Raw genomic sequence first — 57,343 nt, forward strand, 5'->3', positions numbered from 1 at the left:
TCAATCACTTGCAACCTTCTTTTCAAGATTGCCCCGAAGCATTTCGTCCCGGGTGAGCCGCCCATTCTACATCCCTTTGTTGGTCCGTCAACACCCAAAATCGAAGAGGTTGGCGACGTTTTAAGGGGACCTTCGAGAAGGACTGTCTCGTCGAAGGGGGTGGAATCATAGCGCCGGCAGGCGGCCCTGTGAAGGGGCGAAAACGCATTCTGCGCGAAAAATTCGCGGACAGGAGGGTGTGTGTGACCTTGATGGGCGCCACACGGGCGCCCAGTCACTCAGCAAGGCAATCCAGAAGAGGTCAGACCGCCTGGACCGGCGCGCATCCCGGCGTCTTGGCGGTATCGGCCTGGGGTTGCCCGGCCTCATGCATAGGGACGAACCCTACGCGATACGGGATCAGCGCCTCGGGATGCAGTTTTTCGAGTGCATCCCAGTCGTCTTCAAAGGGAATGAATTGCTGCATGGCCGTTCCTCGGGGATAGGGATTCGCGCGAGGAACATTCAAGCAAAGAGAAAAGCCGGGGCGCTGGCGAAATCGGGCGATTTGCAGGCAGCGCGGGGCGAATCAGTCGACTTCGATCATTTCGAAGTCACTTTTGGTCGCGCCGCAGTCCGGGCACGTCCAGGCATCGGGCACGTCTTCCCAGCGTGTGCCAGGCTCGATGCCCTCTTCCGGCAACCCCTGGGCCTCGTCATAGATAAAGCCGCAAACCACGCACATCCATTTGCGCAGGGTGGTGTCGGTGGACGTTTGGTTCATAGATACATCGCCAGATCAGTCAGAGTGAATAGCGTATTCTCGCAACTCCTCTGCCGATGGGAAAGCGGCCGCGCGGGTCTTTGAGCCATGCGCGCGCTTCGAGGCAAATTCGAGTGACTGGCGATAACACGACATCGCCCCGACAATGGTGCTTCTCCCCCGATCGCACGCCCCACGGCCGATCCTGATCGTTGCCATACCTTATCGAGTTGTCATCCATGACCAATCACGATCTTTTCCAGCGCGCACTGACGCTCATGCCCGGCGGCGTAAATTCTCCGGTGCGGGCATTCAAGTCCGTTGGCGGCGAGCCCTTCTTCACCGCGCGCGCGGAGGGGGCCTATCTCTGGGACGTGGAAGGCAAGCGTTACATCGACTACGTCGGATCCTGGGGGCCGATGATCGTGGGACATAACCATCCGGCAGTGCGTGAAGCCGTTGAACGCGCCGTACGCGACGGCCTCTCCTTCGGCACCCCCTGCGCCGCTGAAGTCACCATGGCCCAGATGATCACACGCCTGGTGCCCTCAGTTGAAATGGTGCGCATGGTCAACTCCGGCACGGAAGCCACTATGTCCGCCATTCGACTTGCCCGTGGCGCTACGGGGCGCAGCAAGATCGTGAAATTCGAGGGCTGCTATCACGGCCATGGTGACAGTTTTCTGGTGAAGGCCGGTTCGGGCGCGTTGACGTTTGGCGTTCCGACATCACCTGGCGTGCCCAAGGCAAACGCCGACCTCACACTGACACTGCCTTATAACGATCTCCACGCTGCTCAAGCCCTGTTCGCCGAACACGGCGACGATATCGCGGGCCTGATCATCGAACCCGTCGCCGGCAACATGAACTGTATTCCGCCACAGGAAGGCTACCTACAAGGCTTGCGCGACCTCTGCACGCGCCATGGCACGCTGTTGATTTTCGATGAGGTGATGACCGGTTTTCGGGTTGCACTTGGCGGCGCGCAGGCGTTCTATGGCGTAACGCCCGATCTCACCACCTTCGGCAAGATCATCGGCGGCGGCATGCCGGTGGGTTCCTACGGCGGACGCCGAGAGCTGATGGAACAGATTGCACCGGCCGGCCCGATCTACCAAGCTGGCACCCTGAGCGGAAATCCGGTCGCCATGGCTGCCGGACTGGCCATGCTGGAGCTGGTGCAGGCGCCGGGCTTTCATGACGCATTGGCCGCACGCACACGCCTGCTGACAGATGGGTTGCAAGCAGTGGCCGACGGTGAAGGTGTTCCTTTCAGCACTAACCGGGTGGGTGGCATGTTCGGGCTTTTCTTCACGCACGAGAAAGTGAGCAGCTACGCCCACGCAACCGCTGCGGATACGGCGATGTTCAATCGCTTTTTCCACGGCATGCTCGAGCGCGGCGTGTTTCTTGCGCCTAGCGCGTTCGAAGCAGGGTTTCTTTCCTCCGCGCACAGCGACGAGGACATTGCGGCAACGTTGGACGCCGCGCGCGCCGCCCTGCGCGAGGCACGCATGGTGTAACGGCATGCACGCCCGCACATCCTCCGCGGATGCATTCGGCCCCGCAACGAAAGCGGGCTGGCGGGCGCGTTGGTTCCATATCATCTTCGAACACGACGACGCGGCAGGGCGCCGCTTCGATGTGCTGGTGATTGTCGCCATCCTGGGCAGCATTGCCGTGGCCGTGTTCGATACGGTCGCACAGGTACACGCACGCTACAGTGCCTTGTTCTATGCGCTGGAGTGGACATTCACGTTGGTCTTCACGCTTGAATACGCGATGCGCATTCTGGTGGTCGATCGGCCATGGCGCTACGTGTGCAGCTTTTTCGGCATCGTTGACCTGCTTGCCGTTTTGCCTACGTGGATCAGCCTGGTGGCCGTAGGCAGTCAGTATCTGCTGGTCGTGCGCGCCCTACGTATTTTGCGGATCTTCCGCATTCTCAAGCTCACGCGCTATGTCGGCGAAGCCGATCTATTGTGGATCACACTGGTTCGCGCGCGGCGCAAGGTGCTGATTTTTTTCAGCACCATTCTCACGCTGGTACTTATCTTTGGTGCCCTGATGTATCTCATTGAAGGGCCTCAGGACGGGTTCACGTCGATCCCTACATCGATGTATTGGGCGATCGTCACGATGACCACGGTCGGCTTCGGCGACATCACACCCAAGACAACGCTGGGCAAGCTGATCACATCGCTGATCATCCTGATTGGCTACAGCATCATTGCCGTACCCACCGGTATCTTTACTGCAGAACTGGCCGCCGGCATGCGTGCGCGCCGCAACTATCTGCCGTGCGCGCAGTGCGGACAGGCAGATCATGAAGGGGACGCGAGTTATTGCCGTATCTGCGGCACACCACTGCATAAAGCCGGGGAAGCGCAACGGCAAGCGTAGAGGTTGTGAGTCATCGCGCTTACCGTTGTGCGCCTGATATTACCAACGTCCCGTGTTGGGCATCGACACCCATGGTTCGCACGGCGGGAGATGTCCGTCTTGCAGCAATTCGATGGAAACGAGATCCGGCGAACGCACAAAGGCCATGTGGCCGTCGCGCGGCGGTCGGTTGATGGTGTACCCCATCGACTGCAAATGTTCACACGTGGCGTAAATGTCTTGCACGCGGAACGCGAGATGGCCGAAGTTGCGGGCCGAACCGTAATCCTCTTGCGAGCCCCAGTTATGCGTGAGCTCAACCTCCGCTTCCGGGCTATCCGGCGCGGCAAGATAAACCAGCGTGTATTTGCCTTCGGGCACATCCATGCGGCGCACCTGTTTCAAACCAAGCCCTTCGCAGTAAAAGCGAAGCGAAGCATCGAGATCGCGCACGCGGACCATGCTGTGCAAGTATTTCATCGTCCTACTTCCTGATGCGTTACGAATCGGCGCGCATTATCGCGCCACGAATGTGCGCAGCGCGACACGCAAGCGCGACAAACCGTCGGACAGCTCCTCATCGGTAATATTCAACGGTGGCACGAAGCGCAATACATCCGGCCCTGCCTGCAACACCAGCAGGCCATGCGCGGCCGCTACATTGAGTATTTCACCCGCCTTCCCGCAATACGGTTCGGCCAGTACCGCACCCAGCATCAGTCCACGCCCGCGCACCTGGGCAAACACACCCAGTTCCGAGCCAATCGAGGTGAGCGCCTCCTGCAGCGCCATGGATTGCCGCTGCACATTGGCCAACAATTCCGGTGACGACAGCTTACGCAGCGCAACGCGCGCCACGGCTGCGGCCATGGGATTTCCACCGAAGGTCGTGCCGTGCGCACCAAACTGCATGATTTGCGCAACCTTGGGCCCAGCCAGCATCGCGCCGATCGGAAAACCGCAACCCAGTGCCTTGGCCAGAGTCACGATATCCGGCGTCACCGCATCGTGCGTGTGCGCGAACAGCGTGCCGGTGCGACCCATGCCGCATTGGATTTCATCAAGCACCAGCAAGGCCCCATGTGCATCGCATAGCTCACGCACGCGCTTGAGAAAGCCCGGCGCCGCTGGCAACACGCCGCCTTCGCCCTGCACGGGCTCCAGCATCACCGCGACGATATCGCCCGTCGCGAAGGCGTTCTCAACCGCTGCGATGTCATTGAATTCCAGATAGCGAAAGCCGCCTGGAAGTGGCTCGTAACCTTCCTGGTATTTCGGCTGCGCGGTCGCCGTTACCGTCGCCAGCGTACGACCGTGGAAAGAGCCGCGGAAGGTAATCATCACGCGCCGCTCCGGCGGCCGACCCTGCGCCGCGGCCCACTTGCGCACCAGCTTGATCGCCGCCTCGTTTGCTTCGGCGCCCGAATTGCACAGGAATACCCGCTCGGCAAAGCCAGAGGCTTCCACCAGTTCTTGCGCCAGATGCAACGGCGGCTCGGTATAGAACACATTGCTGCTGTGCCAGAGCTTGTGCGCCTGGGCGATCAACGCGGCGAGCAGGTCCGGATCCTGATGACCAAGCGCGTTCACCGCAATGCCTGCGCCGAAATCGATGTAATCACGCTGCTCGGTATCCCACACGCGCGCGCCCTTGCCTCGATCGAGCACCAGCTCGCGCGGCTTGTAGACGGGTAACCAGTAACGCTTGCCGAGATCGACGAGAGATGACACCGAAAAATCCTCCAATACATGCAATAGCTTCTGGCACGGCCCAAAGCCATGTCATCGGCGGCGACGCGAAAAAGCAGGGGAAGACGCATCCTAGCCAGCAAGAGCCACCATGCCAACATACGCTAGCGTTGTTTATTGCATCGCGTGGTGTATCAGATCCGTTACACCTGCTGAAAAGCGCGTCAGGACGCCGCTCGGCGGGAGATGCGCACCTCGCCCGCTGTAACAGTCTGTGACAGGCGAACCGCCCGCCCCCTTCCTGAAATCACGCTTAGACCCTCATTTTCCTGCGTTTTTAGCCATGGCACGGTACTTGCCCTCTATTTAAATGCGCCGTCATGACGACGGCAATGAGGGCGGTAACCCGGCGACATGCCGCCGGGCACCATGTGGAAGCCCCCGGCCCGTCCCCTGCGGGCCGGGGGTCTTCCCTTTGCAAGCAGCCGAGCACGGGCGATCTGCGAACGTCGTGCGTCCATCGCTGAGCATGGGCATAACGCCGGATGCGCCGTATTTCACCCCGGCGTTGAAACTGCCATACGTGTTCTGAGCGCGGCGGTACCCGATCACTCCTCGCCCCGGGCGAAAGCCGGGGCGATGGATGAGCGACAAGGCTCAGTTCAATGCAAATCTTCCAGCACCAACTGGTGCTTCTTGCACAAACGATAGATAGTGACGCGCGACACCTTCAAGCGCCGCGCACACTCGCTGATGTTGAAGCGCGATTCGCGCAGGCACGCCATGACAGCATCGCGCTCGGCCGAGGTGCGCATCAAGCCAAGGCTGGAATGACCTGCGCGCGGCGCAATCACATCTTCCAGATCCAGATCCGCCACGCTGATCTGCGCGCCTTCCGCTACCACGGCCGCACGCTGGACGCGATTGAGCAGCTCGCGCACATTGCCCGGCCACGCAAAATCCTTCAGTGCCTTACGTGCCAGCGCGCTGAACGTTCGTGCATGGCTATCGTGCTGCTTGCGGAAGCTGTCCAGGAAAATTTGTGCAAGCTGCAACACGTCATCGGCGCGCTCGCGCAGACCGGGCATGCGTAAACGAAGAACGTTCAGGCGATAATACAAATCTTCGCGGAAACGACCCTGCGCGACGGCTTTTTCCAGATCCACATGCGTGGCGGCCAGCACCCGCACATCGAGCTTGATCGACTGCGTGGAACCCACGCGCTCCAGCGTGCCCTCCTGCAGCAATCGCAGCAGGCTGATCTGCGCGTCCGGCGGCAGGTCGCCCACTTCATCCAGAAAAACGGTTCCGCCGGCGGCCGCTTCGAAATGACCCACGCGACGCGCATTGGCACCGGTGAATGAACCGCGCTCATGACCGAACAATTCAGACTGCACCAGATTGGCCGGCAACGCACCGCAGTTGATGGCCGCAAAAGGATGATTTCGACGCGGCGAGAGTGTATGCAGCGCACGGGCTGCAACTTCCTTGCCGGTACCGGTTTCGCCAGTGATCAACACCGGCAGATCGACCGGTGCGTATTTGCGCAAACTCGCCACCACCGCCATCATCGCCGGGCTGTTGCCGGTAATGCCCGGCACATCGGCATGCACTATCGGTGGCGGCGCATTGCCGGCAAGCGTGCCGAGTGTTTCAATGAGCCGCTGCAAATCGATCGGCGCGGTGAAGAAGTCGATGCTCGCGCGCAGCACACGCTCCACTTCCGGTGCCTGCACGGGCGTGTCGGACGACAGCAAGGCGAGCCAGGGAATACGCGGATGATCAGCCATCAGCCTGGCGATGCTGAGCAAGGTCTCCATGTCGGCCTTGCGCACGTCCGCCATCGCAACGACGGTGTCGCCTCGCCGGATGCCAACGCCGCCTCCTGATGCACTCGCATCGGCAACGCGCGTATGCCAGCCTGCCTGCGCCAGACGAGTTCTTTCGATACTCGTGGGCTCCCCGAACCACACTACGCAACGGATCGACGTGTCGGTCATCATCGCTATGCCCTCCCTCCAGGACGGCTGACGCGCGATCCCTGCCACATCCCCTAGCAGGCCCTTTACCCCTGCGCGCGTTCAGCATGCACCCTAAAAATGTGGTGCAGTTCACGAAATATACACCCGATTCCCCATGGGTGGTCACTTTTTAAGCAAACAACTAGCGGCTCTCCAGTTCAGTAATGCGGCACGGCTGGTGCGTACATTCTAGCCATCGAACGACGGCGACCTGATGACAGTTCCCCCCCGCGACGTTACTAAACGCATCAGTTTAGAAAAAGGTCGGGCAGCAGCGGGGCGCCAAGCTTATAGGCGTAGGTGTCGAAATCGCGTATGCCCGCTTCGCGCAGGACGTCCTCGTCGATGGCGAAGCGACCGGTGCAATCGCGCGCCGGTTGAATCAGCAGCGCGTGCGCTGCATCGGCGACGATCTCCGGCCGTCGGCAGTGCTCCGGCTTCACGCCATCGATCATCGCGATAGCTGCCGTGGCAATAACCGTACGTGGCCACAGTGCGTTCACCGCGATACCGAGCGGCGCCAGCTCCGCGCTCATGCCCAACACGCACAAACTCATGCCATATTTGGCGATGGTGTAGGCGGTGTGTGGCGCGAACCATTTCGGATCGAGATTCGGCGGCGGCGAAAGCATCAACACGTGCGGATTGCTGGCCTTTTTCAAATACGGCAGACACGCTTGCGTCACCATGAAGGTGCCGCGCGTATTCACCTGATGCATCAGGTCGAAGCGCTTCATCGGCGTGTCCTCCGTGCCGGCCAACCAAATGGCGCTTGCATTGTTGACCACGATGTCGATGCCGCCGAAACGTTCCACCGCTTGCGCCACCGCGGCGTGCACCTGGTCTTCTTCGCGTATGTCGACCTTCAGGGCGAGTGCTTTGCCGCCCGCCGCTTCCACCTCGGCCGCCGCCGTGTGAATGGTGCCGGGCAACTTTGGATTAGGCACGCCGCTCTTGGCAGCGATGACGATGTTGGCGCCATCACGCGCAGCGCGCAGAGCGATGGCCAGGCCAATACCGCGCGAGGCACCCGTGATGAACAGCGTTTTTCCAGCCAGATTGGGCATAGCGTCCTCACGCTTTTTGGAAGCGCGGCAGGATATCGCGCAAGACGGTCAGGCGCTGCAATGGATCGGTCATTTCAAGCAATTGCTGTTGCTCATCGCGCGCCAGGGGCAGCAATTCAGCCAGACGGAAGCCCACCCAGCCGGCGTCGTCGAAGGACGATTTCGGCGCGTGGCGCCATTGCGGGCCCATCGTTTCAATCAAACGTTCAAGAATGGTCTGCAGCAGCGCGAATTCCACCGGCACTTCCTGCGGCGTTTCCTCGGGCCACTGTTGTACATCGCCGCGCAACAAGCCATCCGAACGCGCACGCGTGCGCAAGACACGAAAGCGGTCGCCACCTTCGGCAACGATGCCGAGCAAACCATCCTCGCGATGCGTGAAATCGACAATGTGCGCCAAGGTGCCGATCGCCGCGGGCCGCGCCGGCACACCCACTTCGGAACCTTCCAGAATGAGGCAGACCCCGAATGCCGAGCCGGTGCGCGTGCATTCGCGCACCAGATCGAGGTAACGCGGCTCGAAGATGCGAAGTTGAAGCTGCCCGCCCGGGTAAAGCACGGTACCGAGCGGAAACAGAGGCACTTCGGCGAAGGGAGGTTGAGCAGCCATCAAGGCATTTTAAAGCCTGTCAGGCGCGATCGTGTGACAGGGGTCTGGCAGCGTGAGAGTTCACATCACCGCTATTTAAGCCGGTTGGCTGAGCGCGGTGGCGAACCGGCGCGGCGCATTTTCGAAGCCGCCGTTGGACATGAATATCACATGGTCGCCGGAGCGCACCTGCGATTTCAGCGCAGCCAGCAAGGCATCGACAGAAGGTGCGGTACTGGCGCGACCATGCAGGGCATCGATCACACGTGAGGCATCCCACGGCAGTTCGGGACGATGCAGGAATACGACGGCGTCCGCATCGGCCAACGACGGTGCAAGCGCCTCGGCGTGGGCACCCAAGCGCATGGAATTGGAGCGCGGCTCCAGCGCGACGAGAATGCGCGCCTTGCCTACCTTTGCGCGCAAGCCGGCCAGCGTGGTGGCGATGGCGGTGGGATGATGAGCGAAGTCGTCGTAGATACGCACACCGTCGACTTCACCCACGACTTCCATGCGGCGCTTGACGCTGCGGAACGTACTGAATGCCGCGAGCAATCCACGCGGGTCCGCACCGGCTGCGGCAGCCGCTGCGAGCGCGGCCAGCGCATTCATGACGCTGTGATCGCCCAGCAGCGACCAATGCACGTCGCCAATGGTATTGCCCTTGTAGCTCACCGAGAACTGCGAGCCATCCGCAGCGATCAGCGCACCCTGCCAATCGCCCTTGCCGATGCCGAATGTTTCCACCGGTGTCCAGCACCCCATCGCCAGCACGTCAGCAAGATACGCATCGTGCGCGTTGACGATCAGTTTGCCGTTGCCGGGCACGGTGCGTACAAGGTGATGGAATTGACGCTGGATCGCAGCGACGTCGGGGAAGATATCGGCGTGGTCGTATTCGAGATTGTTGAGAATCGCGACGCGTGGACGGTAGTGCACGAATTTGGAGCGCTTGTCGAAAAAGGCGCTGTCGTATTCATCCGCCTCGATGACAAAGTGCTTGCCCTGTCCCAATCGCGCGGAGATACCGAAGTTGCCCGGCACGCCGCCGATCAAAAAGCCAGGCTCGAGCCCCACGCTGTCGAGCAGATGCGCCAGCAGGCTGCTGGTCGTGGTTTTGCCGTGCGTACCGGCCACCGCCAGCACCTCGCGCTCCGCCAACAGTCGCTCGCCCAGCCACTGCGGGCCGGAGACGTAGCGCAACCGTTCGTAGAGCATGTATTCGACGGCCGGATTGCCGCGCGTCATGGCATTGCCGACGACGACCAGATCCGGCGCGGGCTTGAGGTATTGAGCCTTGTAGCCTTCCATCAGCTCGATGCCGAGCGCCTGGAGCTGTGTGCTCATGGGCGGATAAACGTTGGCGTCGGAGCCTTCCACCGTTTCGCCGAGTTCGCGCGCCAAAGCGGCGACGCCGCCCATGAAGGTGCCGCAGATACCAAGGATGTGCAGACGCATGCGAGTGTCGTTTCAGGCTTTACAGGAGGAGCACGGATGTTCCAAAGCTATCACGGCGCTGTGGCTTACCTTGCCGTCATTCCCGCTTTCGCGAGCATGACGTGCAGGAAAAAGCGAACATCCTGGCGAACGTGCAGCCTGTCACCGCGGGCAGACACAACCGGCTCAACCGTTCGCGGTGGCGGTTTCGTTCCCCAGCGCACGCTTGACGCGCGCGGTGACGTCATCGAGTTCGCCGACGCCATCGACCACCTGCAGCTTGCCGCGGCGCGCATAGAAATCGGCCACCGGCGCGGTCTGCTCGGCATAGACCTTCAGGCGATCGCGCACTACGACTGGATCGTCGTCCTTGCGGTGTTCGGCGGCGAAGCGGATTTCGCAGCGCTTGATGATCACTTCGCTGGGCACGTCCAGCTTGACTACGGCATCCAGCGGCTGCCCGATCTTGGTGAGCAGATGATCCAGCGCATCGGCCTGCGCGAGGTTGCGCGGGTAGCCGTCGAGGATGAAGCCCGAGCGCGTGTCGGCTTCCGCCAGACGCTCTTCCAGCATGCCCAGCAGAATGTCGTCAGAAACAAGTTGGCCGGCATCCATCACCGCCTTGGCTTTTACGCCCAGCGGCGTGCCTGCCTTCACCGCCGCGCGCAGCATGTCGCCGGTCGAGATGTGCGGCACGCCCAGTTCGGCCTTCAGCCGGGCCGCCTGCGTACCCTTGCCCGAGCCGGGCGCACCAAGGAGGACAAGTCGCATAAAACTCCACAAGGTCTTAGGTTCTGCCGCACACTGCGACAGATACCCTAGGATTCCTTAGACGAATGCCGGTCAAGGTAGCGTCTGCGGGGGGTGGCGTCAAACCGCGCATTCTCCGATTTCACGCCAAGTGGCTGATATATATATGTGATCTGTGACGGAAGTCCCCCATCACACACTTTTCGGAGAGTGCCCATGAAGTCCAAAGCCCATTCCGCCATTGGCCGCCTTCTGTACGCCCAATCCGGCGGCGTCACCGCCGTGATCAATGCCACCGCCGCGGGGGTGATCCAGACGGCGCGTGCGCATCGCGTTCCGGTCTATGCCGCGCACAACGGCATCCTGGGCGCCCTGCGCGAGGAGTTGATCGACACCAGCAAGGAAACCGCGGCGGCCATCGCGGCGCTCAGACATACGCCGGGCGGTGCGTTCGGGTCCTGCCGGTACAAGCTCAAATCGCTGGAGGCCAACCGTGCCGAATATGAGCGCCTGATCGATGTATTCCGTGCGCACGACATCCGCTGGTTCCTCTACAACGGCGGCAACGATTCAGCGGACACCGCGCTCAAAATCTCGCAACTGGGCAAGGCGATGGATTACGACATCCGCTGCATCGGCGTGCCCAAGACGGTGGATAACGACCTGGCGGTCACCGATTGCTGTCCCGGTTTCGGTTCGGTAGCGAAGTACACGGCGGTGTCCACGCTGGAGGCGAGCCTGGATGTGGCCTCCATGGCGGACACCTCCACCAAGGTGTTCATCCTGGAAGTGATGGGCCGCCACGCCGGCTGGATCGCCGCCGCGTCAGGCCTGGCGGGCGAAGGCGCGGACGCGCCGCCGCACATCATCCTGTTCCCCGAGCGCGTGTTCGATGAAGCGGCGTTTCTGGCCAAGGTGAAAGCCACCGTGGAGCGCGTGGGCTGGTGCACGGTGGTCGCGTCCGAAGGCATCAAGAATGCCGAAGGCCAGTTTCTCGCCGAAGCCGGCACGCGCGACGCGTTCGGGCACGCGCAACTCGGCGGCGTGGCGCCGGTGCTGGCCGCGCTGGTCAAAGAGAAGCTCGGCTACAAATACCACTGGGCGTTGCCGGATTATCTGCAACGTTCGGCGCGCCACATGGCATCAAAAACCGATGCCGAGCAGGCCTACGCCGTCGGCAAGGCGGCGGTGGATTACGCACTCGCAGGCATGAACGCGGTGATGCCGGTGATCGTGCGCACCTCCGATGCGCCCTATCGCTGGAAGCTGGAGCCCGCCTCGCTGGAAAAGATCGCCAATCACGAGAAGAAGATGCCGGCGAGCTTCCTCACGCGCGACGGCTTCGGCATCACGCCCGCCGCACGCCGTTATCTGTCGCCGCTGATCCGCGGCGAAATGCCGCCCCCCTATGGGCGCGAGGGTTTGCCCAAGTACGTGCAGTTGAAAAATGCGAAGGTGGCGAAAAAGTTACCTGACTTCGCGCACTGACTTTTCTGCTTGCCATGCACAACTCCCTCCCCTGCATTGCAGGGGCCTGGGGTGGGGTTGCGCGAGCTTGCGGTTGTATACACCTTCAACGCTAGATTGCTTCACCCCACCCCAGCCCTCCCCTCCCTACTACACGTAGGGGAGGGCGCAGAGTCATGGCAATTCGCGCCATGGCGAACCGCAAAACGTATCCGACTGCTGCGGCATCGCACAACGTTTCATCACACAAGCTCTGCCTATACTCGACCAAGCCGCTCCATTTCGGGCGGTCGACACAACTTGAGGGGAGGCACCGATGCTGCAGCAGTATGGCTTGTGGATCGCGTTGGCTTGCGCGGTCGTGGCGATTTTGTACGGGGCGGTTTCCGTACGCTGGATTCTGGCGAAATCGCCGGGCAACCAGCGCATGCAGGAGATTGCCTCGGCTATCCAGGAAGGCGCACGCGCCTACCTCAACCGCCAGTACCGCACGATCGCGCTCGTGGGCGTGGTGCTGCTGGTGATCATCGGGTTCGCCCTGGGCTGGGGCACGGCCATTGGCTTCGCCATCGGCGCGATATTGTCCGGCGCCACCGGCTATATCGGCATGAACGTCTCGGTGCGTGCCAACGTGCGTACGGCCGAAGCGGCACGCCACGGGCTGGCTTCCGCGCTCAATGTGGCGTTCCGGGGTGGTGCGATCACCGGCATGCTGGTGGTGGGCCTGGCCCTGCTCGGTGTGGCCGGTTACTACGCGGCGCTGACGCACATGGGCTACGACACCGCTCACGCACTGCATGCGATGATCGGCCTGGCCTTCGGTTCCTCATTGATCTCGATCTTCGCGCGCCTTGGCGGCGGCATTTTCACCAAGGGTGCCGACGTGGGCGCCGACCTGGTCGGCAAAGTGGAAGCCGGCATTCCCGAAGATGATCCGCGCAATCCTGCGGTGATCGCCGACAACGTGGGCGACAACGTGGGCGACTGCGCCGGCATGGCCGCGGACCTGTTCGAAACCTACGCGGTGACGCTGATCGCCAGCATGCTGCTCGGCGGCGTGGTCGGCGAGCAGGCGGGCGTGAATGCGGTGCTGTACCCACTGATGCTGGGCGGTGCATCGATCATCGCTTCGGTCATCGGCACCTTCTTCGTGCGCGCACGTGGCGGGAAGATCATGAATGCGCTGTACATGGGCGTGTTTATTTCCGCGATTCTGGCGGCCATCGCGTTCTGGCCGATCACCAAGAGCTTGATGGCCGATGCGACACTGGGCGTCACGGGCCTATACGGCAGTGCGCTGATAGGGCTGGTGCTGACGGGCGTGATCGTGGTGATCACCGAGTACTACACCGCGACCGAATACGGCCCCGTGCGCCATGTGGCGAAATCCTCCACCACCGGCCACGCCACCAACATCATCGCCGGCCTGGGCGTATCGATGAAATCGACGGCACTGCCAGTGCTCGCCGTATGCGCGGCGATCTGGGGCGCGTACGCATTGGCCGGCCTGTACGGTATCGCGGTTGCAGCCACGGCGATGTTGTCGATGACCGGCATGGTGGTCGCACTCGATGCTTACGGCCCGATCACCGACAACGCTGGCGGCATCGCCGAAATGGCCGAGCTGCCGCCGGAGGTGCGCGGTGTGACCGATCCGCTCGACGCCGTCGGCAACACCACCAAGGCCGTCACCAAGGGTTATGCGATCGGCTCGGCCGGCCTTGCCGCGCTGGTGCTGTTCGCCGACTACACGCATCGCTTGTCGCTGGAACATGCCGGCACGGTGTTCGCATTCGATCTTTCCGATCACCGCGTGATCGTCGGCCTCTTGATCGGCGGCATGATTCCGTATCTGTTCGGCGCGATGGCGATGGAAGCGGTGGGCCGTGCCGCGGGTGCCGTAGTGGAAGAAGTGCGTCGCCAGTTCCGCGAGATCGCCGGCATCATGGAAGGCACGACCAAGCCCGATTACTCGCGCGCGGTGGACCTGCTGACCAAATCGGCGATCAACGAAATGCTGATCCCTTCGCTGCTGCCGGTGTTGGTGCCGATCCTCGTCGGCTTCGTGCTTGGCCCGGTCGCGCTGGGTGGCATGCTGATCGGCACCATCGTCACCGGCTTGTTCGTCGCCATCTCGATGACTACCGGCGGTGGCGCATGGGATAACGCGAAGAAATACATCGAGGACGGCAACTTCGGCGGCAAGGGCTCGGATGCGCACAAAGCAGCCGTTACCGGCGATACCGTCGGCGATCCTTACAAGGACACCGCCGGCCCCGCCGTCAATCCGCTGATCAAGATCATCAACATCGTTGCGTTGTTGCTGATTCCGCTGCTGTAAGCACAAAGGCCTCGAACCCGGTGGCGTCACGCCGGGTTCGAGCTTGCCGCGCAAGCGTCTGACTAGAACCGGCCGGGCACAGCCAGAAATGTCGAACTGACACCTGTAGTCGCGTTCATCGATTGCCCGGTGATCTGGCCCGCATCATTGATGTCATTGGCATACACCAGTTGATCGGTGTAACCGCGTGCAATCTGCGTATTGAGATCGACGATGTTGCCGTTGCGCCAGAGCACGGCGCGGCATCCGCTGGCACCGCACGACTCGCCGACAATGACGTCTTCATCGTTGATGCCCAGCGCTTCGCTGATCGTGTCGCCAGGTAGCGTACCCAGATCACGCATGCCGCCGGCAGCGGTCCAGATAAATGCGTGCGCGTTGAAATTCCCTGCGCTTCCGCCACCTGGCACATTGGCGAAACCGACCACGACGCCACGCTCGTTGATCGCCATCGGCGTATTCCACGCACCCACACCGAGATTGCCCAGATCGATCACCTGATGGTGCTGCCACAGCACCGCATGGATGGCTGTATAGCGTCCAACCGCCTGGTCGCACAAACCTGAAATACCGACGATCTGCCCGCGATCATTGATGGCCGTTGCAGCACCGGAGGTGTCGCCGCTGATCAATGGCAACGCCTGGATGTCATCATCACCTGGCCCCCACACGACCGGCTTGAACTGCAGCACTTGCGTGGATGTCGGGTCGCAGGTGGGATCGTGCACCGTATTTTCCGCCCAGCCGACGATGCGTCCGAGATCGTTCGCACCTGTTGCAAAACCATTGTTGCCGCCGAGCGTGGGCAACGCATGCATATGCCCCCATCGCCATACGAATCCCAAGCAGGTATGGCCTGTCATGGTCGGAAAAAATGCCGAACAACTCCAGTTTTCGCCAAGCGGATCGACCTGCGCGGTTTCGGCGATACCCACCAGCACGCCATAATTGTTTTTCACCGGCCACGTAATACCGCTGTTGGCACCACCGAGCGTGCCCAGATCGAACGCCGAACCGTTCAACCAGAACGCCGCATGCATGCTTTGATTGCCCAGCAAGTTGGAAAAGCCGCTCACCAAGCCGGCATTATTGATACTGATGCCCGCGCTGGACGTACCGCCCAGCGACCCGAGGTTGCGGACCTGATAGCGGCCCTGCGCCGCCGCAGGCACCGATGCAATCAGCGTGCCTGACACGCACACAGCCGCCACCATCACGCTCGTTATACGACGCATGGGATGTCTCCTTGGTTCATGTTGTAACGCTTCAATCCGCGCCAAGCGTGGACGCTTCGGCTAGCTGCAAAAAGCGCCACTTTTACGACACCAGGTAGTCCAGTCCGCGCTATAGTTGGGATGCTCTGATCAATTCTGCACGGGCGGCATGATGTCCAGAAGGCTTGCAGGGTGTGTTGCGCGACGCTGGGCAGACTGGCCGTCTGGTCAAGTCGCGCGGCGCAGCCTGCGAGCCTTCTGGACATCACCCCGTCGCTTTAAATCCAGTTCATTGGGGCCGGCTCCATCTGTCCGCATCCCTTCGGTCCATCGTCTCGACAGACGGCCAGTCTGCCGTCGCCGATGGCCCCGTGATCTGCGAACGGATGGAGCCGGTGACGCCGGTGCAGAATTGATCAGAGCATCCCCGCCATGCGTCGCTGGGCATTGACCATTGCGCTCGATCCCAAACACGAACTGCCGATTTTTCTGCAGCTCGCCAACGCGATTGCCGACGATATACGTTGCGGGCGTCTGAAGGCCGGAGAGTCACTACCCGGCACGCGGGAACTGGCCGAGCAGCTTCGCGTAAATCGCAACACCGTCGTGGCAGGATACGAAGAACTCGTCGCGGAAGGATGGGTGCATACGCGCATCGGTGGCGGCACGTTCGTTGCGCCCTTACTGCCGCCGATGACGCGTACCGAGCGGCCTGTGCAAGACAAGCCCGCTTATTCGCTCGACGAAGCCGTTCACGCTGCGCCCGCAGTGCAAGTGCCGCCACCGGGCACATTGATGATTGCGCACAGCTTGCCGGATACGCGGCTGTTTCCCGCCGAAGCGCTTGCGCGCGCATTCCGCCGCGCCATCGTGCAACGGGGGCGTTCGCTGGTTGGCTACGCAGATCCGTGCGGTCACCCGCGCCTTCGCGAAGAGCTGGCAAGGATGCTACGCAGCACGCGTGCGTTGCCCGCCACGGCGGATGCGTTGATGGTGACGCGCAGCCTCGAACAGGGTATCGATCTTGTCGCACGCATGCTGCTCAAGCCCGGCGACGTCGTGGCCGTGGAAGCATTCGGTTATCCGCCCGCATGGAGCGTGCTGCGTCTGGCCGGCGCACAACTGCAAGCATTGCCGGTGGATCACCAAGGCATGCAGGTGGACGCGCTGGAAGATCTGCTGAAACACCAACACATCCGCGCCGTTTTTCTCACACCGCATCATCAGTTCCCGACCACGAGCGTGATGTCGCAGGCGCGTCGTGCGCGGCTTGCGGCGTTGGCGCAGTCGCACCACTTCGCCATCATCGAAGACGATTACGATCACGAGTTCCACTACGCTGGCAAACCCATTCTGCCGATTGCCGCGGGGCCGGGCGGCGCGAACGTGATCTATATCGGCTCGCTGTCCAATCTGCTCGCGCCCGGTATCAGCACCGGTTTCGTCCATGCACCGCCGTCTGTATTCCAACGTCTTGCCGGTTTGCGCGCGGCCAGCGATCCACGCAGCGACGTTGCCATGGAGTGCGCCCTCGGCGAATTGTTCGAAGATGGTGAATTGCTGAGGCATGTGCGCCGCATGCGACGCACCTATGCGGCACGTCGGGATGCACTGGCGCACACCTTGCGACAACAGCTTGGCAGCGCGTTGCACTTCCATGTACCCGATGGCGGCATGGGACTGTGGGCGCGGGTGGACGAGTCCATTGCCATCGATCGCTGGAGCCAGGAAGGCGCCCGCGAGGGCGTCCAGTTTTTCAGTGCGAAACGCTACGATTTCCACCAACGCGAGCAAGGCCATGTGCGGCTCGGTTTCAGTTTCCTCGACGAAACCGAACTCCAGGAAGCCGTACGCCGCATGGCCCGTGCGCTCGCGCGGATCAGCGCGTACCGCTTACCCAAAGCATCCCAGGCCAAGCCTGCAGCGACGCAACCTGGCATGAGCCACTGATTTTCCCCGCTGGCTTGAAATCATCGGTACGGCTGGCGATTTCACGACATATATCTGTCATCCATAGCCGCTTGCCGCGCAGCAGCCATTTGCGCGTCATGAGCCGGCGTTCCTTTCTCGGCAATCGGGCGGTACCCGGCCGTGTTCGACGAACTGGAACGGGTCAATTTGTTTACGAGACGTTTCATTGTCCATGGGGTGGTGGACTTCGAGCTTTTTTTGCCGCCAACCAAGGAATCTTTATCCGAGCCTCCTGGAAGTCCAATGTCCAGCAGCTTCACCCCATCCTTGCCATCATAGATGCCTAGCTTGGGCGTCTGCTTGAGCACTCCGGCCGAGTCGCGCGTATAGAGCGGTTGAGGTGTGCTCGTGTTCGATGGCTGTTTGACGAAATAGATATTGCCCTCCCAGGTCACCGCCCTGGCTTCCACCGATGGCGTGGGCAGCCGTCCCAAGAGCCCATGTGGTTTGCTACTGGCCTGAGCGTCGGCAAATCCTGCGCTGGAGGTCATCAATGGCTTGGCCTCATGCCCGATGCCATCGGGCCGGCTGCCCGATTCTTTACCCGTTGGAATGACGTGCTCTATGTGGGGTGCGGCATTTACATGGATATGAAAGGGCATAAAAAGCTCCTGTGTAAAGATGGGATATGAGCCTCCAGGACAGCATGGCGCGCCCCACTCGGGGTGGTGCGTTATCTCGGTGACGAGTCACCCCATCCTTTAGCCACTGGCTTTCATCACTGGCGTTTCATGGCGGTGAAAGTGCATGCTGGATGTTCCGCGCAAGATCGACTTTGCGCCTACCTTGGAGCGGAATGATGAGTTTGAAATCATCGGTGCGGCTGGCGTTCGCGCTCGCCGTCATAATGGGTGGCATGACCCAAGCTCACGATACCCCCACCCCAAAGGCGACAACGAGCGCCGACGATCCCTATCTCTGGCTGGAAGACATCCACGGCGCGCGCGCCATGCAATGGGTCGACACCCAGAACGCGGCCACTGAAAAGCAGTTTGCCGACAGCACACAGTTCCAGCACACGCGCGACCAGATTCTTCAAGTACTCGACTCCGACGCACGCATTCCTTACGTGGAACGCCGTGGCGACTACCTCTACAACTTTTGGCAGGACAAGGCGCATCCGCGCGGGCTCTGGCGCCGCACCACGCTGGAGGAATACCGCAAGAGCGAACCGAAGTGGGAGGTATTGCTCGACATCGATGCGCTCAACAAAGCCGAAGGCAAGCACTGGGTGTTCAAGGGCAGCGATTGCCTGAAGCCGGACTACAACCGCTGCCTGTTGAGCCTTTCACCCGGTGGCGGCGATGCGGTGGAAGTACGTGAGTTCGACATTCCGAGCAAGTCGTTTGTCAAAGACGGTTTCGCACTACCGATCGCCAAGAGTCAGGTCGGCTGGATCGATAACGATCATATCTACGTCGGCACCGATTTCGGCCCCGGCTCCATGACCACGTCCAGCTATCCACGCATCGCCAAACTATGGAAGCGTGGTACGCCGCTGAGCGCTGCCACCACCGTTTACGAAGGCAAGATGAGTGATCTTGCGGTCGTTGCCTCCCACGACCGCACGCCGGGATTCGAACGCGACTTCGTCAGCGTGGCGCACGATTTCTTCCACAGCGACATGTATCAGCTCAAGGACGGCAAGCTGATCCATCTGGATGTCCCCGAGGATGCGGCCAATGTGGACGCGCATCGCCAATGGCTAGTGGTGCAACTGCGCAACGCCTGGACGGTGGGCGGCACGACGTATCCATCGGGCGCACTCATCGCCATCAAGTACGACGACTTCATGGCCGGCAAGCGTCATTTCACCACGCTGTTCGCGCCGGATGCGCACACGGCGTTGTCGAACTACGCATGGACGCGCCATCACCTCATCCTCGACATCATGGACGACGTGAAGAGCCGGCTGGATGTCCTCACGCCGAAAGACGACGGCACCTGGGCACGCCAAGACATGCCCGGCGCTCCCACCTTCAGCACGGTGTCGGTGGTGGATACCGATCCGGACAACAGTGACGAATATTGGCTGAGCGTGACCGGATTCCTCACTCCTTCATCGCTGGAACGCGGCGTACTGGGCGAAGGGCAGGCGCAGACGATCAAGCAGAGCCCCGCGTTCTTCGATGCATCGAAGTTCGAAGTGAGCCAGCACTTTGCGACCTCCAAGGACGGTACACAGGTGCCGTACTTCGAAATCGCGCCGAAGCATCTGAAGCTCGACGGCACCCATCGCACCTTGCTCTATGGCTATGGCGGCTTTGAAGTTTCGCTGCAGCCGTTCTACAGCGGCAGCATCGGACGCGCATGGCTGGCGCGTGGCGGTGTGTATGTCATTGCCAATATCCGTGGCGGCGGCGAGTACGGCCCACGTTGGCATCAGGCGGCCCTGCAAGCCAATCGCCCGCGCGCCTACGAGGATTTTGCCGCGGTGGCGAGCGACCTCATCAAACGCGGTGTCACGTCCCCCAGTCATCTTGGCGCGGAAGGCGGCAGCAACGGCGGCTTGCTGATGGGCAACATGCTTACCGTCTATCCGCAGCTTTTCGGCGCCATTGCCTGCGAGGTGCCGTTGCTGGATATGAAGCGGTATATCCATCTCTCCGCTGGCGCGTCGTGGATCGCCGAATATGGCAACCCGGATGATCCCAAGCAGTGGGCATTCATCAAGACCTTCTCGCCCTATCAGAACGTGAAGGCCGGTACGACCTATCCGCCGGTGTTGTTCTACACCACCACCAGCGACGATCGCGTGGGCCCCGTGCAGGCGCGCAAGATGGCTGCGAAGATGCAAGGCATGGGCTACAAAAACGTGTGGTTCTACGAGAACACCGAAGGCGGTCATGGCGCCGGTGCGGACAACAAGCAGTCCGCACATATGCATGCGCTCGCATTTGAGTTCTTGTGGGATCAGTTGAAGTAACACCGCAGTTAGCAGCTTGACTCCCTCCCCTGCTTGGCAGGGGAGGGTTGGGGTGGGTCGCACGCGCTTGCAGTACCACGTCAATTCATCGCGAGCTTGCTTCACCCCCAACTACACGCAGGGCTGGGGGCTGTCGGAGACGTAAACCATGCCGCGCGCACAACGGCTAAAATCGCCTGCATGAAATCGCACCTCCCCATACGCCCTGAACTTCGCGAGTGGATCCTCTCCACCACGCGCGCCGGCCATAGCGTCGAAGCCGTGCTCAAGCTTATGCAGGAAACGGGCTACGATCCGCGCCAAAGCCGCAGCATCGTCGCCACGGTGCTGAACATGCCGATCTCCGCACTCGATCCCAACACGCTGCCAACGAAAACGCCGGGTCGCCGCACGCGACATCCCGAGCCGCCGCAGATGGAGATCGACGGACACACCGTCCATATCGGCCTGAGCATGGAATCGCCCGCATTGCGCGTGCTCAACGATTTTCTGTCGGCGGATGAGTGCATCGCGCTGATCGAGCAGGCAACACCACGCCTGCAACGCGCCAAGACCGTCGACAGCTCAGGCAAGCAGCAGATCGACGCGCGCCGCACCAGCGAGGGCATGTTTTTCACGACCGGTGAAACGCCGCTGATCAAGCGCATCGAACAGCGCATCGCATCGATGCTGAGCATTCCCGTCGACCACGGCGAAGGCTTGCAGGTACTGCATTACCTGCCCGGTCAACAATATGAGCCGCATTACGACTGGTTCAATCCGGAGCAACCGGGTTTTGCGGCGATCACCGCCCAAGGGGGCCAGCGCATCGCCAGCCTGGTGATGTATCTCAATACCCCCGATGCCGGCGGCGGCACTGCTTTTCCGGAAGTCGGCGTCACCGTCACCGCACGCCGCGGCGCGGCCGTCTATTTTGCGTATGACACGGGCGACGAGGCATCGTTGCATGCCGGACTGCCGGTGCAAAAAGGCGAGAAGTGGATCGCCACCAAGTGGCTGCGTGAGCGTCCGTTTCAAAAGAATTCGCGCTGAATAGCGCGGTTTTCTGCCCTCACCCTTCGCGCCTGGCGACCACCATACGGCCGCCAAGCGCCGCGCGCGCGCTCAGCGCCGTCACGACGCCAATGATCAGATGCACCACGATGCTGCCGACCATCCAGCTCGGCACGAATGGCGCTTTGGGTGCGGCCGAAAGCGGCACCACCATCAGGTTCATCACTGCATAGAGCATCACGCCATACAAGGCTCCATACAGCCAAGGCCGCTCGATCAGCGCCAAGACGCGCCTGCTCGCCAGGTAATACACGCCCACCATGGCCGCCATGATGGCGTAATGGAGCAAGCCGCCCAGCAATACCGTGCTGCTGCCTCCCGCGAAAGCGCGCTTGCCCAGGAGGCCCGCGGCGATGTTCTGCGCCACCCGTGCAGGCGCAACGCCGTACAGGCCGTGCCAGTAGGTACAGGCGAAAATCAGGTCCGCCGTGGCAAGCGCCAAAACGACGATCGTCATCAGCAGTGCACCTCGCCGGGCGCCCGCCGTTCTGCCTTCGACAGCTATCGACATGGACAGTACTCAGTCAGGTAATTCATCGGGAAAAAACCCGCGGAGCGGTCCTGGAAGCACGCCCCGCGGGTGTGAGAAGCGAGGGAGACGCCATCGCTGCCGGAGGGGCCAGCCACCCTGGGGAGAGGTCAGCACGATGCTGATACTGGATAGCCCCGCGACAGGTTCAGACTAGGCAGACCCGCCCATTCCCTCCATAGCCAATTGCCCGTATTTTCTTAGAGCCATTGGGAGGGCGCGGTGTGTATCTCGAACTCGACGGCCATGGGCCGCTGTATGAGCAACTGACACGTGCATTGAAAGTGTCGATCCTCGACGGTCGCATCGTGGCCGGCACGCAATTGCCGCCCACGCGCGAACTGGCGCAGGAACTCGAACTGTCACGCACCACCGTGCTCGCCGCGTATGAACAGTTGCGCGCGGAAGGATTTATCGACGGCCGGGTGGGATCGGGCAGCTTTGTCAGCCACCTGCAAACCAGGCCGGCGCCTCCGCACGGGCGCATGGCCATCGCCCCGCCTTCCCGCTATGCCCAACGCGCGCGCGCGGTGCGCAACTGGGACATTCCGCGCATGCACCGCGGCCTGCGCTACAACCTTCAGTACGGCTATCCGGTGATCAATCCGGCGCTCAACAATGCCTGGGGCCGCGAATTGGTGCGCGCCGCCGCCTATACCCGCCTCAACGTCAACGAAGTGGCCGGTGTCGGCGCACTGCGTCAGCAAACCTGCGATTACCTGGCGCGCCGCCGCGGCGTGCAGGTGCAACCGGATGACATCCTGATCGTTACCGGCACCCAGCAGGCCATCAACCTCACCGCGCGCGTGCTGGTGAACGAAGGCGATAGCGTGGTGCTTGAAGAACCGCATTATTTCCTCGCCCATCAGGCCTTGGCGGCGCATGGTGCCGAGCTGGTCGCGGTACGCACGGATGAGCAGGGTCTGGTGTGCGACGAACTTCCCGCGCAATCGCCGCGCCTGGTGTATGTCACACCGTCACACCACTTCCCGACCGGCGCCGTGCTTTCCATGCAGCGCCGGGTTGAACTGTTGCATTACGCCCAACAGCATCAGTGCTGGATTCTGGAAGACGATTACGATGGCGAGTTCCGCTATGACGCGCACCCGCTGGCGGCGATGCGCTCGCTCGATGAACAGGATCGCGTCATCTATGTCGGCACGTTTTCGAAGGTGTTGTTCGGCGGCTTGCGGCTGGCGTATATCGTGATGCCTGCCGCGCTGCGCACGGATTTTCTCAACGCCAAATACCTGAGCGACATGGCCTGTCCGGTGATCGAGCAAGCGGCCCTCGCGCACTTCATGGAAGACGGCGGTTTCGAGCGGCATCTGCGTTTGGCGCGCAAGGAACTGAAGGCACGTCGCGACGTGCTGGTCGCGGGGCTGAAGGAACACGCAGGCGATCGCGTCGACATCACCGACACCCCGGCCGGCATGCATCTGGTGGCATGGCTGCGCGGTTACGATGCCCCGCGCTGCGAGGCGCTGATTGCCTATGCGCATGAACACGGCCTGGGCCTTTATCCGATGGCGCCGCTGTATCGGCATGCGCCCGAGCGCCAGGGGCTGCTATTGGGTTATTGCGCGCTGTCCGTCACGGAATTGCGCGAAGCCATGCAGCTTTTCGGGCAGTGCCTGGACCACATGGAGCGCGCCTGATCGCCTCCTTCTGGCCGGCCAAAGGGCCTGCTTGGTGCACCGCGGCAAGCTTTGCCTTATGCTGAGCGGCTTTCCCTGCTTTGGCAAAGATGTGAGGAGTGCCCCATGGGCCTGGATATGGTTAGGGCCGGCCGCGACGTGCCGAATGAAATCAACGTCGTCATCGAGATTCCCAAGGATGCCGAACCGGTCAAATACGAGGTAGACAAGGAAACCGGCGCGATTTTCGTAGACCGAATCCTTTCCACCCCCATGCGCTACCCCTGCAACTATGGCTACGTGCCAGGCACCCTGGGCGGTGACGGCGACCCGCTCGACGCGCTGGTGATCCTGCCGCTGCCGCTGGTGCCGGGCTCGGTGATCCGCTGCCATCCGGTCGGCATGCTGAAAATGACCGACGAAGCCGGCGCGGACGAGAAGCTGGTGGTGATCCCGTCGAAAAAGATCTTCCCCGGCTATGCCCATATCGAGGACATCAAGGGCGTGTCGGACCACTGGCTGGAACGCATCGGCCACTTCTTCGAGCACTACAAAGACCTGGAGAAGGGCAAGTGGGTGAAGTTGGATGGCTGGGTCGGCGCGGAAGCAGCCAAGGCGGAAATCATCGCCGGCGTGGAGCGCTGCAAGCTCAAGGCCTGATGTTGTCCGATCGATAAAAAAACGCGTCGCGGCCCCCCCGCGGCGCGTTTTTTTTGTGCACGCCGGACGCCCTGCTTCACGCGGCCTTATCCCCGTCATGCGTATGGGAACGGACAATTCGCCCAGCGCACTGGCAGGCGTTGTCAGCGCATGATCCTTCGCACCGGGAGATCCACCCCATGAAAGCTGTTGCCCTTACCCGCTACCTGCCCATCGACGACTCCCAGTCGCTGGTGGATGTGGACCTGCCCAAGCCCGATATCGGCGCGCACGATCTGCTGGTGAGCGTGGAGGCGGTATCGGTGAACCCGGTCGATACCAAGCTGCGCGCGCCCAAGCCGCAGGTCGAGGCACAACCGCGTGTACTGGGTTTCGATGCCGCCGGCATGGTGGAAGCGGCCGGCGCCGAAGTGATGGGATTCAGGCCAGGCGATGCGGTGTATTACGCCGGGGATGTCACCCGCGCCGGCAGCAATGCGCAGTATCAGGCGGTCGACGCGCGGCTGGTGGCGCATCGCCCGCGCAGGCTCGATGCAGCCGGCGCGGCGGCGTTACCCCTGGTGACGATTACCGCGTGGGAACTACTGTTCCAGCGCATGCCCTACAACCCGGAACACGGTGGTAGCGGCAAGTCGCTGCTGATCATCGCCGGCGCTGGCGGCGTGGGCTCGATGGCCATCCAGCTGGCGCGCCGCGCGGGTTTCACCGTGATCGCCACGGCATCGCGAACCGAAACGCAGGCATGGTGTCGCGCGATGGGTGCGCAGCATGTGATCGATCATCGTCAACCGCTCACCGAACCATTGAAGGCGCTCGGCTTCAAGGAGATCGACGCGGCACTTTGTCTCGTCGATGCCGCGCCTTACTGGACCGAGCTGGGTGAGCTGCTTGCAGCGCAAGCTCACCTGGGCCTGATCGTCGAGCCGACGTCACCGTTGAATATTGGTGACCCGTACAAGGCCAAGTGCATCGGCATCCATTGGGAAATGATGTTCGCGCGGTCGCGCTTCAAAACATCCGACATGGGCGAGCAAGGCCGTATTCTCGCGCGTGTGGCATCACTCATCGACGAAGGCGAACTGCGCGGCATACAGCGTGAAACGCTGAGCCCGATCAACGCCCAGAACGTGCGCGAGGCGCATCGGCGATTGGAATCGGGAAGCACGATCGGCAAGCTCGTTGTCGCCGGTTGGTAGCGCCTGCATGCCGTCATTCCTGCGAAAGCGGGAATGACGGCATGCAGTTAGATATCAATGATGCGTCCTCGGCTTGGCCGGCTCACCCTTCTTGCCGAGCTCTTCGAGCAGGGTCGACAAATCTTCGGCGTGCTCCTCTTCCTTGGCGAGGATTTCCTCCACCACCCGCCGTGAGGTTGGATCATCGTGACCAAGGTAATGCACGATGTCGCGGTAGCTGTCGATCGCGATGCGTTCGGCGACCAGGTCTTCCTTGATCATGTCGACCAGATCGCCGCCTTCCACGTAATCGGAATGGCTACGCGTCAACAGGCCATCCGGATTGAAATTCGGCGCGCCGTCCAGTTGCGTGATGCGCCGCGCAAGCATGTCGGCATGCTGCTCTTCCTCACGCGCATGCTCCAGGAATTCGGCTGCCACGCCTTTGGCGTGAATACCGGAGGCCATGTAGTAATGCCGCTTATAGCGCAACGTACACACAATTTCGGTGGCCAGCGCTTCATTGAGCAACTTGATGACGGTGTCGCGGTCGGCCTTGTAGCCTTCGGTCACCGCACCTTTTTCGATATGTTCACGCGCGCGCTTGCGGATGGTCTGGATATCCATGAGAAAAGGCTTTGTCGCCATGATTCTCTCCTGCGTATGGCTGATCGGTGCTGTCTATCCATCCTGTCTTCACCACCGCGAAGCACGGGTGAAAATAAAGTCGCGAAGGCGTCCCACATTCAGGCGCGCGAGGTACATGGGAAACACGCTTTGTCCGAGTGAGTCCGGCACAGTGGCGCTCCCTCTTTGAAGAACGCCTGAGCGCCGATGCAAAACATTGCCAATCTGCCACCCTCTTTGGTCCCCCATGCATCGACCTCCAACAACGCGAACGCCGAAGCGGTGTCATCCGAAAACGCGTCCAGTGCCGGCCCCCTCGTGAGCCCTCAGCGCAACCCATTCAATGGTGCAGCTAACGGCCTCGCGGAACATACACGCAGCGCGGGCACTCTCTCGCCAACGCCGCACGCATCGGCTCCCAGCACATCGCCCCGGGCACAAGCCGCAAACACTGAGGCATCGAGCGCGGCGCTCCCTTTCGCCAACGCCCCTTCCGCGAGCCGCGACGTTACACGTGATCCCCTATCGCAATACTTACAGGAGCTACAGCCCCCGCCTGCGCCGCCAACGCCTCAAGCCACTACCTCCGATTGGCTGCATCGAGAGTTAAAAGCCAAGTACGGCCTGGACGTCGATCCGGACCACACGTATTTGGTCAACCTCAAGTACAACACCGGTGGCAATCCCAATGCGGGCCCCTACCCCGGAGAGGTCGAGCGAAAGGAATCATTGACCGATGCGACCATGCACAACACCCAGGATCCCCCTACCGTAGCGCTCATTGATAGCGTGGTTCCGTATCGGTCCGGCGGCCCCGACATCCAGGTCACGTCAAACCTGCCGATCAAGCCACCCGGTATTTTCTCCTTTCACCGGCATGATGAGCAGTCCGACTACACCTACACCTACGAGGGCATCTATAAAGGCGGCGACGACTCCCGCTACAGCCCTACAACCCAGCTGCCTATCGACCCAAACGATTTTCATGCCATGGTCTGGCAGGTGGACCCTATCAAAATTGTCGATTCCCAGCTGGATACGTTCTGGAGCGACAACGAAAAGAACTATTCACAGCAGGCACGCCTGTCTTTCACAGGCGTTGCCTACACTTGCATCCCGCGGACAACGGCGACGACGCATCAGCCGGGCGACCTCCAGCCCGCCGACCTTCAATTGGCCGCGCGCATGGTGCAACAACCCCCAAGCACGGAGATCGCAACCGGCCGGCTGAGTATCGGCGGCTATGTGTCCACCGATGTGATGTATGCGCAGGATAAAAACGGGCGCATCTTGCTTTATACGCCTGGCGGCCAACCGTCCTTGCAAGGTTTCGATTCGGTCGCTGAACTGCGCAGCGGGCTGGCCAATGCCATGAAAGATTCCGCCAGGTGCGATGCACTGCAGAGGCACTTCAAGGCCTACGACCAGCAGGATGGAACCGATAACGTCTTTGGCAAAGCGGGTGTACGTGGCATCTTGAACGGTCTTGCGGCTTATCCGGACGTGTATGCGCCTCCCACCCTGTTTTGGCACAAAGGACAATGGAATCCCGACAGCTACGTAGCGCTTGCGCCCCAGGAAGGCGATCCCTTCGAACATCTGACCCAGGACGTGAAGGCACGCAGTTACGCCGATGCGCAAACACTGGTGACATCCGATAGAGATGTCACCGAGCGCACGGCGCTCAAGTGGGCGAACATTGTCTGCACTGTGTTGGGAGGGGCGTTGGCGCCACTGTCGGTGATGAGGGTGGGGGTGAGTTTGCTGCAAAAAGCCGTCACTGCCGGCGATCTCGCAAGCGCGAGCGCAAGCCTCGGCGTCGGCGTCGACCAAACGAATCGGAACAAACCCGAAGGCACCGCCTCGATCGTCAACGGGCTGATGCCGCTGGTTTTGCTGGGTGCTTTAAAGGGCGGCGAGTCGGGGGGAAGAAAATTCGCACAGGGCGATGTCGATAGCCCACTCAATCTGCAGCCATCCGTCAATCCATCGAATCCGCCCAGCAGCAAGCCCTTCTTCAACACCCCAGCAAGAACCAATGGCCGTATCGGCTATGTCATGGGACCACAGCGCGCACCCAAATGGGCGTCGAGCAAAAGCGTCAACGATCGGATCGGACGCGAATTCATTTTGCCGGAACATATGGACGCATTGGCGCATGCATCGAAGAAAGGACATTTTGCGGTCAGCTTCCGGAAGGCGGGGGCGTTGACCCTGGAAAAGCTCGCAAAAGGAGCCGCCGCCAAAGGGCACGACATATTGGAAAAAACCATTAAGGAAAGCTCAATCAGCGCTTACTATCCCAAAGACTATGCAACGATCATGCAGAAGCTCAAAGCCGCGGGCATCGACGGCTATGTCGGCCACTGGGAAGAAGGCAAGGGACTGGTTGGAATCTATCTCAGAGGCCGCCATGGGTTGCGCAATGTCGAAGAAGTTACCGAACATGGCGCTACGCACTACATTTACCCCATTGATCTGGACCATCTTACTGAGTCGTTAGCGCCGCTCAAATCGCTCCCGGAATGGGAGCGCATACCTTTCACGGGCGACTACGATATGCATGACATGATTACGTTCCGGGGAGCGGGAAAACCTCGGACCGTTCTTACCGCATCCAAGGAAGAATCAAGCATCATCAACCGTCTGAATGAAGCCATTTCCAAGGTCGACAAAAACCGACCGCACACGGCATTTGCCGCTGGAAATACATTGCAGACGACGCATGACAGCGTTATTCGCCACGGACCCCAAGTCAACTATCCGAATTTCAGGATGATTGAAGAGAAGGAATTTTTCAAAAAAAAGGGATTGATTCTTGCCGTCGCGGAATCCGGCGAATTTCCGATTGCCATGGTCAATAAAGGACATTGGAGCATTATAAAAAACATCGATGAATTGCACGGCTTCTATAAAAAAGCTGGAGCGACGCTGAAAGAAACATGGAAAGACAACGGAGCAGTAAAATACAACCGACATGGTTATATCCGTACAAATAGCCAAGGTGTACTTGGGAAAAGGGCGACGCCGGAAATTCCACGAAACGACAGCAGCAGTAGTGCCAGTAGCCATGGCGGCAACGACACATCTGATTAGCCTGTGTTCGCCCCGCTCGCCTTTTACGCGCCCATTTTCGCGCGTGGAAACCCCTATCGCGACTCAAGCCTCACGGCTTCAAGGTTTTGCGATAGACCTCCGGGGCATTCGGTCGCTATGCGGACAACGCGTCCCGGCATCGGGCCCGGTGATCAGGGCAACGTGTATTCAAACACGTAAGAGTGCTTGCCTTGCTCGATCTGGATATCAAACGAACCGCGCAGACCACTCAACGCCTCCGTGCCCGAATCGGGCACCACCGTTACCGACAATGTCGGCACGCCACGGTCCATCAGCCCTTGGTGCTGCAGCACGAAGCTGCCGCGCTTGCCATGCAGCACACCCGTCACACGCTCGATGGCGACATATCCGGCCGACCCTTGTACCTGCCCCATGGCCGAAAGCATTTCGCCAAGACTGCTACCTTCCAGATCACCTTGGAACTGCTTATCGATGGTCAGGCGGCCAAGGTTCGCCGGCTCGATACCCGGGGCGGGAGGTTGCGGTGAAAGCTTCACGTCGAACGATCCGGTGGCGCGCATGGCTTGCTCCGTCAAGGTTGGCAAGCCCCTACGATAGCGCGGGGCAGCGACGGCTTGCACGCCAGCCCCTTTTAGGCGAGCGTTCGCCCCATGGCGTGCGTGCCAAGCTGCCGCTCGCCCTTTGGGGGGAGCGTGTCAATGGCGCCAGGCTTTTGCAGGCAAAGCGTGATCGAGGTCGCCCTGCACCTTGCTCGCCTCATTCAAGACGTCTCCCAATGTGCAGGCGAAATTTTTCAGCCAGTCGACCAAGGTGCCGCGGACGGCTGCCATTCCCGGTTCTTTTGGCATGTAATGCGCCATGCCTGCACAAAGCATCAGCAAGTCATCGCGCAGATCGCATAAATGCCGATAGCCTTCGGCTCCGAGCTGATAGCGGACGTCTACATAGGCGGATCCATGGTTATCGGATTCGTCCATATCCTGCATCTCCTTGCCAGCACGCCATTGATTTTACGTGTTGAAGGTAGTCATAAAACGAGTAAAAAGCTGTATTTAGCGTAGACGTAATCCGGCTTGTACCGTCATCGCCCACCTAGCGAGAGGGGCCATGAAACGGAAGTCCATCTATTCGCCCGAGCATCAGGAGCTGGTGACACTGCTGTTCGATCTACGCCGACAGGCCGATTTGACGCAAGCCGAAGCGGCCGAAGCCCTAGGCAGGCCCCAAACGTATGTGTCGGCGGTCGAGGTCGGACGGCGAGGCATCGATGTCTTACAGGTCAGGGAATTCTGCGCTGTTTACGACATCAGCTTCCCTGAATTTGCCAAACACTACGAACAACGACTGAAGGGCGCCGTGAGCCGGAGCCGCCCGCCACGCCTGTCCTCGCGCAAACAAAAGGCCGCCAAGCCCGCCAGCAAAGGCCGGCCCCCAGGCAAGCCATCCGCTCGTTAAGCCGCGACCGACCGCTTCGCGGCAAACACAAAGCCCGCCCCCTCCCGCGCTCAACGCGTCGATGGACGGCGCCAACGCATTCACCGGCAAGCTCGCAAATGCGCTGGAGTCCAGCGGCAACATCCCGTTGGGTGCGCTGCGCATGCGCCCAACCTCGGGCACTTCCGCCTCACGCTGCGCGATCACGACGCACAAGCGGCAGCCGCAACCCTCACCGGCGTGAGGGAACACGTCTGGCTCGCATAGACCGCACTGCCGGCGTCGCGTTAAAGCCACGCGGTGATTGCACCATCAGCGATGCGCAGGCTTACCCGCCTCGTACGCGGATGAGCGCAACGGTCACGCCTTGTGATAGACCTCCGCACCCTGCGCCCGGAATTCGGCAGCCTTCTCAGCCATGCCTTCCTTCAGCGCGGCGCCTTCATCCACGCCGTGCTCGGCCGCGTAGTCACGCACGTCCTGGGTAATTTTCATCGAACAGAATTTCGGGCCGCACATGGAGCAGAAGTGCGCGGATTTGTGCGCGTCTTTGGGCAAGGTTTCATCGTGGAATTCACGTGCTTTGTCCGGATCGAGCCCGAGATTGAACTGGTCGTCCCAGCGAAATTCGAAGCGCGCCTTGCTGAGTGCGTTGTCACGCACCTGTGCCCCAGGATGGCCCTTGGCCAGATCGGCAGCGTGCGCGGCGATCTTGTAGGCGATGATGCCGTCGCGCACGTCCTGTTTGTTCGGCAAACCCAGGTGTTCCTTTGGCGTGACGTAACAGAGCATGGCAGTGCCGAACCAGCCGATCATCGCCGCGCCGATGGCGCTGGTGATGTGGTCGTAACCCGGGGCGATATCGGTGGTAAGCGGCCCCAGCGTATAGAACGGCGCTTCGTGGCACTTCTCCAGCTGACGCTCCATGTTTTCCTTGATCAACTGCATCGGCACGTGGCCGGGGCCTTCGATCATCACCTGCACGTCATGCTTCCACGCAATCTGGGTGAGTTCGCCGAGCGTATCGAGTTCACCGAATTGCGCCGCATCGTTCGCATCGGCCACACAACCCGGACGCAGCCCATCACCCAGGCTGAAGGAGACGTCGTACGCCTTCATGATGTCGCAGATTTCCTCAAAGTGCGTGTAGAGGAAATTCTCCCGGTGATGCGCCAGGCACCACTTGGCCATGATCGAACCGCCGCGCGATACGATGCCGGTGACACGCCGGGCGGTAAGCGGCACGAAGCGCAGCAGCACGCCGGCATGGATGGTGAAGTAATCCACGCCCTGCTCGGCCTGTTCGATCAGCGTGTCGCGGAACAATTCCCAGGTGAGTTCCTCGGCCACGCCACCGACTTTTTCCAGCGCCTGATAGATCGGCACCGTTCCAATCGGCACCGGCGAATTGCGGATGATCCATTCGCGCGTTTCATGGATGTTCTTGCCGGTGGACAGATCCATCACCGTGTCGCCACCCCAGCGAATCGACCACACCAACTTTTCCACTTCCTCGGCGATGCCCGAACTCACGGCGGAATTGCCGATGTTCGCGTTGATCTTGGTGAGGAAGTTGCGGCCGATGATCATCGGCTCGCTTTCGGGATGATTGATGTTGGCAGGAATGATGGCGCGACCACGCGCCACTTCATCGCGCACGAATTCGGGCGTGATCAGCTTGGGCAACGATGCGCCGAACGATTCGCCCGCATGCTGATTGCGCAGCGCGCTTTCTTTCAGCACTTCAATGCGCTGGTTCTCGCGGATGGCGATGTATTCCATCTCCGGCGTGATGAACCCGCGACGCGCATAGTGCATCTGCGTGACATTCGCACCGGCTTTGGCGCGCAGCGGTTTACGAAGGTGCGTGAATCGCACCGCATCGAGCTGCGTATCGACCGCGCGCTCGCGCCCGAATTTGGAGGTCAGGCCCGACAGTTCTTCCACATCGCCGCGCTCGGCAATCCAGGTGGCGCGCAGCGCAGGCAACCCGGCGGCGAGATCGGCGCTGTAATCCGGATCGGTGTAGGGGCCGGAGGTGTCATAGACGGTGATGGGCGGGTTGGTTTCGCCACCGAACAACGTCGGCGTTTGCGCTTGCGAGATTTCCCGCATCGGCACTTTCAGGTCAGGACGGCTGCCCTGCACATGGATCTTGCGCGAGCCCGGAATCGGGCGCGTCACGGCTTCGGAGAGTTCTTGCGCGGCGCGCACGAGATCGGAGGGCAAGGCGTTCATCAGCGTTCGTCCTTCTGGAGCCGCACCGGAGTGCAGCGGGTGTGCGGGTATCCGCAGGGATCGAAGCGATGGCGCCAACGCGCGGCGTTAGCCGTGCGGCGAAGCTCCCTACACCGGTGCTAACCGGATCAGGTTCGAAGGGACTCTCTCAGCCGACAGGTGGTCGGCACCCCCGCTTCCTTACAACAACCCCGCTATTTGACCACGAAGCGGGGTGATAAACGAGTGAGCTGGCTCAGGTCTTGGCCGGCCCTGCACAGCAGGCCCTGACGTCAGCGCCGGGGGGCGTAGGCGCGCAGGAACATGGCCACACCCGCGTGGGCGTTCTCTTCCACTTCCTTGGCGTAGGTTTGCGCGCAATCGGCGCAGCCGAACATGCGGCGCATCATCATGTCGCCCTTGATCAGCGCCATGAACTGGATGCCTGCGCGCGGCACGTCGGCGATGTCGAGCTTGCCGGTATCCACAGCCTTCTGCAGCAGGCGTTCCATCAGGGCGCGCGTGCGCATGGGGCCTTCTTCCCACATCAGCTTGCCGAAACGCGGGTTGCCCTGGCGGCAGTCGCTGAGAATGGCGCGGAACGTGCCGACGTTCTCCGCATCGCAATCTAAGTGCGCGTGAATGAGCGCAATGCGATGGAGGATGTCACCGATATCGGCGGAGGGGTCGAACTGGTACGTTTCTTCGGGCAAAAGGTCCTGGATACGCGAACGGATGACCTCGCGGAACAGGTTGTCCTTGTCGCCGAAGTGGCTATAGACAGTCAGCTTGGATACGCCCGCCTCCGCGGCAATCGCGTCCATGCTGGTGCCGGCAAAGGCGTTGCGTATGAACAGAGCCTTGGCGGCGTCGAGAATGGCCGCGCGCTTTTCCATGTCCTTGGGGCGCCCTGGCCCGTGCGGCTTGGTCAGCGGGATCGAGTTCATGGATGCACCTTCACAAATCAAAAAACCCAATTTATTATACGGGTCGGTTTACTTATTTTCTGAATGATACCGAATATTTCGGCCCATGTGCGCAACTATCCCCGAAATGGCGCTCAGCGCGCCCTACCGCAAGGCCCAACGCCTGCTGTCGGCGTGGCTGGAGGGCGGCCGGACAGCGCGCAGACAGGTATTCACCATTCGTGCCGTGCTGCCGGCGCTGGACGCGGCGGACAAGCACCGCCTCAGCCGCTGGCTGGCGTGGCTGTGCGTGGCGGCCGGTGCGCGCGGCGAATGGTTGCTCAGGCGCATCGAACGGTTGGATCCGGCCTTCGGCGCGAGCACCGCGGCGGCGCTTTTACAGCTGCCGATCGAGGTGGGTTTGAGCATCGTTCGTGACCATCGGAAAAGCGCGTAAGTGTCCGCGGACACAGGACATTGCATGACTTACGTCAGGTCATCGCGATGACTTCCGGCACTTCGTGCAAACCGGGTGTGCCCGCAACCTAACCATTGTCGAAACAGGGTCTAAACGCTTATCCTTTTTGACCTTTTTCGATCCACACAGGCTTGTTTTTCCATGGCGATGAACTTCGATCAGGCGCGTCAAAACATGGTTGAGAACCAGGTGCGCCCCTGGGAGGTGCTCGACGGTCGCGTGCTCGAGGTATTGCGCCACGTGCATCGCGAAGAATTTGTCGCACCGGCCCATCGCCAGCTGGCGTTCGGCGATCTATGCCTGCCGCTCGGCCACGGCGAAGTGATGATGAAGCCGGTGGTGGAAGGCCGCATGCTGCAGGCACTGGGCCTGAAACCCGACGACAGCGTGCTGGAAATCGGCACCGGCTCGGGCTTCCTCACCGCTTGCCTGGCCAACCTCGCCGCGCAGGTGACCAGCGTGGACATCCATGCGGACTTCACCGCCGCCGCCGGCCAACGCCTGAAAGCCGCCGGCATTGCCAACGTGCAGTTGCTAACCGGCGAAGCCGTGGATGGCTGGCAGCCACAAGGCACGTTCGACGCCGTGGTTGTCACAGGCGCCGTCTACCGTACCCCCGACCGTTTCCTTGGCTGGCTCAAGCCTGGCGGCCGGCTGCTTGTCATTCGTGGCGAGTCGCCGGCACAACAGGTGGTGCTGCTTACGCACGAAGGCAACGGCCGCTATCGCGAAGAAAACCTGTTCGAGACGGATCTTCCCTATCTCACGCATGCGGAACCTCCGCGCCGTTTCGTTTTTTGATCCCCGCCACCCGACCCCGACCCCTACGAGGCGAACCATGCGCTTGAAGCTTCTGACCCTTGCCCTGACCCTGGCTGCAGTGTCCCTGCCCAGCCACGGCGAGGATTTGCTGGATGCATACCGTCAGGCGCGTGCAAACGACCCTGTATTGGCCCAGGCCGACGCCACCCGTCTGGCGGTGCACGAAGGTATTCCGCAGGCGCGCGCGCTGCTGCTGCCGACTATTACCGGCAACATGAGCCTGCAGCAGGAAAGCGGCAGTTCCAGTTCGAGCCAGGAATTCTCCTCGGGCCAGAACCCTGGCCACATCCGCTCGCGCTCGGTCGGCATCGAACTGGACCAGACGATCCTCAACCTGGGCGACATTGCGAACCTGCAGGCCGCGCATTCGACCGCCGACGCCCAGGAGCAAACCTACGAAGCGGCCGCGCAGGACCTGTTCGTCCGCGTCGCCACCGCCTACTTCACCATCCTCAACGATGAGGAGCAGGTCAAGTACGCCAAGGCGAACGAAGAAGCCTTCCGCGTCACCTACGATCAGGCCGAACAGCAATACAAGGTGGGCATCGCCGCGGTCACCAACGTGTACCAGGCCAAGTCGTTTTACGAGGCGGCCAAGGCCACGACCATCAGTACGGAAAATACGCTGTCGAACGATCGCCAGGCCTTGACCGTGATCACCGGCAAGCCGGTCGGAGATCTGAAGAAGCTTCGCGACGATCTGCCGATGGATCCGCCCGCACCGGCCAATCCGGACGACTGGGTCAACAGCTCGCTGAAGAACAATCCGAACATCCTGTCGTCGCAGTATTCGGTCAATGCGGCCGAACACGACATCAACGCCGCGCGCGCCGGTCACCTGCCCACCATCACCGCCAGCATCAGCCGCGCCAAGAGCACGGCATGGCTGGAAAACGGCAGCTACAACGTCGCCGGCAATGGCCGTTACGGCAACACCATCGGCATCACCCTGTCGGTACCGATCTTCGAGGGTGGCGCCACACAGTCGAAGGTTCGCCAGTCCATCGACCAGCGCGACGAAGCCCAGGATTCGCTGGAATCCACGCGCCGCCAGACGGTGCAGAACACCATCAACTACTACAACTCGGTGCTCGCCGGCATCAGCGAAGTGCAGTCGGGCAAGGCGGCGGTCGATTCCGCGCAAGAAGCGCTGGAAGCCACCAAGGCCGGTTTCCAGGTAGGCACGCAGATCATGTTGGACGTGCTGACTGCCATCAATACCCTCACCCAGAACGAGAGCACCTACGCTACGGCGCGCCATCAGCTGGTGCTCAATCGGCTGCTGCTCAAGCAGTCGGCCGGCACGATTACCTACAAGGATCTGGAATACATCAACTCGCTGCTGCAGTAAGCAGCGACGTGAAGCGTAAAAAAAGCCGGGCTATCCCGGCTTTTTTTATTCCTGCAGCATGCGGTCGATGAGGTGCATCACGCGCCCCACGGCACCACGTTCGCTATCGAACACTACCCGCGCCTGACGTCCCATCTGCTTGCAGCGCACTCCGTCCTGCAAGAGCTCGAGCACTTCGCCCCCCAGCGCTTCACTTTGCAGCACACGCTTCGCGCCACCGCCGCGGATCAATGTCAGCGTGATTTCCTCGAAGTTAAACGTGTGCGGCCCGACCAGCACAGGGCGAGCCAATGCTGCCGGTTCCAGCACGTTGTGACCGCCGATCGGCACCAGACTACCGCCCACGAAAGCGACATCCGACGCCGCAAAGAACGGCATGAGCTCGCCCATCGTGTCGATCAGAAAAACCTGGTGCGACTCTCCCGGCACGCGATCGGCGCTGCGCGTGGCCGTGGTGAAACCCAGGCTGCGCACCGAATGCTCCACCAGCCGGAAGCGCTCGGGATGGCGCGGCGCGATCAGCAGCAACGCATCAGGCAGCCGCTTGAGCACTTCCAGATGCGCCTCCAGTACCGCCAGTTCCTCACCCTCGTGCGTACTGGCGGCGATCCACACCGGCCGCAACCGTCCCCATTGCTCGCGAAACATCTCGCCGCCTTCCACCGCCCCATCCGGCACGGGCATATCGAATTTGAGGTTACCGCTGACGGTGACGAGCGCGGGATCGGCCCCCAGCAGCCGATAGCGCGCCGCGTCAGTGCGCGACTGCGCAGCGATATGTCGCACACAGCGCAAGGCCGAGCCGAGCAGTGCGCGCATTGGCGCATATCCGCGCAGGGAACGTCCGGACAGGCGCGCGTTGACGATCATCAGCGGAATGCCGCGCCGATAACAGCCGAAATACAGGTTCGGCCAGATCTCCGTCTCCACGATCAACGCTAGCCGTGGACGTATCTGCTTGAGGAAGCGATGCACGGAAAACGGCAGGTCGTAGGGCAGATACACATGAAACACGCTACCGCCGAACAGCTGTTGCACACGTGCCGAACCGGTTGGTGTCACGGTCGTCACCACCAGCGGCGCGTTGGGGTAGTCCTCGCGCAACGCTTTGATCAGGGGCTCGGCCGCGTTCACCTCGCCCACCGACACCGCATGCACCCAAATACTGCCGCGCAAATCCGGCGCCTTGAAGATGCCGAACCGCTCCGGCCAGCGCTGGTGGTAATTGCCGTAGCGCATCCCGCGCGTCAGCAGCCGCATCACGATCAGCGGCGTAGCGAGGTACATCAGGAGGGTATAGAGATAGCGCAACGGACGTTCCTGTCTTTGGACGCGGAAGTATACGGGCACGCGCAATAGTCCCTGGAAATCAGACGAATGCGAAATGCAGTCCCCTCCCCTGCGAGCAGGGGCTAGGGTGGGGTGACGCGAGCGAAGCTCGCGTAGCGATCGCCACGCATGGTTGAACCGCATCGCGAGAGTGCTTCACCCCACCCCAACCCTCCCCTACTACACGTAGGGGAGGGAGAAACGGCGCGCCGACGAGGAGAGGGAAAGCAGGCGTACCGCTACAATGCCCCGAATGCCCGGAACACCTTATCCCCCTTTCACCCGCTCCCTGCTCTCCCCACGCCTCTGGCCGGCGTGGATCGGCGTGGGCGTGATGAAGCTCATCGCCATGCTGCCCTTCCCGGTGTTGATGGCCATCGGCCGCGCACTGGGCTGGATCATCGAACGCGTCCCGTCACCGCGACGGCAAGTGGCCGCGACCAATGTGGCGCTGTGTTTCCCCGAGCTCGATGCACCGGCACAAGCCGCCTTGGTGGACGCGCATCTGCGCGACATCGGCTTGATGCTGATCGAATTCGCGCTGGGCTGGATGGGCTCCGATCGCGCCATCGGCAAGATTCCGGTCACCGTCGAGGGGCTGGAACATCTCGAAGCCGCGCATGCGCAAGGGCGTGGCGTGCTGCTGGTCGGCGGTCATTTCTCGCATCTGGAGCTGTGCGCGCGGCTGGTTTCGCAGCGCATCCGCATCGCCGGCATGTATCGGCGCATGGACAACTCCGTGTTCGAATGGATCGTGCTGCGCGCACGCTTAGGGTATGCGCGCGCCATGTTCGACAAGGACGACATCCGCGGCACCGTGAAATACCTGCGTAGCGGGGGCACGCTCTGGTACGCACCCGACCAGGACATGCGCAGCAAGGACAACGCCTTCGTGCCGTTTTTCGGCGTCATTGCGGCCACCATCACTGGCACGCATCATCTGGCGCGTCTGTCGCAGGCCGTGGTCGTGCCGTTCTTCCACCGGCGACTGCCCGGCAGCGGCGGCTACGTATTGCGCCTGGGTGCCCCGCTGGAGAATATGCCCAGCGCGGATGCCGAGGCCGATACGGCACGCGTCAACGGCTGCATCGAAGACATGGTGCGCGAGGCACCCGAGCAGTACCTGTGGGTGCATAAGCGCTTCAAGACCCGGCCTGAAGGGTCTGCGCCCATTTATTGATCACCCCGTAGTGATCACGACAGGAAGGCGTCAGCCGCGGCCGGTACATAGGGACGTTTGGCCTCCTTCGTTGCGCCTGTCCTTATGCGTTACTGCTGTCCAACCTTCCGGTCGTCTCGCCCGGCGCCGCGCGGCGCCGTAAAATTTTGCGCACGGCAAAAAAGAAGGAGCGCCGCATGACGGCAACGGACGGACAGCGGGCCCCCGCCTGCCCCATTTTCATGTACCACAACATCGCGCAGGCGCCGCGTGGCCTCAAGCGCTGGCGCAGCCTGTACGTGAGCCCGGGAGCGTTCGCACGGCAGATGTGGCTGCTCAAGCGCCTGGGCTATACGGGCCTTTCCATGTCCGATGCGATGCCCTACCTGCGCGGCGAACGGCAAGGGCGCATCGCGGTGATCACCCTGGACGACGGCTACGTGGACAACCTTCAGTCCGCCCTGCCGATCCTGCAGCGTTACGGCTTCACCGCCACCTGCTACGTGGTGAGCGGCAGCATCGGGCGCTACAACAACTGGGATGCGGAAAAACTCGGTATCGAAAAACCGCTGATGACAGCGGCGCAATTGCGCGCCTGGCATGCAGGTGGCATGGACATCGGGGCGCACACGCGCAGCCATCCGCACCTGAGCCAGTGCAGCTATACGCAGCTGCATGACGAGATCGCCGGGAGCAAGGCCGATCTGGAAGAAGTGCTGGGCGCACCGGTCACGCAGTTCTGCTACCCCTATGGCGACCTCGACGATCGCGTGGCCCAGATCACGCGCGCCGCGGGCTTCGCGGCGGCCACCACCACGCAACGCGGGCGTGCGGTCATCGGCACTGACCTGTGGCGCCTGCCGCGCGTGCAGGTAGCGCGGCATCACGCGCTGCCGCAGTTCGCCCTGCGCGCATTCACCCATTACGAGAACAAGCGCGCATGAAATTCCTTTTCGTCGGCACCAACCCGGAAAACACCGGTGCCGCCACGCACTTCGTGGCACTCGCCCAGGCCATGGTGGAGGCCGGTCACTCGGTGAGTGCCGTGGTGTATCCGGACGGCCTGATCGCCAACGCACTGGCGAAATCAGGCGTACGCCTTTATCGCGCCCAATTCCGCAACGTGTTCGACTTGCGCGGCTACTTCGCCACCTTCAAGGCAGCGCGTGATCTCAAACCCGACTGGCTGGTGGGCAATTTCGGCAAAGAATATTGGCCACTGATCCTGGTGAGCCGCTTGCTCGGCGTGCCGGTCGCGCTGTTCCGGCATCGCACACCGCCGATGGGACGTGTATCGGGCTATCTCGTACCGCGTCTGGCACAGCGTTTCTTTGCCGTTTCCAATCATGCGCGACAGGCGTATCTGGAGCGCGGCGTGCCCCCGCAACACGTGCGCGTGTTGTACAACCCGGTGAACATGGCGCTATGCAAGCCCGACGCGCAACAGCGCGGCACGATCCTGCATCAGCTTGGCATCCCGCACGATGCCATCGTGCTGGGCTATTTCGGCCGCATCCATCACAGCAAGGGCATCTTCACCCTGCTTGAAGCACTCGACGGCGCCATGGCGCAGGAGCCACGCCTGCATGCCGTGTGGCTGGGACACGGCCCCGATGTGCAGCAACTGGGCGAGCGCATCGAAGCCGGCGCCTTCGCACACCGCCATCACACGCTGGGCTGGATTGACGATGTGCATCCGTACTACAGCGCGATTTCGATGCTGGCGTTTCCCTCGATCGCCACGGAGACCTTCGGCCGCGTGTCGGTGGAAGCGCAAGCCGCCGGCGCACCGGTATTGGGCAGCCATATCGGCGGCGTGCCGGAGACGCTTTCGGCCGATGTCACGGGCCTGCTGTTACCGCCGGGCGATGTTGCTGCATGGCGCGATGCCATCCTCAAACTGTGTGAAACGGATGTGCGCGAACCCATGAGCGTGGCGGCGCGCGATTTTGTCGACCGCCATTTCAGTACGCGCGTGATTGCCGATGACTTTGTGCGGATGCTGAAAGAGGAGTGAGCATGCTGACCGGCCATACAGCGCCATGGCTGTCATTTCCGCGAAAGCGGGAATGACGACAAAGAGGGTTTTCGGTTAGGAACGATTAACCCTGCGCGTTTCGTACAACTTGGCGTATTTCAAAAACACATAAAACGCGCCCAGCACGCTGGCGATAAAACCCGCCCAGCCACTGAGAAAATACCGCTTCAACACAAACTGCCGCAAAAAGAACAACGGCGGGTAGATCACCATGCGCAACCCTGCAAACCGCTGCCCCCGACGCAATTTATACGCGACCATACCGGTGCTGTAGCGGTTGATCTTCTCCACCCGCGTATCGATATCGCCATCGCCTTTGTTGACGAAATCCGCGCCCCATAAGGTTTTTACCGGGCCGCGTACTTCCACCGCGGCATGCACTTCCACGTCATTCATGCCGCCGCGCTTGCGGTTGAACAGGCGCAGATGCCCGTTGCGATGGCTCCAGCGATGCTGCACGGTCCAGAACATGCGTTCGCGGCGCGGAAGGCGAAATCCAGCGTGACTGGGGTCTTCCAGTGCACGCTCGATGATCGCGCGCGTACCAGGCGAGAGCATTTCGTCCGCATCCAGGTTCAGGACCCAATCGTTGCGCGCCAGATCGTAGGCGCGCTGCTTCTGCGGACCGTAATCATCGAATGGGTGCACCTCGACCTTCGCCCCATGCATGCGCGCGATCGCCACCGTGCTATCGGTCGATCCCGAATCGAGCACAACGATTTCATCGGCCCAGTCCACCTCGCGCAGACAGGCATCGAGCGTATCGGCATTGTTGTAGGTGATCACCACCACCGATAGCGGTTCACGCGCCATCGTTCAGCTCCTCGCTTGCTCCAAACAGCACTGCACACCATAGCCCCAGCAACCAGGCAAACAACAGCCCCCACCAGGCTGAATAGAAAGCCAGATGGGAATTGAACGGAAACACCATCACGCCCAGCGATACCGTCACCGGGAATGCGATGGAGCGTCCCACTGCACCTGTGCGCCGCCATGCCACGCAAGCGATAACGACGCCAAGCAGCCACAACAACGCACCGATCACGCCGGTTTCGGTCAACACTTCCAGCACGAGCTGATGCGCGTGACAGGCCCCTTCGCCTTCACCGCAATTCTCCGCAGTGAGAAAATGGTCGTTCGACGGCGCGTAGTGAGGATACGCATAGCGGAAGCCGCGCACACCGACGCCGGTGACAGGATGCGCCTGAATCATCGCCGCGCTGGTGTACCAGATGTCCAGGCGCCCGGTCGTCGCCTCGTTGATCGCTTGTTCGTTGCCACCCAGCGCCAGCAGCGTGCGTTGCATGCGCGCGTCAAAGCGCGTGGAAGTTTTCCAGGCGATGCCACCGGCGATCAGCAAGACCGCCGCCGCTGCCACACACACGGCAACAAAACGCTTTAGCGAACGCGCTTCGCGCCAGATGAATGCCAACATCACCAGCCCGAAGCAGATCCACGCGGAACGCGAGCCACTCAACAACACCGGCCCCAACACCAGCACGAATGCCGCCACCAACCCGCGCCAGCCCCAGCGCCAGCGCGCGGCCCATAACGCGAAAGGAGACAGCACGGCGAGCGTCGGACCCAACTTGGGATCGTCCGCCCCGAACAGGCCCGAAATGCGTTCCGGTTCGGCATGACCGCGCAGGCTCCAACCCGTAAGCATCTGCATCCACGCGTCCAGCACCCACCAAGCGATCACGATCGCGACAGCACGATAAAAACCCTGCACGCGTCGTTCGCCGCGCAAGGCATAGCAGGCATAAAGCCCCAGCGGCACGTAGCGCAGCAGCGCCAACACGGTGCCCCAGCTTTTGCCAGGCGCCACCGCTGCGAACGCAGACAGCAAGGCGGCGCCGATGTAGCACGCCAACAATGCCATCAGCAGCCGCCCGGACGGTTCATTCCATGGCGCTGCCGTGTGACGCCACCAAACCACGATGAGGCCGACCACACACAAGCACGTAGCTGCTTCGGCGCTGCGCCCGAACGGCAACAGGAAAACCAGCAGCCATAGCGGCAGCAGCGGTGAGCGCAGGAGGCTTTTCACAGAGGAGCGCATGCCGTGTTCGCGACGAGGGGTACCGGCATTGTAAGAGCCTGTTCACCCTCTCGGCGCAGTTCGCTACGCGGGATGGTGAACAGGTCTAAAGCGAATGTTGAGCGAAGCTCAGCCGCTGACTTCTTCGTAGAGCGCCAGCGCTGCGTGCTGCATGTCGATCAACCGATACCGCTGCAGCGGCGCAATGGGCGGTGCTACGCGCAACAATTCTGCGGCGCGTTCGACCAGGCGCTCTCGATCGCCCGGCGGCACGCGACCGGCCGGATAGAGCTCGGCCAATAGCTCGCCCACGCCCCCGTGCGCATAACCGAGCACCGGGCGGCACAGCGACAGTGCTTCCACCACGGTGCGACCGAACGCTTCGGGCTTGTTGGAAAGCTGCAGTACCAGCGCGGACATGGCGTAGATGTCGCGCACGTCATCGCGCGGCGGCGTCATCGCCACGCGGTCCTGAACACCACGGACTTTGATCAAGTCCTGTAGCTCGCGCACATAGGCTTCCCGGCCCGGCTCGATCACGCCCAGCAGCAACAATCGCGTGTCGATGCCGCGCTGCTTGAGTTCGGCCACCAGTTCGATGGCGTCGTGATGACCCTTAAGGCGCGTGCCACGACCCGGCAAGGTTAGCAGCGGGCCGCCGGCCAGGTTGGGAAATTCGGTGAAAAAAGCCTTCTGCCAGGCTTCGTCCGGGCGATGACCATAGGGAAAGGCGGCCGGATCGATGCCCCGCGGAACAATACGGATGCGCGCGGTATCGAGCTTGCGGTAGTGACTGATGAGGTAATCGCGCACCGTCTGGGAAACCACCACGATGCGCTCACCGCGCAGCATGATGGCGCTGTAGCGGCCCGGCGAGTTCAGCCCGTGCACGGTGGTAACGAAATGCGGCTTGGGCGACAGCCCCTTCAGCGCCCACCAGCCCATCCACGCCGGCAGCCGCGAGCGGACGTGCACGACATCGGGCTTCAATTCGCGAAGAATACGTCGCAGCCGGCCCAGGCGGCCCAAGGTGAACAGCGATTTACGGCCGATATCCAGCGCGATGTGTTCGCTGCCCTCGGCCTGGAGCCGCTCAACCATGCGCCCGCCAGCGGATATCACCACCGAACGGTGCCCGGCCTGCACCAGCGCTTGGCCCACTTCCAGCACTGAACGCTCCGCACCGCCCGCGCGCAGCGCAGGAATGAGCTGCACAACGGTCAGCGTTCTGGCCGGTGTGGCGGCAACGGACATGGTTCCCTCATTCGCGACTCTCATCCGTAAAACCCAAGCAGCAATCGTGCCGCAACGCACGAACCATGCGCTGGCTACAGGGGATGTTCAGTCGCGCAGCACGTAATGCGCGCCGCAGTAAGGACATACAGACTCTCCGCCATCTTCCACGATAGGCAGATAGACCTTCGGATGGGAGTTCCACAGCGCCATGCCAGGCATCGGACACGACAGCGGCAGGTCCGAACGCGTCACTTCGTAACGATTTTCGGCATTTGCCAGGATGGGCGTGACGGCGGCAGAAGAACCCGACATGGGATGATGCTCCGGGGGTAAGACATTGGGACCGCACATGGTAGCAGGCCGGCGCTGCCCTCGGCGGCCTCGATGCGGTCGTCCCAGCGAACGCCGGGATGCAGTGATTTTGCCACTTTCCCACAGCAAGGCCCTGAGGCCCCGGCTTTCGCCAGGGCGACAGGGCCTGCGCGGCTTATTGGCCCGCCTTCGGCACCGATCCTTCGGTGGTGATGCTCAGCTGGATCTCATCGCTCACCTTGGGCACATACGCACCCAGACCGAAATCCGAACGCTTGAGCATGCCGGTGGCGTTGAAGCCGATCGCCGGTTGCCCGGTCATGGGATGCGGCCCAACGTTGTTGAGCGTGGCATCGAGCACCACCTGCTTGGTCACGCCATGCACGGTCAGGTCGCCCGTCACCTTGTAGTGCTTGCCACCCACCGGCTGCACGCTGGTGCTCTTGAAGGTGATGGTGGGGTACTTGTCGGCGTTGAAGAAATCCGGCTGCTTCAGGTGATTGTCCAGCGCCGGCACATGCGTATCGAGCTTGCTCAACGGCATGGTCACGTCCACCGACGCCTTGCTCGGGTCCTTTTCGTCGAACACCAGCGTGCCGTCGGAAATGCCGATGTCGGCGGTCGGATGGGAGAAGCCGAAATGGCTCCAGCTGAACAGCACCATCGTGTGGCCTGGATCGAGCTTGTAGGTCACCGGCGCCGCTTGCACCGACATCGCCGCGCCGAGCATCCCGGCCAGCAACAGGTAGTGAAATTTACGCATGAAAAAGTCTCCTGCCTTTTATCGAAAAGAGATGGAAGAAATCGCTTACGCCTAGCACACAGGATCGCTCGTCAAGCATAGTCCCAACGGCAATCCTCTGAAAAACCTCACGCAATACGGCACGCCTCATCGAACGAAAGCCGCGGGCTGCGCGGGAACAGATCGCGACTGCTGTCGCCGTAGCCGATGTTGATCAAAAAGTTCGATTTCAGGGTGGAGCCTGCAAAAAACGCCTCATCCACACCCGCGTTGTCGAAACCGGACATCGGGCCGCAATCCAGGCCCAGCGCACGTGCGGCGATGATCACGTAGGCACCTTGCAGCGTTGCGTTGCGAAACGCGGTGGCGTCGATATGCGGCTGATTGCCGACGAACCAGCTCCGCGCATCGGCATGCGGAAACAGCTTGGGAAGGTGCTCGTAGAAGGCATGGTCGTTGGCCACGATCGCGGTCACCGGCGCGGCCATCGTCTTGGCGCGATTGCCTTCGGAAAGAAACGGCTTGAGCTTCTCCTTGGCCGCCGCGGATTTCACGAACACCAGCCGCATCGGCGAGGAATTGGCGCTGGTCGGGCCGAACTTCGCAAGATCGTACAAGGCGTGCAGTTGCTCATCGGTCACTTCCTTGGGGAGGAAGGCGTTGTAGGTACGGGCGGTTCGGAACAGCTGATCCAAGGCAGCCTCGGCAAGCTTCTCGCTCATGGGTATCCTCTTGCGTGACGAAAGATGCGCTCCAAGCGGCGCGGCGAACGCTTAAGTGTAAGCGCAAGCCGGATCGACCAGCGGCGAACGAGGTGAAACGTACTGTGCACGATCCGGCGACAATCGACATGGAGCTGCCCCCACGGCTGCGGGGCGAATGCTGGGCCATTACCGATCACGCCGCCGGCAACCAGCGCCAGGCGTTGGCGCTGGCCGAACGGATGGGCATGCCGGTGCGCCACCTGGTGCTATCGCTGCGTGCGCCGTGGTCGTGGTTTTCACCACGCTTGAGCCTGGGGGGGCGTATCGCCCTACCGACTTCGCAACGCACCGCCTTCACGCCGCCGTGGCCTTCCCTGGCCATCGGCTGCGGGCGCACCGCGGCGTTATTCACGCGTATGTTGCGCAGCCTGACCCAAGGCGACTGCCACACCGTACAGATTCTCGATCCACGCATGGATCCCACCCAATGGGATACCGTCATCGCGCCGCGACACGATGGCCTGAACGGTCGCAATGTGCTCACGCCGCTAGGTTCGCTCAATCCCGTGGACGACGCCTGGCTGGCGGATGGCCGCGAAGCCAGCCCGGGACTGGCTTATCTGCCGCGTCCACGCACCGGCGTGCTGCTTGGCGGTCCGCGTACCGGCCTTCGCATCGATGCCGATTACGCGCGGCGATTGATCGAGCCTGTGCTGGCGCGCCGCCGCCGCGAAGGCGGCAGCGTGCTGGTGCTGACCTCGCGCCGCACGCCTGATGCCGTCACGCACCTGATGCGCGCGGCCTTGCACGGTATTCCTGGTTTGTTTTGGAGCGGACCGGACGACGGTAACAACCCTTATCCCGGCGTACTCGGCTGGGCCGACCGGTTGGTGGTGACACCCGATTCGGTGAACATGCTGAGCGAAGCGTGCGCCGTGGGCTGCCCCGTACACACGTTTGTGGTTGGCAACCTGCCCACGAAACTCACGCGCTTTCATCGCAGCTTGCGCGAAGCAGGTTTACTGCATGAGCTGGATGAAGAAACGCCTGCGCTGCAGACGCCTTTACGCGAGACGGCGACGATGGCCCAAGCACTGCGCACGCGCATGCTCACGACCTGACGCCCCTGCAATCCGTAGCGGGAGCGTGTCCGGCTAGAAGTCGAACCCCAGCGCATGCGTTACCGCGCGCACCTCACTGCACAGCGCATCCAACTGGGCATCACGCGGCGCAATGCGCGAACGTAAATCCAGCGTACACAACAACGCCTGCCGCAAAAATTCCGCATGCGCGCGCGTAAAGCAATTCGCCTGCGCGACATCCAGCAAACCGGCATCGCGACATAGCTCGATCAAACCCGCATTGGCCGTGGTCGAGAGCAAGTTCGGTGACTGCGATGCATGCGCCAGTACCAGGCCCTGCAAGGCAAATTCGATATCAAGCAAAGCGCCCTGCCCTTGCTTTAAATCGAGCTGCGTTTCATTGGAACGATCCCGCTCCGTACGCCAGCGTTTGCGCATGCTGCTCACTTCCGCCAACACGGCCGCGCGATCGCGCGGAACACACAGCGTGCGACGCCGCACATCGGCGAGCTCGGCGTTCAACGCCCCATCCCCGGCCACTGGACGCGCGCGCAAGAGCGCTTGGTGTTCCCACGTCCACGCGCGGCTCTCCTGATACGCCAGAAATGCTTCAAGGCTGCCGACGAGCAATCCTTTGGAACCGTCCGGCCGCAAGCGCGTATCCACTTCGTACAAACGACCCGCGCGGGTGAGCACGGTCAACCAGTTCATCACGCGCTGCGTAAGGCGCTGATACCAGCGTGAACCTTCCAGCGGGCGCGGACCGTCGCTCATCTCCTGCGCGCGCCGGCCATCGAACACGAAGACAAGATCGAGATCGGAGGCAAACCCCAGCTCCTCGCCACCCAGGCTGCCGTAGCCAAGGATGGAAAAACCGGCGCCCTCGCCCGGCAGCCTTCCATGCACGGCGATCACTTCACGTTCCGCCAGCGCGGCGACGGCATTGACCACCGACTCGGCCAACGCGGCAAGCCGGCGCGCGGTCGCCACTGCGTCGGCGCGCCCATCGTTGAACGCCAGCCCCAAGCGAAAGGCGATGCTCGATTTGAACTCGTTGATACGCTCCAGCTCGGCCTCGGCCTCGCGCTCGTCGAGCGTTGCCAGCACGCGCGTGATTTCCGCACTGATATCGGCGCGCTTGAGCGGCAGCTGATCGATGCGCGGATCGAGCACATCGTCCAGCAGCAAGGGTTGCGCGATCACACGCTCGGCGAGAAAGGCGCTATCGGCAAACAGTTGAGCAAGGCGCTTGCGTGCCGAAGGTTGCTCTTCCAGCAGGGCAAGATAAGCCGGACGGCGCGCCACCGCCTGCACCAGCCGGCACAGCCGCAGCAAGCATGCCACCGGTGCCGCCGTATCGCGCGCGGCGACCAGCAGTTGTGGCATCAGATGATCCAGTTGCTCACGCGCACGCGCCGACATGGCCCGCAACGATGCGCCCTGCGGCAACTTGAGCAGCGCTTCGGCCGCTTCGGCGCCAGGCACGAAACCCGATGCCTCCAGCACACTCGCTTCGAGCGATTCGTCGCGGGCGCGCTGCCACAAAATCGCATCGGCCGCGGGTACGCTGGACTTGGCACCGCCCTGGGGCATCAGCACCGCCTCAAATTCATTGGCGACGATGTCCCGGTGGCTGGCCAACGTGTCCGCCAGCGGTTCCCATGCGGGATAATCCAGCGCCAGCGCAAGTCGCTCGCGCGTCAATGCATCGTCGGGCAGATCGTGGGTCTGCGCGTCGCGCATCATCTGCACGCGATTTTCCAGCCGGCGCAGGAATACATACGCTTCGCGCAGCGCGCGTGCACGCGCGGTGGGAATATGCCCGCGCGCTTCGCACGCGGTGAGCGCCGGCAGCAACCCGCGCACGCGCAAGCCCGGTTCGCGACCACCGCGTATCAACTGCACCAGCTGCACGATAAACTCGATTTCGCGGATACCCCCCGGGCCGAGCTTGAGATTGTCGGCCAGATCCTTGCGCGCCACTTCGGCATCGATCAGCGCCTTCATTTCCCGCAAGCCCGCGAACGCGGTGTAGTCCAGGTATTTGCGATAGACGAACGGCCGCAGCATTTCCTGCAGCTGCTTGCCTTCATTGCGATCGCCCGCCACGGTACGCGCCTTGATCCACGCATAGCGCTCCCAATCGCGGCCTTCGCGCTGGTAATACTGCTCCATCGCGCTGAACGGCAGCGCCAGTCGTCCCGCATTGCCGAACGGACGCAGGCGCAAATCGACGCGCGCGCAGATACCGTCGGTGGTCGGTTCGTGCAGCAGACGCACGAGCTGGCGGCCGAGACGAACAAAATATTCGCTGTTGTCCAAGGTGCGCGCGCCATCGCTTTCGCCACCTTGCGGATACGCCAGCACCAGATCGATGTCGGAGGAAAAATTCAGCTCGCTGCCGCCGAGCTTGCCGAAGCCGACCACCACCAGACGCTGCAGGCTTCCATCTTCGCCACGCGCGTGACCGTAACGTACCGCCAGACTCCGCTCGGACCACTCCAGCGCAGCGCCGAGTAGCGCCTCGTACAACACGCTGGTCGCCGACAGTGTTTCGGGCAGATCGTCCAGCCCGTTGACGTCGCGAAACACCAGGCGCAGCGCCTCGGCGTGCCGGAAGCGGCGCAATGCCGCCATGCAGACGGTTTCGTCGGCATCCAGCTTCAAGGCGTCGATGCGCGCCGACGCATCGCTGCTCGAGCGCAATCGCTCCAAACCTTGCGGTGACAGCAATTGCGGCTGGCTGCGCCATGTTTCGAATGCGAAATCACTGGCAAGCAAGGTGCTGCGTATGCGCTCGGCCACGCCCGCATCGTCGTGCAGCGGCACACCTGCGGCACGGCAACGGGCCACGAGCTGCGCGTAGCGATCATCGATCAGGGCCCGCAGCGCGGGGGATTCGGAGGGGACGGAGGTAACGGCCATGCGTCATTATGACCGTTTGGGCGACCACGCACGCCTGCAATACCCAGCCAGGGCCTGCGACTACACCTCAACGCGGCGCCAAGGTCCCACCGCCACGGACACACCTGCGTGCGGCGGATGAATCGTTACCCGCTGCCGTACGTGCCCTTCGCGGTCGGTACCGAACACTGTAAGCGCCTGGAAATGCACGTCGACGACATCGCCCGCGGCGCCACCGTGCCGCGTCCAGTCGCGCTCGTTCCATTCGGCCTCGAGCGGCTCGTCCCGATGCTCGACGCGCAGATGAGCGCGCACAGTGCCCGCCACGTGCCGCAGGCCGATCACCTGCGCTTTCACGCCGTCGCCATAACGCGGTGCGAGTTGAATATCCTCGGGTTGAACATGCACGGTCATCTCATGCGCGTCTTCGGTATCAAAACCGTCAAGGGACCATGCCTGGCCCAGCAAATGAAGATGCCGGTCTTGCACCTGACCGGACAGCGCCTGACCGCGCGCGATAAAACGCGATACGAATGGTGTGGCCGGCTGGCGATAAATCTGCTGCGGGGTGCCGATCTGTTCGATGCGTCCGCGGTTCATCACCACCACACGATCCGCCATTTCCAATGCCTCATCCTGATCGTGCGTGACAAACAAGGTCGTAATGCCCAGCGAGCGGTGAAACTCGCGCAACCAGCCGCGCAGGTTCACGCGCACTTGCGCATCGAGCGCGCCGAACGGTTCATCCAGCAGCAGCAAACGCGGCTCGATCGCCAACGCACGCGCCAAGGCCACACGCTGGCGCTGGCCGCCCGAAAGCTGTGCGGGGTAGCGATCGGCCAGAGCATCCAGCTCTACCTTACGCAACAAGGTTTCCACACTTGCCTTGATGACTGCCGCCTTCGGGCGCAAACGCCACGGACGAACGCGCAGGCCGAATGCCACGTTCTGCGCCACCGTCATGTGCGGGAAGAGTGCATAGTGCTGAAACACCAAACCCACGCCGCGACGCCGTGCGTCCAAAGCAAGCAGATCGTGCCCATCGCGTTGCACACTGCCCGCATCGGGCTGATCCAGGCCGGCCAGGATACGCAGCAAACTGGTTTTCCCCGAACCCGAAGGACCGAGCACCGCCACGAACTCACCATCGCCGATAGTGAGGCTGACGTCGTCGAGCGCGACGAACGTACCGAAGCGGCGATACAGGCGGGAAATCTGGATGCCCATGCTGTTAGCAAATCCTCAATGGCGATCGCTCGCACCGCTTTGCCGCCACTCCAGAAAGCGCTTGATGCCAAGCGTGAGGACAGTAAGCGACGCGAGCAGTGAAGCGGCTGCAAAGGCAGCGGTAAAATTTTCTTGGTAGAGCTGATCCACCTGCAACGGCAGCGTGTTGGTGATGCCGCGCAGATGACCGGATACGACATAGACCGCACCGAATTCGCCCATGGCGCGCGCATTGCACAGCAGCACGCCATACAGCAAGGCCCAGCGCACGCGCGGCAGGGTCACGCGGAAAAAGATCTGCCAGCCGTTTGCGCCTAGCGTGAGCGCCGCCTCTTCCTGTTCCGATCCCTGCGCTTGCATCAGTGGAATCAGCTCGCGCGCCACGAACGGTAGCGTGACGAATACCGTGGCGAGCACCAGGCCCGGCAAGGCGAAGATCACCTGCACACCATGCGCCTCCAGCCACGCTCCCAGCCAACCGTCCTTGCCATAGATGAGGATCAGCATCATGCCGGCGACCACCGGCGACACCGAGAACGGCAGATCGATCAGCGCGCTGAGCAAGGCTTTGCCGCGGAACTGAAAATGCGTCATCGACCAGGCGGCGGCCAGGCCAAAAATCAGATTCAGGGGCACGGCGATGGCTGCCACTGTAAGCGTCAAACGCACTGCCGCGAGCGTGTCCGGCTGGCCGATGGCATCGACATAGAACGCCACCCCCTGACTCAAGGCCTGAGCAAAAATCGTGAGCAGCGGCAGGACGAGTAACCCGATCAGCACGCTGATGGCACCACCCACCAACATCAGGCGCGCCACACGCGTCGAACGCGAGGGCCGGCCTATCGATACCACGGCAGCGATGGCGGCCATCAGCGTTGCACCGCCCAGCGATGGGTCCAACGCTGCAACCACGCCATCGTCACCAGCAGCAGCAGCGATGCGGTAAGCATCACCGCACTCAAAGCGGCCGCGCCGCGATAGTCGTACTGCGAATCGATCTTCTGCACGATGAGATACGGCGCGATCTCCGTGCGAAACAGGCGATTGCCGGAGATGAAGACCACTGAGCCGTATTCGCCGATCGCGCGCGCCAATGCCAGCGCATAGCCGGTCAGCAGGGTCGGCAACAACAAGGGCAGCACGACTCGGAAGAAACGCTGCACGGGCGATGCGCCAAGGGTATAGGCTGCCTCTTCCAGATCACCCTCCATGCTTTCCAGCACAGGCTGCAAGGTGCGCACCACGAACGGCAGCCCCACGAATACCATCGCCAGCAACACACCCAGCCGCGTATACGCCACCTCGATACCGAGCGGCACGAGGCGGCTGCCAAGCCAACCGTTCGGCGCATACAGCGCCGTGAGCGAGATACCCGCCACCGCCGTGGGCAGTGCAAACGGCAAATCCACTAGCGCATCGCACACGCGGCGAAACGCGAAGCGATAGCGCACCAGCGCCCATGCCACCAGCAGACCGAGCAACACGTCGATCGTGGCAGCTAACAGCGCCGCGCCGAAACTGAGTCGCAACGATGCCAGCACACGGCGCGTGCCGATCTGCGCCCACCATCCGGACGGGCCCAGTTCACAGGCCGTCCACACCAGCGCGGCCAGCGGCAACAGCACACAACCGCCAAGTACGGCCAGCGTGTAACCGGTGCTCAAGCGAAACCCTGGCAGGACGTGGCGTGACATCGCGCTACTGCACTCCTTCGATCGCGTCGAACACGCCGCCATCGGCGAAATAGGTCGCCTGCACGTTGCGCCAGTCGCCGAATTGTTCGCCGATGGTGAACGTCTTCACCACCGGAAACTGCGCGGCATAGCTGGCCGCGACGGAGGCCACCCGCGGGCGGAAGAAATGCCTGGCCGCTATCGCCTGGCCTTGCGAGCTGTACAGAAACTGTAGATACGCCTGCGCCACCTTCTGCGTACCGTGCTTGGCTACATTCGCATCCACCACGGCTACCGGCGGCTCCGCGACGATGCTTAGCGACGGCACCACGATCTGGTAGTTGTCCTTGCCGAACTCCTGTTGCGTCAACAATGCCTCGCTTTCCCAGGCGATCAGCACATCCCCAAGACCACGTTGCACGAAGGTGTTGGTCGCGCCACGCGAACCGGTATCCAGCACCGGCACATGCTTGTAGAGCGCGGTGACGTAGGCGCGGGCCTTATCTGCACTGCCACCCGGCTGACGCACCGCCCAACCCCATGCAGCGAGAAAATTCCAACGCGCGCCACCGGAAGTCTTTGGATTGGGCGTGATCACCTGCACATCCGGCCGGATCAAATCCGGCCAGTCGCGAATGTGCTTGGGGTTACCCTTGCGCACCAGAAAGACGACGGTGGAAGTGTAGGGCGAGCTGTTGTCCGGCAAGCGCGTCTGCCAATCCTTGGCGAGCAGGCCTTTGTCCGCGAGCACGTCGATATCGTAGGCAAGCGCCAGCGTCACCACGTCGGCCGGCAAGCCGTCGAGCACGGCACGTGCCTGTTTGCCGGAGCCCCCGTTGGACGCGGTGAGCGTCACGTTCTGCCCGGTCTGCTTGAGCCAGTACACCTTGAAGGCCGCATCGACGTCCCGAAAATACTCGCGGGTGGGATCGAAGGACACGTTCAGCAGCGTCGCATCCGACGCTGCCGCGCATCCCACGCCGAACGAAAGCAGCGCCGCCATCAGAACGATCAGGCGTTTCATGCGTGTAGCTCTCCCTTGGGCAGGTTCGCCCAGTCTTGACTATAGGTTTGGATGGCTGGACGTCCGAAAGGGCGGATCGTCCTATCTATATGCACCCATCGCCGGCGCGTGTCGTTCAGATGAAGATTTCCGCACGCAGCTCCACAATGTGCGGATTGATCAACAACCCTTTTCGGTCGCTGAAGGCGCGGATGTAGTTGGCCTGCAGACGCATATGCGAGCCGACGTACCAGTTCGCACCGGCGGTCCAATCGTGTTCCTGGCCGCCCAGCACCGGCCCGTTGTTAAGGTTGAGCTCGCTGTAGCGCACGGCCAATTCCACCGCGCCCCAGGGATGGGAAGGAATCACGTTGCTGACGTTGCCGTCGTGATATTGGCGTGATTCGCCCGTAAGCACCCAGCTTCCAAACACGTAATAGCCGCTGAGGTCATAGTTGGGCTTGGCGACATTGAACGTCGTCTGGGCTCGCAGATATTCGCTCTGCACCGACCAGGGACCGTCGATCCACAAACCCTCCAGACCCAGGCGGTTGATGTGATCGACATCGGTAAGCGTGCCGGAACTGACCAGCGTCACGGTCGTGAGACCGGCTTCCGGCGGCGACTTGAAGCTCGCCGTGGCCGGTTGCTGCACACCCAGCGCATTGACCAGGCCATAAGGGCGCTCCTGTGAAGCGGCCACACCCAGATGCAGCACATTCGCCGCTGCGTGGATCGGTACCCATGCCGCACGCGCCGCAAGCGTGTGGCCGTCATTCTTGCCCGTCAGGTTTTTGCCGTAATAACCAAGGCTGGCCAGCCAGTGCGTACGCAAGATCGCCCAGTCCACGCCCACGCGGCGGTTTTCATAGACCGCCTGGGAAGGAAGCGCCAGTTCGATAAACGTCGTCTGCGTCGAAGTGGTGACGCCTTCGAAGCTCACCGGCGTCTTGCTTTGCCCGAAGCGCAGAGCGCCAACGTCCTGACCGAATACCGCCTGCGATTGCAGCCGGGCGAAGACGTCCTGCCATTGCTTGGACTGGAAGTCGTAATACACGGTGGCGTCGTAGACGCCTGGCTTCTTGATGTAGAAACCCAGGTATTTGCGTCGATTGGTATGCGCATCTGTGAATTTGTTGTCGTCGCTGGAAAAATCGTTCACATCGTACTGATAGCGCAATACCAGGCCGATGTCGGTGCCATCGCTGAATGTTTTATGCGTGGGCCAGTTGTAAAGCCAGTCATCGTCGCCTGCCTTGGCGGTAGTGGGGGCTAGCAAGAGGGGCGAGGCCAACGCAGCTAGCGTCAATACGGCAAAGGCGGGCTTAGTTCGTCGTGGCATGGAAGTCTCCGGCGCCTCGGAGGCAGCGCGTGTGAGAGAAGAATGAAAACCCTGATGGGCCGCCCAAGGCGCCCTGACCCATGCTGCCTGCGCCCTTTTCCTCCGTGGAAAGGAGGGAATGGCATGCAGATATGCCGCCCCATCATTTCTTCGCCAAAAAACGAAGTTCTAACATCCGTTGACTAGATGGACGTCTAAACGTCCAAGGACATACACGATGACCGCCGCCACACTATCGCCCCTGCCCGAAGACAAGCAACCACTGGTTGCCCGTCTGATTGAGGGGCTGGAAGTGCCGGCGCTGCACTGGCTTTCCGGCTATCTGGCAGGCGTCGCTGCCCAGCGACAGGCGACCGGCAAGAATGCGCCGGCCGAGCACGCACCCGCCGTTGACGCGCAGCCGCGCTTGACCGTGCTCTACGGCAGCCAGACCGGCAATGCCAAGCGCCTGGCCGAGGACCTGGGGCGCCGTGCGTCCGCGGCCGGCCTGGCTGCGCGCGTGGTGCGTGCCGATAGCTACCCCACGCGCGAACTCAAGCAGGAGCGCCTGCTCTACATCGTCATCAGCACGCAAGGCGATGGCGAGCCGCCGGATGACTCGCGTGCACTGGTCGAATTCCTCACCGGCGCACGCGCGCCAAAGCTCGATACCCTGCGTTATGCCGTCCTCGGGCTGGGCGATTCCAGCTATCCCAATTTCTGCGCCATCGGCCGGCAACTGGACGAACGCTTCGCCGCGCTTGGTGCGCATCGCCTCTTCAATGCAGGTGAAGCGGACGTCGACCTGGAAACGGTGGCGCATCCGTGGCTGGAGCAGGCACTGCAACAAGCACGCGAGCAATTGAAGATCTCCGCGCCGCTCGCCACCGTGACGCCGCTGCGCACCGCACGCACCACGCCCACATGGCATCGCGAACAGCCGTTCGCTTCGCCGCTGCTGCTCAATCAGCGCATTACCGGGCGCGGCAGCGATCGCGACGTGCGTCATCTGGAACTGTCGCTGGAAGGTTCCGGCCTGCGCTACGCGCCGGGCGACGCTTTGGGCGTATGGCCCACGCAGTCGCCGGTCTTGGTCGAGGCGGTGTTGAACACGCTGCGGCTCGATGGCGAGACCGTGGTACGCGTCGGCGATGACGAACACACGCTGCGGACATGGCTCGCCGAACACCGGGAATTGACGCAGCTCACGCGCCCCTTCTTTGCAGCGCATGCCGAACGTAGCGGCGATACAAGACTCCAGGCACTGCTGCTTCCGGCCGCGCGCGATACCTTGGCCGAACTGTTCTCCAGCTGGCAGGTCGTGGATCTGCTGCGTCGTCACCCGGCCGACTGGTCGGCGCAAACCTTGATCGGCGCACTCCGCCCGCTCGCGCCGCGGCTGTATTCCATCGCCTCCAGCCAATCCGTGGTGGGTGATGAGGTGCATCTCACCGTCAGCCACGTCGATTACACCTTCGAAGGCGAAGCACGCTGGGGCGCGGCCAGCCGTTATCTCTCCCAGCACGTGGACGGCGAGAGCGTACCGATCTTCATCGAAGCCAACGATCGCTTCCGTTTGCCGGGCGATGATCGCGATATCGTGATGATCGGCGCAGGCACCGGTGTCGCGCCTTTCCGCGCGTTCGTGCAAGAGCGGGCCGAACGCGGAGCAAGCGGGCGCAACTGGCTGGTGTTCGGCAATCCGCATTTCCATTCCGACTTCCTCTATCAAGTGGAGTGGCAGCAGGCGTTGAAGAACGGGCAACTGAGCCGCATCGATCTGGCCTTCTCCCGCGATCAAGCCGAAAAGCGGTACGTCCAGCATCGCCTGCTCGAGCAAGGCCGTCGCCTGTACGACTGGCTGGAGAACGGCGCACACCTGTATGTCTGCGGCGATGCCAACCGCATGGCCAAGGACGTGCACAAAGTGTTGATCGCGATCGTTGCCGAGCATGCCGGCTGCGCGGCCGAAGATGCCGAGGCGCGCTTGAACCAGTTGATCCAGCAGGG

General features: G+C 61.9%; 50 protein-coding genes and 1 riboswitch (1 of these 51 cut by a window edge). Of the genes, 20 read left to right on the forward strand and 30 right to left on the reverse strand.

The window, feature by feature from the left end; translation table 11 throughout:
- Window positions 1–301 precede the first annotated feature (301 nt).
- Both DWU98_RS21985 and DWU98_RS14405 read right to left on the reverse strand, forming a co-directional pair.
- Window positions 302–466 carry a hypothetical protein gene (locus tag DWU98_RS21985; RefSeq protein ID WP_158545064.1) on the reverse strand — a complete coding sequence of 55 codons (165 nt, stop codon included), beginning with the start codon at window positions 464–466 and terminating at the stop codon, window positions 302–304.
- A gap of 102 nt (window positions 467–568) precedes the next feature.
- On the reverse strand, window positions 569–763 hold the full coding sequence (locus DWU98_RS14405; protein WP_115496262.1) for a rubredoxin: 195 nt from the start codon (window positions 761–763) through the stop codon (window positions 569–571).
- Window positions 764–981: 218 nt separating this feature from the next.
- Between DWU98_RS14405 and hemL the strand changes: the two genes are divergently transcribed.
- Together hemL and DWU98_RS14415 are read left to right on the forward strand one after the other, a co-directional pair.
- Window positions 982–2,265: a glutamate-1-semialdehyde 2,1-aminomutase gene (hemL, locus tag DWU98_RS14410; protein WP_115496263.1), complete on the forward strand. Its 1,284-nt coding sequence runs from the start codon at window positions 982–984 to the stop codon at window positions 2,263–2,265.
- Window positions 2,266–2,269: 4 nt separating this feature from the next.
- On the forward strand, window positions 2,270–3,145 hold the full coding sequence (locus DWU98_RS14415; protein WP_115496264.1) for an ion transporter: 876 nt from the start codon (window positions 2,270–2,272) through the stop codon (window positions 3,143–3,145).
- A gap of 39 nt (window positions 3,146–3,184) precedes the next feature.
- On the opposite strand, the gene DWU98_RS14420 is transcribed toward DWU98_RS14415, so the two are convergent.
- From DWU98_RS14420 to DWU98_RS14450, 7 genes are all read right to left on the reverse strand, one after another.
- Window positions 3,185–3,604 carry a lactoylglutathione lyase gene (locus DWU98_RS14420; RefSeq protein WP_115496265.1) on the reverse strand — a complete coding sequence of 140 codons (420 nt, stop codon included), beginning with the start codon at window positions 3,602–3,604 and terminating at the stop codon, window positions 3,185–3,187.
- Window positions 3,605–3,640: 36 nt separating this feature from the next.
- The gene (locus DWU98_RS14425) at window positions 3,641–4,855 is read right to left on the reverse strand and encodes an acetylornithine transaminase (RefSeq protein WP_425480231.1); all 1,215 of its coding nucleotides are present in this window, start codon (window positions 4,853–4,855) and stop codon (window positions 3,641–3,643) included.
- 620 nt (window positions 4,856–5,475) lie between these two features.
- Window positions 5,476–6,816 carry a sigma-54 dependent transcriptional regulator gene (locus DWU98_RS14430; protein ID WP_425480232.1) on the reverse strand — a complete coding sequence of 447 codons (1,341 nt, stop codon included), beginning with the start codon at window positions 6,814–6,816 and terminating at the stop codon, window positions 5,476–5,478.
- A gap of 266 nt (window positions 6,817–7,082) precedes the next feature.
- Window positions 7,083–7,901, reverse strand: coding sequence for an SDR family oxidoreductase (locus DWU98_RS14435; RefSeq protein ID WP_115496266.1), 819 nt, complete (start codon window positions 7,899–7,901; stop codon window positions 7,083–7,085).
- Between the two features lie 7 nt (window positions 7,902–7,908).
- Window positions 7,909–8,511 (reverse strand): LON peptidase substrate-binding domain-containing protein, encoded by a 603-nt coding sequence (locus tag DWU98_RS14440; protein WP_115496267.1) that lies wholly within the window; start codon window positions 8,509–8,511, stop codon window positions 7,909–7,911.
- Window positions 8,512–8,586: 75 nt separating this feature from the next.
- Window positions 8,587–9,948 (reverse strand): UDP-N-acetylmuramate:L-alanyl-gamma-D-glutamyl-meso-diaminopimelate ligase, encoded by a 1,362-nt coding sequence (mpl, locus tag DWU98_RS14445; RefSeq protein ID WP_115496268.1) that lies wholly within the window; start codon window positions 9,946–9,948, stop codon window positions 8,587–8,589.
- Between the two features lie 165 nt (window positions 9,949–10,113).
- Window positions 10,114–10,698 (reverse strand): adenylate kinase, encoded by a 585-nt coding sequence (locus DWU98_RS14450; protein WP_115496269.1) that lies wholly within the window; start codon window positions 10,696–10,698, stop codon window positions 10,114–10,116.
- 195 nt (window positions 10,699–10,893) lie between these two features.
- Between DWU98_RS14450 and DWU98_RS14455 the strand changes: the two genes are divergently transcribed.
- A complete protein-coding gene (locus tag DWU98_RS14455) occupies window positions 10,894–12,165 on the forward strand; it encodes a 6-phosphofructokinase (protein ID WP_115496270.1) in 1,272 nt (423 codons plus the stop codon).
- A 295-nt stretch (window positions 12,166–12,460) separates the two neighbouring features.
- On the forward strand, window positions 12,461–14,485 hold the full coding sequence (locus tag DWU98_RS14460) for a sodium-translocating pyrophosphatase (RefSeq protein WP_115496271.1): 2,025 nt from the start codon (window positions 12,461–12,463) through the stop codon (window positions 14,483–14,485).
- Between the two features lie 62 nt (window positions 14,486–14,547).
- Here the strand turns inward: DWU98_RS14460 and DWU98_RS14465 are convergent, their stop codons facing one another.
- Window positions 14,548–15,720 (reverse strand): hypothetical protein, encoded by a 1,173-nt coding sequence (locus DWU98_RS14465; RefSeq protein ID WP_115496272.1) that lies wholly within the window; start codon window positions 15,718–15,720, stop codon window positions 14,548–14,550.
- A gap of 411 nt (window positions 15,721–16,131) precedes the next feature.
- On the opposite strand from DWU98_RS14465, the gene pdxR (DWU98_RS14470) reads away from it, so the two are divergent.
- Complete coding sequence (pdxR, locus tag DWU98_RS14470) at window positions 16,132–17,649, forward strand: MocR-like pyridoxine biosynthesis transcription factor PdxR (protein WP_115496273.1); 1,518 nt, start codon at window positions 16,132–16,134, stop codon at window positions 17,647–17,649.
- 41 nt (window positions 17,650–17,690) lie between these two features.
- Here pdxR (DWU98_RS14470) and DWU98_RS14475 read toward each other — a convergent pair whose 3' ends face one another.
- Window positions 17,691–18,272, reverse strand: coding sequence for a hypothetical protein (locus tag DWU98_RS14475; RefSeq protein ID WP_115496274.1), 582 nt, complete (start codon window positions 18,270–18,272; stop codon window positions 17,691–17,693).
- Between the two features lie 197 nt (window positions 18,273–18,469).
- On the opposite strand from DWU98_RS14475, the gene DWU98_RS14480 reads away from it, so the two are divergent.
- Window positions 18,470–20,596, forward strand: a complete 2,127-nt coding sequence (locus DWU98_RS14480; RefSeq protein ID WP_115496425.1) for a prolyl oligopeptidase family serine peptidase — start codon at window positions 18,470–18,472, stop codon at window positions 20,594–20,596.
- 180 nt (window positions 20,597–20,776) lie between these two features.
- Complete coding sequence (locus DWU98_RS14485; RefSeq protein WP_115496275.1) at window positions 20,777–21,628, forward strand: 2OG-Fe(II) oxygenase; 852 nt, start codon at window positions 20,777–20,779, stop codon at window positions 21,626–21,628.
- Between the two features lie 19 nt (window positions 21,629–21,647).
- On the opposite strand, the gene DWU98_RS14490 is transcribed toward DWU98_RS14485, so the two are convergent.
- On the reverse strand, window positions 21,648–22,106 hold the full coding sequence (locus DWU98_RS14490) for a hypothetical protein (RefSeq protein ID WP_147293330.1): 459 nt from the start codon (window positions 22,104–22,106) through the stop codon (window positions 21,648–21,650).
- A gap of 296 nt (window positions 22,107–22,402) precedes the next feature.
- On the opposite strand from DWU98_RS14490, the gene pdxR (DWU98_RS14495) reads away from it, so the two are divergent.
- The 3 genes from pdxR (DWU98_RS14495) (at window position 22,403) to DWU98_RS14505 (ending at window position 25,671) form a co-directional block, all read left to right on the forward strand.
- A complete protein-coding gene (gene pdxR / locus DWU98_RS14495; protein WP_115496277.1) occupies window positions 22,403–23,836 on the forward strand; it encodes a MocR-like pyridoxine biosynthesis transcription factor PdxR in 1,434 nt (477 codons plus the stop codon).
- 105 nt (window positions 23,837–23,941) lie between these two features.
- Window positions 23,942–24,475: an inorganic diphosphatase gene (gene ppa / locus DWU98_RS14500; protein WP_115496278.1), complete on the forward strand. Its 534-nt coding sequence runs from the start codon at window positions 23,942–23,944 to the stop codon at window positions 24,473–24,475.
- 179 nt (window positions 24,476–24,654) lie between these two features.
- Window positions 24,655–25,671: a zinc-binding alcohol dehydrogenase family protein gene (locus tag DWU98_RS14505; RefSeq protein ID WP_115496279.1), complete on the forward strand. Its 1,017-nt coding sequence runs from the start codon at window positions 24,655–24,657 to the stop codon at window positions 25,669–25,671.
- A 54-nt stretch (window positions 25,672–25,725) separates the two neighbouring features.
- Here DWU98_RS14505 and DWU98_RS14510 read toward each other — a convergent pair whose 3' ends face one another.
- On the reverse strand, window positions 25,726–26,298 hold the full coding sequence (locus DWU98_RS14510) for a ferritin-like domain-containing protein (RefSeq protein WP_196239518.1): 573 nt from the start codon (window positions 26,296–26,298) through the stop codon (window positions 25,726–25,728).
- A 186-nt stretch (window positions 26,299–26,484) separates the two neighbouring features.
- On the opposite strand from DWU98_RS14510, the gene DWU98_RS14515 reads away from it, so the two are divergent.
- Window positions 26,485–29,373, forward strand: a complete 2,889-nt coding sequence (locus tag DWU98_RS14515) for a dermonecrotic toxin domain-containing protein (protein WP_115496281.1) — start codon at window positions 26,485–26,487, stop codon at window positions 29,371–29,373.
- A gap of 152 nt (window positions 29,374–29,525) precedes the next feature.
- On the opposite strand, the gene DWU98_RS14520 is transcribed toward DWU98_RS14515, so the two are convergent.
- Window positions 29,526–29,915 carry a DUF3224 domain-containing protein gene (locus tag DWU98_RS14520; RefSeq protein WP_115496282.1) on the reverse strand — a complete coding sequence of 130 codons (390 nt, stop codon included), beginning with the start codon at window positions 29,913–29,915 and terminating at the stop codon, window positions 29,526–29,528.
- A gap of 135 nt (window positions 29,916–30,050) precedes the next feature.
- Window positions 30,051–30,332 (reverse strand): hypothetical protein, encoded by a 282-nt coding sequence (locus tag DWU98_RS14525; protein ID WP_147293331.1) that lies wholly within the window; start codon window positions 30,330–30,332, stop codon window positions 30,051–30,053.
- 130 nt (window positions 30,333–30,462) lie between these two features.
- On the opposite strand from DWU98_RS14525, the gene DWU98_RS14530 reads away from it, so the two are divergent.
- Window positions 30,463–30,810: a helix-turn-helix domain-containing protein gene (locus DWU98_RS14530; protein ID WP_115496284.1), complete on the forward strand. Its 348-nt coding sequence runs from the start codon at window positions 30,463–30,465 to the stop codon at window positions 30,808–30,810.
- Between the two features lie 339 nt (window positions 30,811–31,149).
- Here DWU98_RS14530 and thiC read toward each other — a convergent pair whose 3' ends face one another.
- Window positions 31,150–33,027, reverse strand: coding sequence for a phosphomethylpyrimidine synthase ThiC (gene thiC / locus DWU98_RS14535; RefSeq protein WP_115496285.1), 1,878 nt, complete (start codon window positions 33,025–33,027; stop codon window positions 31,150–31,152).
- Between the two features lie 88 nt (window positions 33,028–33,115).
- Window positions 33,116–33,211, reverse strand: a riboswitch (TPP riboswitch).
- An 88-nt stretch (window positions 33,212–33,299) separates the two neighbouring features.
- Entirely contained in the window at window positions 33,300–33,953 is a 654-nt protein-coding gene (locus DWU98_RS14540) for a TetR/AcrR family transcriptional regulator (protein ID WP_115496286.1), read from the reverse strand.
- Between the two features lie 85 nt (window positions 33,954–34,038).
- On the opposite strand from DWU98_RS14540, the gene DWU98_RS14545 reads away from it, so the two are divergent.
- The 3 genes from DWU98_RS14545 to DWU98_RS14555 all read left to right on the forward strand — a co-directional run bounded on the left by DWU98_RS14545 (window position 34,039) and on the right by DWU98_RS14555 (window position 36,562).
- Window positions 34,039–34,368 (forward strand): hypothetical protein, encoded by a 330-nt coding sequence (locus DWU98_RS14545; protein ID WP_147293332.1) that lies wholly within the window; start codon window positions 34,039–34,041, stop codon window positions 34,366–34,368.
- Window positions 34,369–34,530: 162 nt separating this feature from the next.
- Window positions 34,531–35,190: a protein-L-isoaspartate O-methyltransferase family protein gene (locus DWU98_RS14550; protein WP_115496288.1), complete on the forward strand. Its 660-nt coding sequence runs from the start codon at window positions 34,531–34,533 to the stop codon at window positions 35,188–35,190.
- 37 nt (window positions 35,191–35,227) lie between these two features.
- The gene (locus DWU98_RS14555) at window positions 35,228–36,562 is read left to right on the forward strand and encodes a TolC family outer membrane protein (RefSeq protein WP_115496289.1); all 1,335 of its coding nucleotides are present in this window, start codon (window positions 35,228–35,230) and stop codon (window positions 36,560–36,562) included.
- A 45-nt stretch (window positions 36,563–36,607) separates the two neighbouring features.
- Here DWU98_RS14555 and waaA read toward each other — a convergent pair whose 3' ends face one another.
- Window positions 36,608–37,873, reverse strand: a complete 1,266-nt coding sequence (gene waaA, locus DWU98_RS14560; protein WP_115496426.1) for a lipid IV(A) 3-deoxy-D-manno-octulosonic acid transferase — start codon at window positions 37,871–37,873, stop codon at window positions 36,608–36,610.
- A gap of 262 nt (window positions 37,874–38,135) precedes the next feature.
- Between waaA and lpxL the strand changes: the two genes are divergently transcribed.
- The 3 genes from lpxL (at window position 38,136) to DWU98_RS14575 (ending at window position 41,067) form a co-directional block, all read left to right on the forward strand.
- Window positions 38,136–39,071 carry an LpxL/LpxP family Kdo(2)-lipid IV(A) lauroyl/palmitoleoyl acyltransferase gene (lpxL, locus tag DWU98_RS14565; protein ID WP_115496290.1) on the forward strand — a complete coding sequence of 312 codons (936 nt, stop codon included), beginning with the start codon at window positions 38,136–38,138 and terminating at the stop codon, window positions 39,069–39,071.
- Between the two features lie 176 nt (window positions 39,072–39,247).
- The gene (locus DWU98_RS14570; protein ID WP_230474861.1) at window positions 39,248–39,994 is read left to right on the forward strand and encodes a polysaccharide deacetylase family protein; all 747 of its coding nucleotides are present in this window, start codon (window positions 39,248–39,250) and stop codon (window positions 39,992–39,994) included.
- On the forward strand, window positions 39,991–41,067 hold the full coding sequence (locus tag DWU98_RS14575; protein ID WP_115496292.1) for a glycosyltransferase family 4 protein: 1,077 nt from the start codon (window positions 39,991–39,993) through the stop codon (window positions 41,065–41,067). The genes DWU98_RS14570 and DWU98_RS14575 overlap by 4 nt, the downstream gene beginning before the upstream one ends.
- Before the next feature lie 75 nt (window positions 41,068–41,142).
- On the opposite strand, the gene DWU98_RS14580 is transcribed toward DWU98_RS14575, so the two are convergent.
- The 6 genes from DWU98_RS14580 to DWU98_RS14605 all read right to left on the reverse strand — a co-directional run bounded on the left by DWU98_RS14580 (window position 41,143) and on the right by DWU98_RS14605 (window position 46,141).
- Window positions 41,143–41,901: a glycosyltransferase family 2 protein gene (locus DWU98_RS14580; protein WP_115496293.1), complete on the reverse strand. Its 759-nt coding sequence runs from the start codon at window positions 41,899–41,901 to the stop codon at window positions 41,143–41,145.
- Complete coding sequence (locus DWU98_RS14585) at window positions 41,891–43,150, reverse strand: O-antigen ligase family protein (protein WP_115496294.1); 1,260 nt, start codon at window positions 43,148–43,150, stop codon at window positions 41,891–41,893. Before DWU98_RS14585 ends, DWU98_RS14580 begins: the two co-directional genes overlap by 11 nt.
- 108 nt (window positions 43,151–43,258) lie before the next feature.
- Window positions 43,259–44,383, reverse strand: a complete 1,125-nt coding sequence (locus tag DWU98_RS14590; protein WP_115496295.1) for a glycosyltransferase — start codon at window positions 44,381–44,383, stop codon at window positions 43,259–43,261.
- Between the two features lie 87 nt (window positions 44,384–44,470).
- On the reverse strand, window positions 44,471–44,677 hold the full coding sequence (locus DWU98_RS14595; protein ID WP_115496296.1) for a zinc-finger domain-containing protein: 207 nt from the start codon (window positions 44,675–44,677) through the stop codon (window positions 44,471–44,473).
- 175 nt (window positions 44,678–44,852) lie between these two features.
- Window positions 44,853–45,440 carry a YceI family protein gene (locus DWU98_RS14600; protein ID WP_115496297.1) on the reverse strand — a complete coding sequence of 196 codons (588 nt, stop codon included), beginning with the start codon at window positions 45,438–45,440 and terminating at the stop codon, window positions 44,853–44,855.
- A gap of 107 nt (window positions 45,441–45,547) precedes the next feature.
- Window positions 45,548–46,141: a malonic semialdehyde reductase gene (locus tag DWU98_RS14605; RefSeq protein ID WP_115496298.1), complete on the reverse strand. Its 594-nt coding sequence runs from the start codon at window positions 46,139–46,141 to the stop codon at window positions 45,548–45,550.
- Between the two features lie 92 nt (window positions 46,142–46,233).
- On the opposite strand from DWU98_RS14605, the gene DWU98_RS14610 reads away from it, so the two are divergent.
- Window positions 46,234–47,244 carry a mitochondrial fission ELM1 family protein gene (locus tag DWU98_RS14610; protein WP_329955405.1) on the forward strand — a complete coding sequence of 337 codons (1,011 nt, stop codon included), beginning with the start codon at window positions 46,234–46,236 and terminating at the stop codon, window positions 47,242–47,244.
- A gap of 33 nt (window positions 47,245–47,277) precedes the next feature.
- Here the strand turns inward: DWU98_RS14610 and glnE are convergent, their stop codons facing one another.
- The 6 genes from glnE to DWU98_RS14640 form a co-directional block, all read right to left on the reverse strand.
- Window positions 47,278–50,130, reverse strand: a complete 2,853-nt coding sequence (gene glnE / locus DWU98_RS14615; RefSeq protein ID WP_115496299.1) for a bifunctional [glutamate--ammonia ligase]-adenylyl-L-tyrosine phosphorylase/[glutamate--ammonia-ligase] adenylyltransferase — start codon at window positions 50,128–50,130, stop codon at window positions 47,278–47,280.
- 60 nt (window positions 50,131–50,190) lie between these two features.
- Window positions 50,191–51,336: a sulfate/molybdate ABC transporter ATP-binding protein gene (locus tag DWU98_RS22480; RefSeq protein WP_115496300.1), complete on the reverse strand. Its 1,146-nt coding sequence runs from the start codon at window positions 51,334–51,336 to the stop codon at window positions 50,191–50,193.
- 15 nt (window positions 51,337–51,351) lie between these two features.
- Entirely contained in the window at window positions 51,352–52,206 is an 855-nt protein-coding gene (gene cysW / locus DWU98_RS14625; RefSeq protein ID WP_115496301.1) for a sulfate ABC transporter permease subunit CysW, read from the reverse strand.
- Entirely contained in the window at window positions 52,206–53,030 is an 825-nt protein-coding gene (cysT, locus tag DWU98_RS14630; protein WP_115496302.1) for a sulfate ABC transporter permease subunit CysT, read from the reverse strand. Before cysT ends, cysW begins: the two co-directional genes overlap by 1 nt.
- Window positions 53,031–53,034: 4 nt before the next feature.
- Window positions 53,035–54,033 carry a sulfate ABC transporter substrate-binding protein gene (locus tag DWU98_RS14635; RefSeq protein ID WP_115496303.1) on the reverse strand — a complete coding sequence of 333 codons (999 nt, stop codon included), beginning with the start codon at window positions 54,031–54,033 and terminating at the stop codon, window positions 53,035–53,037.
- A 115-nt stretch (window positions 54,034–54,148) separates the two neighbouring features.
- On the reverse strand, window positions 54,149–55,354 hold the full coding sequence (locus DWU98_RS14640; RefSeq protein ID WP_115496304.1) for an OprO/OprP family phosphate-selective porin: 1,206 nt from the start codon (window positions 55,352–55,354) through the stop codon (window positions 54,149–54,151).
- A gap of 217 nt (window positions 55,355–55,571) precedes the next feature.
- On the opposite strand from DWU98_RS14640, the gene DWU98_RS14645 reads away from it, so the two are divergent.
- Window positions 55,572–57,343: the 5' portion of an assimilatory sulfite reductase (NADPH) flavoprotein subunit gene (locus DWU98_RS14645; RefSeq protein ID WP_115496305.1), read on the forward strand. 25 nt of this gene lie beyond the right edge of the window; 1,772 of the gene's 1,797 nt are visible here — the first part of the coding sequence; its start codon is at window positions 55,572–55,574; its stop codon lies off the right edge, out of view.

This window comes from Dyella monticola (assembly GCF_003363155.1).
Lineage (GTDB): Bacteria > Pseudomonadota > Gammaproteobacteria > Xanthomonadales > Rhodanobacteraceae > Dyella_B > Dyella_B monticola.

Excerpts from the sequence above, each read along its gene's own strand:
- DWU98_RS21985 (WP_158545064.1), bottom strand. The coding sequence starts at position 466 with ATGCAGCAATTCATTCCCTTTGAAGACGACTGGGATGCACTCGAAAAA.
- DWU98_RS14405 (WP_115496262.1), bottom strand. The coding sequence starts at position 763 with ATGAACCAAACGTCCACCGACACCACCCTGCGCAAATGGATGTGCGTG.
- hemL (WP_115496263.1), top strand. The coding sequence starts at position 982 with ATGACCAATCACGATCTTTTCCAGCGCGCACTGACGCTCATGCCCGGC.
- DWU98_RS14415 (WP_115496264.1), top strand. The coding sequence starts at position 2,270 with ATGCACGCCCGCACATCCTCCGCGGATGCATTCGGCCCCGCAACGAAA.
- DWU98_RS14420 (WP_115496265.1), bottom strand. The coding sequence starts at position 3,604 with ATGAAATACTTGCACAGCATGGTCCGCGTGCGCGATCTCGATGCTTCG.
- DWU98_RS14430 (WP_425480232.1), bottom strand. The coding sequence starts at position 6,816 with ATGATGACCGACACGTCGATCCGTTGCGTAGTGTGGTTCGGGGAGCCC.
- DWU98_RS14435 (WP_115496266.1), bottom strand. The coding sequence starts at position 7,901 with ATGCCCAATCTGGCTGGAAAAACGCTGTTCATCACGGGTGCCTCGCGC.
- DWU98_RS14440 (WP_115496267.1), bottom strand. The coding sequence starts at position 8,511 with ATGGCTGCTCAACCTCCCTTCGCCGAAGTGCCTCTGTTTCCGCTCGGT.
- mpl (WP_115496268.1), bottom strand. The coding sequence starts at position 9,948 with ATGCGTCTGCACATCCTTGGTATCTGCGGCACCTTCATGGGCGGCGTC.
- DWU98_RS14450 (WP_115496269.1), bottom strand. The coding sequence starts at position 10,698 with ATGCGACTTGTCCTCCTTGGTGCGCCCGGCTCGGGCAAGGGTACGCAG.
- DWU98_RS14455 (WP_115496270.1), top strand. The coding sequence starts at position 10,894 with ATGAAGTCCAAAGCCCATTCCGCCATTGGCCGCCTTCTGTACGCCCAA.
- DWU98_RS14460 (WP_115496271.1), top strand. The coding sequence starts at position 12,461 with ATGCTGCAGCAGTATGGCTTGTGGATCGCGTTGGCTTGCGCGGTCGTG.
- DWU98_RS14465 (WP_115496272.1), bottom strand. The coding sequence starts at position 15,720 with ATGCGTCGTATAACGAGCGTGATGGTGGCGGCTGTGTGCGTGTCAGGC.
- pdxR (WP_115496273.1), top strand. The coding sequence starts at position 16,132 with ATGCGTCGCTGGGCATTGACCATTGCGCTCGATCCCAAACACGAACTG.
- DWU98_RS14475 (WP_115496274.1), bottom strand. The coding sequence starts at position 18,272 with ATGCCCTTTCATATCCATGTAAATGCCGCACCCCACATAGAGCACGTC.
- DWU98_RS14480 (WP_115496425.1), top strand. The coding sequence starts at position 18,470 with ATGAGTTTGAAATCATCGGTGCGGCTGGCGTTCGCGCTCGCCGTCATA.
- DWU98_RS14485 (WP_115496275.1), top strand. The coding sequence starts at position 20,777 with ATGAAATCGCACCTCCCCATACGCCCTGAACTTCGCGAGTGGATCCTC.
- DWU98_RS14490 (WP_147293330.1), bottom strand. The coding sequence starts at position 22,106 with ATGACGATCGTCGTTTTGGCGCTTGCCACGGCGGACCTGATTTTCGCC.
- ppa (WP_115496278.1), top strand. The coding sequence starts at position 23,942 with ATGGGCCTGGATATGGTTAGGGCCGGCCGCGACGTGCCGAATGAAATC.
- DWU98_RS14505 (WP_115496279.1), top strand. The coding sequence starts at position 24,655 with ATGAAAGCTGTTGCCCTTACCCGCTACCTGCCCATCGACGACTCCCAG.
- DWU98_RS14510 (WP_196239518.1), bottom strand. The coding sequence starts at position 26,298 with ATGGCGACAAAGCCTTTTCTCATGGATATCCAGACCATCCGCAAGCGC.
- DWU98_RS14515 (WP_115496281.1), top strand. The coding sequence starts at position 26,485 with ATGCAAAACATTGCCAATCTGCCACCCTCTTTGGTCCCCCATGCATCG.
- DWU98_RS14520 (WP_115496282.1), bottom strand. The coding sequence starts at position 29,915 with ATGCGCGCCACCGGATCGTTCGACGTGAAGCTTTCACCGCAACCTCCC.
- DWU98_RS14525 (WP_147293331.1), bottom strand. The coding sequence starts at position 30,332 with ATGGACGAATCCGATAACCATGGATCCGCCTATGTAGACGTCCGCTAT.
- DWU98_RS14530 (WP_115496284.1), top strand. The coding sequence starts at position 30,463 with ATGAAACGGAAGTCCATCTATTCGCCCGAGCATCAGGAGCTGGTGACA.
- thiC (WP_115496285.1), bottom strand. The coding sequence starts at position 33,027 with ATGAACGCCTTGCCCTCCGATCTCGTGCGCGCCGCGCAAGAACTCTCC.
- DWU98_RS14540 (WP_115496286.1), bottom strand. The coding sequence starts at position 33,953 with ATGAACTCGATCCCGCTGACCAAGCCGCACGGGCCAGGGCGCCCCAAG.
- DWU98_RS14545 (WP_147293332.1), top strand. The coding sequence starts at position 34,039 with ATGTGCGCAACTATCCCCGAAATGGCGCTCAGCGCGCCCTACCGCAAG.
- DWU98_RS14550 (WP_115496288.1), top strand. The coding sequence starts at position 34,531 with ATGGCGATGAACTTCGATCAGGCGCGTCAAAACATGGTTGAGAACCAG.
- DWU98_RS14555 (WP_115496289.1), top strand. The coding sequence starts at position 35,228 with ATGCGCTTGAAGCTTCTGACCCTTGCCCTGACCCTGGCTGCAGTGTCC.
- lpxL (WP_115496290.1), top strand. The coding sequence starts at position 38,136 with ATGCCCCGAATGCCCGGAACACCTTATCCCCCTTTCACCCGCTCCCTG.
- DWU98_RS14570 (WP_230474861.1), top strand. The coding sequence starts at position 39,248 with ATGACGGCAACGGACGGACAGCGGGCCCCCGCCTGCCCCATTTTCATG.
- DWU98_RS14575 (WP_115496292.1), top strand. The coding sequence starts at position 39,991 with ATGAAATTCCTTTTCGTCGGCACCAACCCGGAAAACACCGGTGCCGCC.
- DWU98_RS14580 (WP_115496293.1), bottom strand. The coding sequence starts at position 41,901 with ATGGCGCGTGAACCGCTATCGGTGGTGGTGATCACCTACAACAATGCC.
- DWU98_RS14585 (WP_115496294.1), bottom strand. The coding sequence starts at position 43,150 with ATGCGCTCCTCTGTGAAAAGCCTCCTGCGCTCACCGCTGCTGCCGCTA.
- DWU98_RS14590 (WP_115496295.1), bottom strand. The coding sequence starts at position 44,383 with ATGTCCGTTGCCGCCACACCGGCCAGAACGCTGACCGTTGTGCAGCTC.
- DWU98_RS14595 (WP_115496296.1), bottom strand. The coding sequence starts at position 44,677 with ATGTCGGGTTCTTCTGCCGCCGTCACGCCCATCCTGGCAAATGCCGAA.
- DWU98_RS14600 (WP_115496297.1), bottom strand. The coding sequence starts at position 45,440 with ATGCGTAAATTTCACTACCTGTTGCTGGCCGGGATGCTCGGCGCGGCG.
- DWU98_RS14605 (WP_115496298.1), bottom strand. The coding sequence starts at position 46,141 with ATGAGCGAGAAGCTTGCCGAGGCTGCCTTGGATCAGCTGTTCCGAACC.
- glnE (WP_115496299.1), bottom strand. The coding sequence starts at position 50,130 with ATGGCCGTTACCTCCGTCCCCTCCGAATCCCCCGCGCTGCGGGCCCTG.
- DWU98_RS22480 (WP_115496300.1), bottom strand. The coding sequence starts at position 51,336 with ATGGGCATCCAGATTTCCCGCCTGTATCGCCGCTTCGGTACGTTCGTC.
- cysW (WP_115496301.1), bottom strand. The coding sequence starts at position 52,206 with ATGGCCGCCATCGCTGCCGTGGTATCGATAGGCCGGCCCTCGCGTTCG.
- cysT (WP_115496302.1), bottom strand. The coding sequence starts at position 53,030 with ATGTCACGCCACGTCCTGCCAGGGTTTCGCTTGAGCACCGGTTACACG.
- DWU98_RS14635 (WP_115496303.1), bottom strand. The coding sequence starts at position 54,033 with ATGAAACGCCTGATCGTTCTGATGGCGGCGCTGCTTTCGTTCGGCGTG.
- DWU98_RS14640 (WP_115496304.1), bottom strand. The coding sequence starts at position 55,354 with ATGCCACGACGAACTAAGCCCGCCTTTGCCGTATTGACGCTAGCTGCG.